The organism is Polaribacter sp. IC073, from assembly GCF_007997075.1.
Classification (GTDB): domain Bacteria; phylum Bacteroidota; class Bacteroidia; order Flavobacteriales; family Flavobacteriaceae; genus Polaribacter.
In genome coordinates, this window is sequence record NZ_VORS01000010.1 from 1 (window position 1) to 57,671 (window position 57,671).

General features: G+C 32.6%; 28 protein-coding genes (1 of these 28 running past the window's edge). 9 read left to right on the plus strand and 19 right to left on the minus strand.

Going from position 1 to position 57,671, the window contains the following annotated elements:
- Nucleotides 1-135: 135 nt before the first annotated feature.
- From ES045_RS14165 to ES045_RS14215, 11 genes are all read right to left on the minus strand, one after another.
- Entirely contained in the window at nt 136-957 is an 822-nt protein-coding gene (locus tag ES045_RS14165) for a DUF6236 family protein (protein WP_147116938.1), read from the minus strand.
- A 256-nt stretch (nt 958-1,213) separates the two neighbouring features.
- On the minus strand, nt 1,214-4,345 hold the full coding sequence (locus ES045_RS14170) for a glycoside hydrolase family 2 TIM barrel-domain containing protein (RefSeq protein WP_189663115.1): 3,132 nt from the start codon (nt 4,343-4,345) through the stop codon (nt 1,214-1,216).
- Nucleotides 4,346-4,756: 411 nt separating this feature from the next.
- Complete coding sequence (locus ES045_RS14175; RefSeq protein WP_147116940.1) at nt 4,757-7,420, minus strand: glycoside hydrolase family 2 protein; 2,664 nt, start codon at nt 7,418-7,420, stop codon at nt 4,757-4,759.
- 25 nt (nt 7,421-7,445) lie between these two features.
- On the minus strand, nt 7,446-9,098 hold the full coding sequence (locus tag ES045_RS14180) for a beta-N-acetylhexosaminidase (protein ID WP_147116941.1): 1,653 nt from the start codon (nt 9,096-9,098) through the stop codon (nt 7,446-7,448).
- Between the two features lie 74 nt (nt 9,099-9,172).
- The gene (locus tag ES045_RS14185) at nt 9,173-9,967 is read right to left on the minus strand and encodes a glycoside hydrolase family 16 protein (protein ID WP_189663116.1); all 795 of its coding nucleotides are present in this window, start codon (nt 9,965-9,967) and stop codon (nt 9,173-9,175) included.
- Between the two features lie 369 nt (nt 9,968-10,336).
- The gene (locus tag ES045_RS14190; protein WP_147116943.1) at nt 10,337-12,898 is read right to left on the minus strand and encodes a LamG-like jellyroll fold domain-containing protein; all 2,562 of its coding nucleotides are present in this window, start codon (nt 12,896-12,898) and stop codon (nt 10,337-10,339) included.
- A gap of 345 nt (nt 12,899-13,243) precedes the next feature.
- A complete protein-coding gene (locus tag ES045_RS14195; RefSeq protein WP_147116944.1) occupies nt 13,244-14,233 on the minus strand; it encodes a T9SS type A sorting domain-containing protein in 990 nt (329 codons plus the stop codon).
- Nucleotides 14,234-14,331: 98 nt separating this feature from the next.
- Complete coding sequence (locus ES045_RS14200) at nt 14,332-15,906, minus strand: sulfatase (protein WP_147116945.1); 1,575 nt, start codon at nt 15,904-15,906, stop codon at nt 14,332-14,334.
- 17 nt (nt 15,907-15,923) lie between these two features.
- Nucleotides 15,924-17,831: a RagB/SusD family nutrient uptake outer membrane protein gene (locus ES045_RS14205; protein ID WP_147116946.1), complete on the minus strand. Its 1,908-nt coding sequence runs from the start codon at nt 17,829-17,831 to the stop codon at nt 15,924-15,926.
- A gap of 20 nt (nt 17,832-17,851) precedes the next feature.
- Nucleotides 17,852-21,067: a SusC/RagA family TonB-linked outer membrane protein gene (locus tag ES045_RS14210; RefSeq protein WP_147116947.1), complete on the minus strand. Its 3,216-nt coding sequence runs from the start codon at nt 21,065-21,067 to the stop codon at nt 17,852-17,854.
- A 63-nt stretch (nt 21,068-21,130) separates the two neighbouring features.
- Nucleotides 21,131-23,245 carry a BACON domain-containing protein gene (locus tag ES045_RS14215; protein WP_147116948.1) on the minus strand — a complete coding sequence of 705 codons (2,115 nt, stop codon included), beginning with the start codon at nt 23,243-23,245 and terminating at the stop codon, nt 21,131-21,133.
- 253 nt (nt 23,246-23,498) lie between these two features.
- On the opposite strand from ES045_RS14215, the gene ES045_RS14220 reads away from it, so the two are divergent.
- On the plus strand, nt 23,499-26,507 hold the full coding sequence (locus ES045_RS14220) for a two-component regulator propeller domain-containing protein (protein ID WP_147116949.1): 3,009 nt from the start codon (nt 23,499-23,501) through the stop codon (nt 26,505-26,507).
- 126 nt (nt 26,508-26,633) lie between these two features.
- Here ES045_RS14220 and ES045_RS14225 read toward each other — a convergent pair whose 3' ends face one another.
- The 6 genes from ES045_RS14225 to ES045_RS14250 form a co-directional block, all read right to left on the minus strand.
- Nucleotides 26,634-28,208: an arylsulfatase gene (locus tag ES045_RS14225; RefSeq protein WP_147116950.1), complete on the minus strand. Its 1,575-nt coding sequence runs from the start codon at nt 28,206-28,208 to the stop codon at nt 26,634-26,636.
- A 2-nt stretch (nt 28,209-28,210) separates the two neighbouring features.
- Complete coding sequence (locus tag ES045_RS14230; protein WP_147116951.1) at nt 28,211-30,646, minus strand: DUF4982 domain-containing protein; 2,436 nt, start codon at nt 30,644-30,646, stop codon at nt 28,211-28,213.
- 408 nt (nt 30,647-31,054) lie between these two features.
- Entirely contained in the window at nt 31,055-32,302 is a 1,248-nt protein-coding gene (locus tag ES045_RS14235) for a glycoside hydrolase family 27 protein (protein ID WP_223267265.1), read from the minus strand.
- A 73-nt stretch (nt 32,303-32,375) separates the two neighbouring features.
- Nucleotides 32,376-35,492 carry a glycoside hydrolase family 2 TIM barrel-domain containing protein gene (locus ES045_RS14240; protein ID WP_147116952.1) on the minus strand — a complete coding sequence of 1,039 codons (3,117 nt, stop codon included), beginning with the start codon at nt 35,490-35,492 and terminating at the stop codon, nt 32,376-32,378.
- 532 nt (nt 35,493-36,024) lie between these two features.
- On the minus strand, nt 36,025-37,764 hold the full coding sequence (locus ES045_RS14245; RefSeq protein WP_147116953.1) for a RagB/SusD family nutrient uptake outer membrane protein: 1,740 nt from the start codon (nt 37,762-37,764) through the stop codon (nt 36,025-36,027).
- Nucleotides 37,765-37,776: 12 nt separating this feature from the next.
- Nucleotides 37,777-40,890 carry a SusC/RagA family TonB-linked outer membrane protein gene (locus tag ES045_RS14250; RefSeq protein ID WP_147116954.1) on the minus strand — a complete coding sequence of 1,038 codons (3,114 nt, stop codon included), beginning with the start codon at nt 40,888-40,890 and terminating at the stop codon, nt 37,777-37,779.
- Between the two features lie 605 nt (nt 40,891-41,495).
- Here ES045_RS14250 and ES045_RS14255 point away from each other — a divergent pair.
- Complete coding sequence (locus ES045_RS14255) at nt 41,496-44,621, plus strand: SusC/RagA family TonB-linked outer membrane protein (RefSeq protein ID WP_147116955.1); 3,126 nt, start codon at nt 41,496-41,498, stop codon at nt 44,619-44,621.
- Between the two features lie 19 nt (nt 44,622-44,640).
- Nucleotides 44,641-46,554, plus strand: coding sequence for a SusD/RagB family nutrient-binding outer membrane lipoprotein (locus tag ES045_RS14260; protein ID WP_147116956.1), 1,914 nt, complete (start codon nt 44,641-44,643; stop codon nt 46,552-46,554).
- Nucleotides 46,555-46,739: 185 nt separating this feature from the next.
- Here the strand turns inward: ES045_RS14260 and ES045_RS14265 are convergent, their stop codons facing one another.
- On the minus strand, nt 46,740-47,450 hold the full coding sequence (locus tag ES045_RS14265) for a LytR/AlgR family response regulator transcription factor (RefSeq protein ID WP_147116957.1): 711 nt from the start codon (nt 47,448-47,450) through the stop codon (nt 46,740-46,742).
- Nucleotides 47,451-47,496: 46 nt separating this feature from the next.
- On the minus strand, nt 47,497-48,294 hold the full coding sequence (locus ES045_RS14270) for a sensor histidine kinase (RefSeq protein ID WP_317131315.1): 798 nt from the start codon (nt 48,292-48,294) through the stop codon (nt 47,497-47,499).
- Between the two features lie 530 nt (nt 48,295-48,824).
- Here ES045_RS14270 and ES045_RS14275 point away from each other — a divergent pair.
- The 6 genes from ES045_RS14275 to ES045_RS14300 form a co-directional block, all read left to right on the plus strand.
- Nucleotides 48,825-51,080 (plus strand): GH92 family glycosyl hydrolase, encoded by a 2,256-nt coding sequence (locus ES045_RS14275; protein ID WP_147116959.1) that lies wholly within the window; start codon nt 48,825-48,827, stop codon nt 51,078-51,080.
- Nucleotides 51,080-52,957 carry a sodium:solute symporter family protein gene (locus ES045_RS14280; RefSeq protein WP_147116960.1) on the plus strand — a complete coding sequence of 626 codons (1,878 nt, stop codon included), beginning with the start codon at nt 51,080-51,082 and terminating at the stop codon, nt 52,955-52,957. Before ES045_RS14275 ends, ES045_RS14280 begins: the two co-directional genes overlap by 1 nt.
- A gap of 36 nt (nt 52,958-52,993) precedes the next feature.
- Nucleotides 52,994-53,959 carry a glycoside hydrolase family 130 protein gene (locus ES045_RS14285; protein WP_147116961.1) on the plus strand — a complete coding sequence of 322 codons (966 nt, stop codon included), beginning with the start codon at nt 52,994-52,996 and terminating at the stop codon, nt 53,957-53,959.
- A 73-nt stretch (nt 53,960-54,032) separates the two neighbouring features.
- Nucleotides 54,033-55,106, plus strand: coding sequence for a carbohydrate-binding family 9-like protein (locus ES045_RS14290; RefSeq protein ID WP_147116962.1), 1,074 nt, complete (start codon nt 54,033-54,035; stop codon nt 55,104-55,106).
- Between the two features lie 14 nt (nt 55,107-55,120).
- On the plus strand, nt 55,121-56,728 hold the full coding sequence (locus ES045_RS14295; RefSeq protein ID WP_147116963.1) for an alpha-L-fucosidase: 1,608 nt from the start codon (nt 55,121-55,123) through the stop codon (nt 56,726-56,728).
- A gap of 26 nt (nt 56,729-56,754) precedes the next feature.
- Nucleotides 56,755-57,671 carry the 5' portion of a glycoside hydrolase family 18 protein gene (locus tag ES045_RS14300; protein WP_147116964.1) on the plus strand. It continues 220 nt past the right edge of the window, so only the first 917 of its 1,137 coding nucleotides appear in the window; the start codon lies at nt 56,755-56,757; the stop codon falls past the right edge of the window.

A 57,671-nucleotide genomic window follows, 5' to 3' on the forward strand; every position in this document is an offset into this window, starting at 1 on the left:
TTGTAATAAGCTTTTAAAACAGGCATTTGCAATCGCCAAATCTGGGTTAATATATGACGATACTTTCAGAAGTGTGTTGGTGAAAAATTAAGTGAATTTTACTTGTTTTTTACCACAGTACTTTGTTGGCAGTAGTTATTTTTTTTCAAGTTTTTCCATATAATATAAATAAGCAAAGTCTTGAGTTTCTTTTGGTAGTCCTTCCAGTTTAGTTTGTTTTTTTATACTTAGATTTATGGCAGCATTTATTATTAATCCAGCTACACCTCCATAACCACTTGGTAATTCTAATTTATTTCCTGTTATTTCACCAATTAAAGGTAAAAGAACATTAACAGCTTTTGAATCTTCGAGGTTTAGATATGTTTTCATAGTGCTCAAAATTTTCTGAAATTTATTTTCATCCATAACCTTATGAATATCTAATAAGTTTTTATGAATTTTTTCCTTGAGTCTAATTAAGGAGTCTTTGGAGTAGTTTTCTTTTTCAAGCGTTATTTTTAATTCATTTATTCTGTCTCGAAAAGCAAACAATTCAGAACTTCTTTTCTCTTTAAACTCTAAAACTTTATCAAAACTGCAATTTACTGGTATTGGCAAATAGTTTTCGATTGACAGTTCTAATGTATTTATTTTTTCATTTTTGTTATTGCTTGGTAATTTTAAAATATTGCCAGATTGAGCGATGGAAAATAAAACTTCTTGGTTAGAATTATTAATCTGATTATAATAATCCATTTGAGCTAATTCTCTGGAAGCTAATCCTATTGGAGATAATGGTGTAATTTCTTTAGGAAAATCAATTATAATACTTTTTAAAATTTTCTCATCAAATAATAATTTGTAGTTAGAATCAGATTTATTCAAACCTCCAAAAAGTGAAGGGTCGACATAATGTATTTCATCCCAATAAACTAAATATCTTCTTAGTGAATTTTCGTCAATTCCTCCTGACAAATCTAAGGATGTTTGATTTTTTGTTAAAAAACTTTTCCCTGTAATAATTATCCCTCGTGTTCTCATTTTTTTTTAATTACTGCCAACTAATTATATCCCAAATAAAAATACAAAAAATCAATCTAAAAAAGCACTTCACATACTAATAACCTTTGTATTTTGTATGTGAAGTGCTTTAAAAATTATTAGCTTTTATTTTACACTTCTTGTCTCAATATATCATTGAGATTATACGAAATTACAGATACAAAAAGGGCTACTTAATAGGTGTAATAGTATACCCGTAGTTATATGTTTTATCATTTAACCTATATTTTTCTATAGTTAACGATTTCATAGACCAGGTATCTGCGCCACCAACGCCCAACTGAAGCATATCTACATTTACCGTATAATAGCTGTTTGGTTTTAGCTCATTGGTATGTAAAGCCTTTTCAATTTGTTTGGTTTCCCAAGGCCAAACAGAAATACTTAAGGGTTTGTCTCCTATTATTTTTATACCGCTGTTTTTGTTATTCTTTAAAGAAAGCCACCTTACCTCTGTTCTGTTACCATTTTCTTGTGGTTTTACATAGTTATGTAAAAAACTTTCCACTTTACCCGTAAATACATCAACCTCTGCTGCTGCACTTCTGTCTGAATAATTTTCCCAAGGCCCATTTCCGTAGAAAGACATCGTATTATAACTATTTGGCGTATTAAAAGTAGTCCCAATTCTTACAGGCATCTCAATTGATTTTTCGATGCTTAAATTATTGGCTACATGAATTTCTCCTAAATCATTAATGGTATATACTTGTTTGAATTGAATTTTATCTTTAATCGCCTGCTCAACAGTAATTTGAACCTCTCCGTTTTGCAGTATTTCTGTATGTAAAGAAACCATGGCTAAATTATCTGCTGCGTTTCTCCAAAATTTTGCCAAATTATGCGATTTCCATCCACGTTGATCATTGTCTGTTTGTGGTCTCCAAAAATTTGCTTTGATCTCTGAATTAATTAAAACGGCTCCTTTATAATTGAATCCATTTAATACTCCAGAAGCTGCATTAAATGTAACTTTAAAGTTTTTAGCGCCAACAATAATCTCCTGCTCGTTTTCTACAACCGTTAATTTAGAGGAAACATTTTTAGCTACAACTCGTTTTTCATACGGTAATTTAAATTGTTCTTTCGCAACCTCAAAACCTGCGTTACTATACAGAGTTTCCTTGTTATTTATCATTGAAACTCTTAACCAATACTCTTTACCTGCTTTTGGTTTGATTGCTTTTATAGGAAAACGAACATCTGTAGAAGTTCCTGCTTCCATACCTAAATCTTTAACAACACCATTCTGAATCTCTTTTCCGTCTTCGGAAACCGTCCAAACAAAATGATACTCTTTTGTGTCTTCAAAATTAAATCTATTTTTAATAGTTACCAGGCCTTTCGCCAAATCTACAGCCGTAAATTCTATCGGTTGAAACACATATTTTAACTCATGCGTTTGTGGTTTTGGTGTTCTGTCGGATGCAACAACTCCGTTAATACAGAAGTTTTTTAAATTAGGTTCATCGCCAAAATCGCCACCATAAGCAAAATAATCTACGCCGTTTTCATCGGTTTGTTTGATTCCTTGATCTATCCAATCCCAAATATAACCACCTGCTAATTTATCATTCGCTCTAATTAAATTCCAATATTCTTCAAAATGTCCGAGAGAATTCCCCATCGCATGTGCATATTCACAAGCTATAATCGGACGATCAATTAATGGATTATTAACAAGTCCTTCTAGTTGTTCTAAAGTTGGATACATTCTACTAATCACATCTACAAACGCAGGATCTGTAGGGTTAGACATGTCTTTGTTGTACCTTTTTTGATACGCCTTTGTATAAAAACTATTATATAATGGCGATTCTGGTATGCCTTGAGAACCTTCATAATGAATAAAACGAGTAGGATCATAATCTTTTACCCAAGCTGCTGCTGCGGCATGATTTGGTCCGGTTCCAGATTCATTTCCTAAAGACCACGAAATAATACTTGGGTGATTTTTATCTCGTTCTACCATTTCTATAACTCTTGCCATAAAAGAAGCATTCCAAGTAGGATCGTTTGCCAATTGACCTCCAATACCATGCGATTCTATATTGGCTTCATCCATCACATAAATACCATATTCATCACACAACTCATAAAAATAAACATCGTTCGGGTAATGCGAAGTTCTTACAGCATTGATATTAAACTGTTTCATCAACTCTACATCCTTTCTAATTTCTTCTCTAGTCATTGTTTTTCCGCCAACATCACTATGGTCATGTCTGTTAACTCCCATTAATTTAACAGCCTTTCCATTCACTTTTAAAATACCATCGGCTACAGTTTCAACTTCTCTAAATCCTACTTTTGTACTTCTAGATTCTACTAATTTACCATTAGCATCTAAAATATTTAAGACCAATGTGTAGAGATTAGGTATTTCTGCAGACCATTTTTTCGGATTCAATAGCTCTTGTTGTAACATTCCAAAGTAGACATGATCTCTCGGAGGAAACCTTTCATTTACAATTTTATCTACCGCAATTGATAAAGGCCTATTTAAAATGTTTTTTGACTCTGAATCAAATAATTTTGCTTCTAACGTCCAGTTTTTAATATCAATACCAGCTGTAACTTTTACTTTTGGTCTTATTTGTAATACTGCATTTTCATAAGTATCATCTAATCTTGTTCTTACAAAAAAGTCAGAAATATTCACTTTTGGTTGTGCTAATAATAACACTTCTCTATGAATACCACTCATTCTCCAATGGTCTTGGTCTTCTAAATAACTACCATCACTCCATCTAAAAACTTGTACAGCTATCGTATTTTTTCCTGCGGTTGCAAACTTGGTTATATCAAATTCTGCCGGTAATCTACTACCTTGACTATACCCTACTTTTTTTCCATTTACCCATAAATAAAAAGCAGAAGACACGCCTGCAAAATGCAACACCAATTGTTTTTCATTCCAATTCTCTGGTAATTCAAAGGTCTTTAAATATGAACCAACCGGATTTTCTCTATCAATAAAAGGAGGATTTGGTGTAAAGGGATACACCACATTTGTATAAATAGGAATTCCATAACCTTTCATTTCCCAACAAGAAGGCACTTCAATATCTTTCCATTGAGAGGCGTCAAAATCTGGTTTATAAAAATCTAACGATCGGTTTTTGCTATCGGCAGCAAAACTAAATTTCCAAGCACCCTCTAAACTTAACACCTCACTTTTTGTTCTATCGCCATTTATCGCTGCAGATTCTGTTGTGTAAGAATAAGAAGTTGCGCTAGCATCCATTTTATTGACAGAAATAATTTCTTGATTTTCCCAATCGTTGTTTTGTGCATTCATTGAAACCATGAAAATTAAACATGTAAAAACCATTGTATTTTTTACACGGATAAAATTTTGATTGTGAAATTTAAGTACATGCTGACCTTTAGCACAAAAAATCGCTAATAATGAAATGAAACCTAAAAAAAGGAATGTGAAAACCATAATTTAAACTTTTAAAATTTGAGAATTAAATACTAGCACAGAAAATATAGAAACTAAGATTGTTCATTTTAAAATTGAAGTGAAATAATTGATTTTAGATGACATAATTTAGGAATCTCATAAAGCATAGTAAACTTTATGGGATTTGTCCCTTGGGTCGAAAAGACAAAACTGTGAGGAAAAACTGTCCAAACAAACTGTGAGGAAAAACTGAATAAACACAAAACTGTGTGGCTATACTGTAAGGCAAACTAAAAAGAGTAATTAATTATCCTTTGATTTCTCTCCAAAATCTTCTTGCTGCTTTTCTACTTTTTTAAGTTTTAAATCGTTCAATTCTTTCTTAACTTTTATAAGTTCGTCTGCTAGTTCCTGTCTTTTATTATTTGAACTCATGTTCGCTAAAGTGCGATTGCTATTTGTTTTTGCTGCCAGTTCTTTCTCATCAAAAAGTAAAACATCTTTTGTTGGTAGACTTTTAAAAGTAATTTCTCCACGAATAGGTCTCAAAGAACCTTCAAAAAGCAAAGAAGCTTTAACTGTAATTTTACCCGATTTCGTAGTACTTTGAACTAAAATAGGTGCTGTTCCCCAATTTACTTGCCTTGGACTCGCAATAAAAGGTTTATCACCAATCAAAGTTCCTTCTCCTGAAATTTCAAATTGTAAAATGCTATTATTTAAGCGTTTTATATTTCCTGATTTATCTGTAATTGCAGCAATCACAGTTACAAAATCTGAACCATCTGCTTTTAAATTCACACCATCATCATCTACCCAAAGTATTATTTTTTCTGGTCGTAAAACTGCCAATACAGTATCTGTAGCAACTAATTTTCCGTTGATAAAACCTTCTGCTAACAAATAAGCATCTTTTTGTTTTTTCTTACGATGCAATGCCTTTATTTCTAAAAAATGATACGCATCTTTAAAAACAATTGGTGGCGACGGCATTCCTGCTAACGTTTTATCCTTTTTATGCGTAAATACTTTACCATCCTTAAAAACCGTTAATTTTACTTCTTCAGCATTAGAAAAAATCATCACATCAGTATCACTAAAAGGAGTCATTTGATTCGCAATATGAATCATTGGACCTGTTTCTGCAATAATATCGGATTTTTCTGGACTTCGTTGTGCTTTAAACATCTCATAAGAATATTTTGGCTGACGATATGCATCCATAATTCCACCATAAAAAGGATCTGGATGATAACCTCTTTGATGATCAAAAGAATGCCACAAAGCACCGCCCATGTGTTGTGGAGATGTTTTATACAAAGAATTATAACTGATATAATTATAAGGCGGATTTGAATAATGCAATGCCTGCACTAACATTGGTCTTTCTCCCCAACTTCTATGCACACGACTTGGAGAATTGTGCGAATTCCAATCATCTACATTGTCTCCCCATTCTCTTGTATAATAATTTTTATCCATATCCATACTATCTAATGGATACGTAAATATCACAGGAAAATGTTCGCTTCCTTTTGCTTGTAAGTCACTTGCTGTATGCGAAATCCCTCCTTGCATTTCTGCCTCAACAATCTTTTTGGTGTTCAATGCAAATGCATCCGGATACCAAGTTTCGTTTAAAATGGGTTCCCATAACCAAATACTAGGTCGGTTACGATCTCTACGCACCATATTTCGAATATCGCTATACACATATTGCTCAAAACTAGGATCGTTATTCCAAAATTGCCATCCCGGAGTATTTACAATCACGAAAAGCCCCAATTCATCACAAGCATCCATAAAAGCAGGATCTTGCGGATAATGTGCATTTCTAATTAACTTTAAACCAACATCTCTTAATTTTTTAGCATCTCGCCAATGGATGTTATTAGAAAGTGCATTTCCCACAACAGCAAAATCCTGATGACGATTCGCACCCATCAAAGGTTTTCCGTACGGTTTTCCGTTCAACCAAAAACCATCTTTTCCTTTAAACTCAACGCTTTTAATTCCTATTCGTTTTCGATAACCATCAACAACTTTTCCTTTTTTATTTAAAATGCTAATATGTAATTGATACAAATACGGATTCTCTGGTGACCAAAGCGTTGGGGTTTTAATCTTTGCTTTTTTTGAAAAATAATTTGAAGTTTTAGCATTCAATTGAACAGCAACTTCCGATTTTAACACACGCTTTCCTTGGGCATCAAACCATTCGTATTTTATTTTTCCTAAAAAGTTTTTTGAAGTTTCATTCTTTATATGCAATTTGGTCTTTACGGTAGTTTTATCCGTAGAAACATTTTCAAAATTCATAAGAAAACCACCTCCACCAACTACATCTTCATAATTAGGATTTGTAATAAAAACCGAATCGTGTGCAACTAACCAACAATCTCTGTAAATTCCTCCGAAATAAGAAAAATCTAACATTTCTTGAGCTTTTCCTGGAGGATACGCTGGATCGTTACTATTATCTGCCCAAACCGCAATCACATTGTTTTTATTCCAGTTTAAATGTTCAGATACATCAACAATAACTGGTAAATATCCACCAAAGTGCATTTTTAGTAATTTGCCATTTACAAATACTTTCGACTTCCCCATAATTGCCTCAAAATGTAAAAAAAGCTTTTTGCCTTTCAACGCATTGTCTGGTGTAAAATGCTTGCGATACCAAACCTCACCTTGGTAATTAGCGCCACCACTCGCCTCTTCCGGTAAATATTCGATACCATTAGGCAAATTAACTACAGCCCATTCTTTATCATTAAAACTTCTGCTCTCTGCATTTGGAATTGGACCTTTATGAAACCTCCATGCAACATTCATCGAAAAAGCTTCACGCCCAGTATTTTCTAAGGGATAAAAACCAGCTTTCGAAAACTCAGGTTGATGCTGCCCTATAACTGACGATAATGTTAAGAACAAGAAACAAAACGTTGTACATATCTTTTTGAACATATTATTTTTTTTTAAAGTAAATATCTTAATAAACCGATTTTTTATAATACTTCGGATGAAAACGAATGCCATTTGCTTTCCAATAATCATAGTGACCTTGATTTAAACGTTTCTTAAAATCGATGTAATTTTTATTTTTAGGAACAGACCACATATTTTCTGCAAAAGCAGGCATTCTAGGTAAAAGTGTGTATTCTAAATATTCTACGGATGAAATAAATTCTGTCCAAATAGCAAACTGTCCGCCAATAATATACTGCGCTTCTTCTTTATTCAATTCTTTCGGAATTAAATTATATTCATATACTTTTTCTAATGTATTTATTGAATATGCGACAGCAAGTGGTTCATTTTTAGGATCTTCTTGATAGCGATTAAAATATAACGGATTGTTAGGCGTCATAATTACATCTTGCTTTAGTTTTGCTGCTTCAATACCGCCTTTTTCACCTCGCCAAGACATTACGGTCGCATTTATCGGTGCGCCACCTTCTAAAATTTCATCCCAACCAATTAATTTACGGTCGTTTTTTTCTAAAAATTTTGCGATCCTTTTTATAAAATAACTTTGCAATTCGTTTTCATCTTTCAAATGATTATCTGCTAATCGCTGCTGACAATCAGCACATTTTTTCCAATAAGATTTATCAACCTCATCACCACCAACGTGAATGTATTTTGAAGGAAATAACTCCATCACTTCAGTAAAAACATCCTCTAAAAACTCAAATGTAGTTTCTTGACCTGCACAATAATTTAGGTTGATGTTTGCTGGGTTTACAACGCCATTCCACAACGTAGAATTAGGAGATTCTTGTACATGTTTTTCACAAGAAAATTCTGGATACGCCGTTAAAGCAGCACCAGAATGACCAGGGACATCTATTTCTGGAACTACCGTTATATTTCTGTCTTGTGCGTACGCAACAATTTCTTTGACTTGTTTTTGGCTGTAAAATCCGCCATATTGATAGGGCTTGCCATCTAACTTTTTAGCATAGGTACTATCTTGCTTATAAAAAATACTACCCGGAATTTCAGTTCTCCAACCACCAACTGATGTTAATTTTGGATATTTTTTAATTTCTAATCGCCATCCTTCATTGTCTGCCAAGTGCCAGTGAAACACATTTAATTTATAAAAAGCCATTAAATCTAACAGCTCTTTTATCGTTTTTGTATTGTAAAAATGTCTGCTGACATCCATAACCATTCCACGCCATTTTACATTTGGTTTGTCGCTTATTGTTAACGCTGGCAGTTGAATAGGCGTTTGTGTATTGTTGTGAATTACATATTGCAAAAGCGATTGTGTTCCGTAAAACAAACCTGCATATCCATTGGCTGTAATATGTATTTCGGTTTCAGAGATTGTTAAAAGGTATCCTTCCTCCCCTAACTTTTTATTAGCCTTCTGTAGTATTTGTAAAATAATATTTTTTGAAGCTTTCTTTTTCAAAGCGATGCGAACACTCGTTTCTGCTTCTATTTTATCAATCAAATAATTGGTTAATTTTGTACTTTCTTGCTTTTTTAAGCCTTTAAAAGTGACTCCTACGGTTGCATCTAACTCAAAATTCCCTTTGTTAAATTCCAAAGATACTGGCGCAGGAATAATTTGCCCATAATGAGAGAGACTAACTAAAAAGGCGAGCACTAAAAATAGTTGTTTTTGCATAATTCTTAAATTGAAACGTTCTTTTAATTTTAGGTTTTATAAAAATTTAGTTAAGTGATGATAACTATTTTTATTTATTCATTTAGCTCCCAGACTTTCACGTAATCTATGGCCATTTCATAAGGAAGATTTTCTGTTGAAGTAACCTTCCCAGGCCAATAATAGGTTCCAGATTGTCCTTTATCTGCAAGTGCATGATTTAAAATAATGTAGAAATCGGTTTCAAAAGGCCATCTTTTTTCGAATGCTCCTTTAGATTCATGCACCATTGTTAAAATATCATTTACATAAAACTCAATGCGGTTTGGTAATTTTATAATTCCATACGTATTGTAAGCATCTACATTTATAGGTGCTGTTGTTGCAAAAGAATTTTTCTTGGCTTCACCGTCTGTTTGATGTACTACTTGATGCACAAAACCATCATTATTTAGACGTTCCATAATATCGATTTCACCTCCATTTGGCCAACCTTTGTAAATTTCATTTTGTGGCATCAACCAAATTGCAGGCCAACCTCCTTGTCCAGCCGAATTGAATTTTGCTCTAATTTCAATTTTTCCGTATTTAAAACTGAATTTATCTTGACTTCGTATCGCACCCGTTTCTGGCAAATCGGTTTTAGCATTCCAACGCGCCCTCATGTGTAAGTTCCCGTTTTTGACTTCTGCCAATGTGGGGTCTTTTACCACATATCTATTCCAAGCAGCACCGATAGTTTGTGTTGGTAAACTCGTCCAATATTTGGTATTGTAAGCATCTCCGTTAAATTGGTCTTCGAAAACTAATTTATGGTTTGTTCCATTTTCACCGTCGTTTATATTTCTATTTACAGAACATGATGTAAGTGTACTGTAAAGGCAAATCAAAACTAGTAAGTTTAATAAACTTGTTTTTTTATTAATTGTCATTCTTTCTCTAATTGTACTATTTGTATCTATTTTTTTCTTTTTTATAAAACTTAATACTATTTTTTATCTCTTCATTATACTTTAAACTTAAAAGACTATAAAAAAAGTTTTGGCCTTTTTCTTAATTTTCACTTACTGTTATTCTTAATATATTTACAAATACTTACATATCCTCTATTTATATTAAACCTTCTAGGTTTGCTTTTTAAAGAGTATATGATACCTGATGAAAACTATTTTAAATGAAGTATTCTATATTAATTTAGATTTATGAAAAGGACCTCAAAACTAATTAAGGGCCTATTATATTATTGTCCTTAAAATATCTTAATATTTAACAATTCTGATATTCTGGCTACTTCTATATTGTGAAACCGTTACAATATAACCCCCCCTTTCTAACCTTTTACCAAATTTATAGTCCTCATTCCAGTTAAATTTAGCTTTATGAACTAATTTACCTAAAGTATCGAATACTTCTATATTAACCTTATCCGTATTTTTCGCGTTTCTTAGCTTGATACTAAAAGTATTATTTGAAGGGTTAGGCCAAGACACTAATTCTAAATATTTAACCTTAGACGGTTTATCATAAGATAAACTCTTTAAAAGTAAACTATCATCAATGCTTATAGGTATTTCTACATTAGCATTCATTTTACTATTTACTGCTCTTAATAAGTTTAGGGTTTGATCATAATCGATGTCTGTTGCAGAATCCCAAGCCATCACTCCTGCCAAATCTTGCTCTACCACATGATTAGATTTATATGCTATGGTTTCCTGACCGTTAAAAGTCATGCTAACCCCATTTATATCCACCACATCAAGCGATGGGTCTAAATTAGGATATGTAGCTATAAAGTTAGCATAAGCAAGTGCGCCACCACTGGCTACTGTTCTTACCCCATAAAAAGGTAAACCCATTACCAATTTTTCCTTTGGAACACCATGGTTTAAAAAAGTAGTTACATTGTTTATAAATTCAGCTCTTGGAAAACGTTGAGCCGAAGGCCCGTAAGATTGAGAAGAAATAAAATCTAAAGCACTTACAGCACTAATATTTATGTTATAATACAAAGGGTGTAATGTCGCACTAAAAGTAACCATTGAAGGAATGACATTATTAATAGTAGTAATTGCGCTATTATAATTATTCCAACAGGTATTATTGGTACACCATTCAAAGTCTAAATCTATACCGTTTATCGTAGGGTATTGTGATAATAAATTATTAATATTATTTGCGAAATTTGTTCTTGCGGCACTATTGCCAATCATAGCTTCCCAATCTCCTCCTATAAAGCCTATTCTATACTCTACACCATCATAACCATCAAAAGCATTTACTATTTGGTCATAATAAATTTTCCAGGTTTGAGAATCTTTTCCTGGACTTGAAGCATCATCAAATTTTAAGTAGGCTCTTGTAAAAGTCTCATTCCAAGAGTCTATTACAATCCCTTTGTTTTTTATGGAATTTATATTACCACTAGAAAGCGCTAAATTAGTAACGTTTACTTCATCTAACTTACCATCAAACGCTGTTCCTAATATCATATTTTCATTAATATTAGGTGATAATGTTGGAAAGACACCCATATTTGAAGTAACTACCTGTGATGCATTTATATAGCCTTTAATTCTATTAGTAGGTGTTACTTGTGTTCCATCGAAAACCAAAGCGATATGATTCCATACTCCAGTAGTAATTGAAGTATTTGCAGACACATAGGTATTAGTTCCATTTGCTACCTGAAACAACAATTCATTTGTACCTGAATTACCTAATTCTATTCCTATTTTATTATTATCATCTAATTTAACGCTAACAATAGTACTGCCTTCAACCCAAGTATCAATATACACCCAAGCACTAAAGGTGAATTTAGGAATCCCTCCAGTAGCCAATCTCATTAAGTGCTTTCCAGAATTTAATGATCCCGCTGCATTAATATCTGCTACACCATTTCTTCCAGAAAAACTAACAAGATGTGTTGCATTTGTAAACGTAGCATCATTTATAGGATTTTCAAAAAACAACTCTCCATTAGCATAAGGTGCAGCGGTTAAAAAGACAATATCATTGTTATTTCTTAAATACTCCCCCTTAACACTTCCTAATTGATAGAAATTAGGACGTACATACGCACTTACAATTCTATATTTAAAAATCGGATTATCAGTTACAACCTGTTTAACTGCATTACCTGTAATAAGTCCGTTAATAGTCCCTTTTACATCATATATCGTATTTATTGCTGTTTTATCTATCTTCCAATAATTTAACAGATTATCATATAGTGGATGAATCTTATTAATAGTATTTTTATAATCTAATTGTGCTTGTGTTAATGCAACATTCCATATACGAACCTCATCGATATTTCCTGTAAAATTATTACCCAATTCAAAATTTGCACTTGTATTTGGTGAGGTAGTTGGTATCGTGCCCGTGTGAAAATTTGAAACAGATACCCCATCTACATAAGCCGTAACTCTATCATTAGGCAATGACTCGTAACCATCATACACCAAAGCGACATGATGCCACTTTCCGTCCTTAAGACTTGTGTTAGCAGATTGGTAAGCGTTACCTCCACTAGATACCATAAAAAATAATTGTCCGTTAGATTGGTTTCCTAGTTGTATTCCAATTTTATTAGAATTATCTGTACGTTTGATAAAAATGGTGCTATTTTCTTGCCAAGCATCTACTTTTACCCAAGCTTCAAAAGTAAACTGAGAGACACCATCAACCTGGTCTATATCTCCAAAACTCACTAAACCTGTTTGATCTGTATTGTAATTTATAGATTGATTTGATACCTGTGCTCGTTGTATAAAACTACAAAAGACTAACGTGAAAAAAAATAATTTCAATTTCATAATTTTAAAGTTTAATTGTTAATATTTGGTTTCATCTTTTTCACTTATAAAATATTGCAATCCTTTAGTATATAAATTTTAACTCCTATTAATTATCTCATACTAATACATCTTCTTTCTTATAACTTAATTCACTGATACTTACAATGGTTATAAACTCGAGAAAAAACTGCCTAAAAGTGTATTTTGTTTAACTTCTTCAAATTATGGGGGACATAGATCTTCAACACTATTAATAGTGAGTCTATTGATATTCTAAAGTGAATTCAAAATTGACATCTATGAAGTCTTTTAGACAACCTTAATACAATTACTCCTATTGAGAAATAGTATTTCACTAGAAATTTATTTCACAATAAGTTTACTTACTTTTCTAATAGATTCACTTTCAAAAACTATCACATATACCCCTTTAGTTAAAGTACTAGTGTTCAACCTTATTTCACTTTTATTTATAATATTTCTGTGTAAAAGTAAACTTCCTGTAACACTATAAACAGATACTTGTCCGCTAGTGTTGGTAATTAATTTAATATTAACCTCTTTACTTACTGGATTTGGATACATTTCTAAACTATTAACTGTATCAAAACTTTTTGAGCTTAAAGTTGCATTGTCTTCAACCTCGTACGTTGTTGCAAAATTATTTATTTGACCCAAAACGGTTGTATCAGAACCTATATTTGCTGTCGCAGAATTAGAAGCTGCAGCTCCCGATGGTCTTTCATTATCATTGAAATTAAAATAAGCATCAAAATTTTCTGGAGTACTAGATTCAGCTATATCTATTGCACTTAGTGCAGTACCTTTCGTAATTCTTAACTCATCTATATTAACCTCTGTAGTCCAACCTATTTGAAATTGCTCAGCACTTAAATCACCTGTACTTGCTGGATAAGATCCAGAAATCCCTCCCCCTGATCTTTCTAAACCATTGATGTATAATTTTACTGTACCTCCATCAAAAGTTAACGCTACGTGATTCCAACCTTCGGTTGATTTTAAATCGGTACCCCAAAAAGGTTGTTGACCATGAGTTGTACCGTCTCCAATTCTAACATAAACACCTCCATTATCTGCTCCAGTGGTTAGAAGTCCAATACGATTACTTCCTGATTCCTCTATTTTAAAAACCCAAGTATTGCCTGCAAATGTTTGAACTTCATACCAAAATTGAATAGTGAAAGCTGTCTGATTAGATAAAAGTGTCCCAATTTGATTTGACGAAAAGCCTTCTCCCGATGCTCCTGTTGTTTTTAAGCCATAGTTTTGTGCATTGATTGTTGAAGTTAATGTCATTGCAACAATTGCCAATAATAAAGTAATTTTTTTCATGTTTAAAAAGTTTAGGTTGATAATTCATTTTTAAAAAATTTACAAGTTATTTTTAGATTCATCTTAAAAAAAAAAGATGAATCTAAAAATAATCTTGCTTATTTATTGTACTGTTCTATATAGTGATTGTCTAATGTTTCAGAATCTTTATATTTTGCTCTTGTTTCTTTTAATTTCTGTTTCATTTCGAGAACCACTTCAGCATACGCAGGATCATTAATTACATTATTAATTTCTTTTGGATCTTTTTTGCTATCATACAATTCCCATTCATTCACATCGTGGTAAAAGTGAATCAATTTAAATTCTTTCGTTGCAATACCATAATGTCTTTTAACAGCATGTTCCGCGGGATATTCGTAATAATGATAATAGACAGCTTCTCTGTCCCAAGCTTCTTTTTCTCCTGTTAATAAAGGCACTAGACTTTCTCCTTGCATCTCTTTTGAAGCATCAACACCAGCAATTTCGAGAAAAGTTTGGGCAAAGTCTAAATTCTGTACCATTTCATCTTCCGTAATTCCTGCTTTTATTTTATTTGGCCATTTGATTAATAATGGTGTTTTAAAAGATTCGTTGTACATAAATCGTTTGTCAAACCAACCATGTTCTCCTAAATAAAAACCTTGATCTGAAGTATACACCACCAACGTATTGTCTGCAAGTTTTTCTTCGTCTAAATAATCTAATACACGTCCTACATTATCATCTACAGAAGCAATTGTTCCTAAATAATCTTGCATATACCGTTGGTATTTCCAAACAGTTAATAAAGAATCATTCATGGTTGGATATCGCTTTTTAAAATCTTCGTTGATAGGTCCATAAACGGCATCCCAAGCTGCTCTTTGTTCAGGATTCATTCCACCGATACTTTGTCCTAAATTACTCCACTCTTTGATTCCTAATTCCTTAATAGTTTGTGGCGTCAATTTGTTATCATTGGTTAAAGACATGTGTTTAAAAATTCCCATTTGCGCAGTTTTAGACGCAGTTCCTCTTGTCTTATAATCATCAAACAGCGTTGCTGGTAAAGGAAATGTCTTTTTAGTGTACTCCGTAAAATACTTTTTACTCGGCAACCAAGCTCTGTGTGGTGCTTTGTGCAAATACATTAACATAAAAGGTTTTTTAGGATCTCTTCTGTTTTTCATCCAATCTAAAGTAAGATCGGTTGTAATATCTGTTACATAACCGTTAATAATGGTATCTCCTTTTTGTGTGATAAATTTCGGATTGTAATACGCTCCTTGTCCTGGTAAAATTTTAAATTCATCAAATCCTTTAGGATTATTTCCAAAGTGTAACTTACCAAACATTGCTGTTTGATAGCCTGCTTTCTGAAGCAATTGAGGAAACGTAACATTACTCGTATCAAACTTGCTTAAGTTATCAATTTTACCGTTGATATGACTATGTTTCCCTGTTAAAATTACGGCTCTAGATGGCGCACAAATAGAGTTGGTAACACTTGCATTTGTAAACAACATTCCTTCTTTAGCAATTCGATCTATGTTTGGTGTTTGTATCAACGTATCATCATAAGCACTTATCGCTTGATACGCGTGATCGTCTGACATTATGAAAATAATGTTTGGTTTAGTTAATTGTTCTTTTTTTTCTGAACATCCCACTAAACATAAACTTAAAAAAAATAGTATTAAATACTTCATAATTGAAATTATAAAAATTAATCAGCTGGAATAGCTGCGTTTTTAGACCACCCAAAGTTTTGATATAAGGCTGCGTTATCTCCGGTGGAGTTTGTTAATGTAAATTGATCTAGCGGTATCGCTGTTAAATAGTGAGCTTGTGGAAATGCATACCCGTTGTAAGCTCTGTTTGATGAAGATCTTCTAAAGGGTTGTAAATATTTGGAACCTCCATTAGATGGTGACATCGACACATTATCTCCCTCTCTTAATTCACCTTGATAATTGGTATAATATTCATCCCAGAGGTTAAAACCTTCTACGATATAATTTTCCATAGTATCTAAAGATTTCCATCTGTAAAGATCCATAAGTCTCATTCCTTCAGCGATAAACTCGTTTCGTCTTTCTCTTCGAATATTATATAAAGACGGACTTACCAATGAGCCTGCGGAATAAGTAGCTAAGTCTCGCTCTTTAGACAAATCTGTGTTACTTATAGTTTTTTGCACATCATTATCTACGCCTGCTCTATCTCTTAGTAGCTTCCAATAACCAAGTGCTATTCCGTTTAGTGTTCCACTACGTTCATAAGATGCCTCTATATAATTTAAGTATGCCTCAGCAACTCTAAAGATTGGAGTTTCTGTTGTTCCTGCAGTAGAAGACACTGCTTCTTGAGGATCAGTACTCATCCATTTTTCCATTTGATAACCAGAAGTAACTCCTTGCCAACCTGTTCCTCCTATCAACTCTGGGTAGCTGAAGAAATCTTTTGATCCGTTAGTATTTTCTTTTCGCACATTACCTTCAGATAATAATGATACTTGTAACCTCTCATCTCTGTTGTCTACAATATCAGACAACAATTTATCTCCTTTATACTCCGAATTAACAGCGTAGATAGGTAAACCATTTTTCATTAAAAAAGATTCTACTAAAGACCTTGTAAACCCCACTCCAGCACCAGTTCTTTGTAAATAATGTGTAGCTCCATGACCTAAAACAGCACCTATATTATAGCTTTTATAAAAAAGCACTTCTTGATTTGCTGCTAAATTATTAGATATAAACATATTTTTATAATCTGAAGAAAGACTATAAAGATCTGCAACAGGTTTTGAATAACTTAAAGATTTATCTAAGAAAAAATCTATTTCACTTTGAATGTTACCAGACTCATAAGAAAAACTAGGATGTAAATATGTTCCTGGCCAATCTGAATTTCCTGGAACTCTAGCAGTACCTTGATGATACTTTAACCAAGTAGCTTCAAATAATGCTACTCTAGAAGCTAATAAATGTGCTACAGATTTGTTTATTCTATTATTAGAACGGTTATCTTGAAGCATTGATATTGCTTTATCTAAATCTTGCAGAACAAAACGAGCAACTTCATTTCTTGGCTGTCTTTTACTTGCATTAATTAGTATTTCAGTATCCTCAGACAACACCTCCGTTATGATAGGAAAATCTCCAAAAGATTGAAGTTTATTAAAATAGAACCAAGCTCTAAAAAAATAATTTTCACCTGTAAAGTGTTTTACATCTGAATTGTCTTCATCTAAAACACCTGATGCTATTCTTTTTTCTACGATATCTATGAAATAATTGCATTCTCTAATTTGATTAAATCTCCAATCACCTAAACCACCACCAGCTGTTGAAGGAACTAATTTATATCCCTTTAATAAATTAGCCTCCTCCCAAGGTCCTATAATATCATCACTATTTTTATCAGTTGCATATAAAGATCTAGCGCCTACTTCTTCATTTACATTAAAGCTGCCATAGAATTTGTTTACAAAAAGTTCTAAATCTGATGCTTTGTTAAAATAAGATTCTTCAGAAAGGAAACTTAAAGGTTCTTTATCTAAATAGTCATTACAGCCTACAGCAGTTAAGCAGCAAGCTATAAAAGCAATATAATACAGTTTTGTTTTCATACTTATTAATTTAAAATCTATTAAAATGTTACATTTAACCCTGTTGAGTATGTTGCGGACATGGGATATGTTTTTCCACTACCATTTATTAGATCCTGTATTCCTTCTGGGTCAAATGTTCTTAACTTCGTATTTGTGTATAAGTTTTCACCAGACAAATAGATTCTCATACTAGTAGCACCAATTTTAGATAAAATATCTTTCGGTACGTTGAAACCTATTTGAATATTTTTTAATCTAAAATATGAGGCATCTTGTAAGAAATGTGTTTGCGGTTTGTAGTTTTTATCCCCTATAAATGGTCTCGGATAATAAGAATCAAAATTAGGACCTAATTCTGCGCCATAAGCTCTAAAATAATCTAGATGATCGCTGTAGGGAGATACTTGCCACTGGCTAATACCTGGGTAAAATGCACCTCCAGAGAGCAATACGTCTCGTTTACCAACACCTTGAATAAAGGCACTAAAATCTAACACTTTATAACGTCCTCCTAAATTTAAACCAAAAGAATATCTAGGTGTACTATTTCCAATCACAATCATATCACCACTATCTCCTAAACGCTGAGCTCCAGCATCAATTAGTTTGTCTCCATTTAAATCTATATATTTAATATCTCCACCTTCCCAAGCGCTTCCAAAGTTGGGTTGATTATTTTGCAACCAATTAGTCATCTCTAAATCTGATTGTGCTATACCTGCGGATTGATATCCCCAAATTTCACCAAGATTTTTACCTTCATAAAACTGATCACGACCATTCACAAATAAAATATTCTCTGGATTGCTGTACTTTGTGACTTTAGTTTTAACATCACTAAGTACAAAGCTTGCATTGTATGATAAATCATCATTTATACGATCCTTCCAACTCAATTCTAACTCCCAACCTTTAGAAACTAATTCGGCATTATTGGTTCTTGGAACAGTAGCACCAAAAGTTCCTGGTTTTAAAGGAGCAGGACCAATCATATCCATAGTTTTTCGTTCATAAATATCAGCTGTAGCTGTCAAACGGTTTTTAAATACAGAAATATCAACCCCATAATTATAACTACGTATTTTTTCCCAAGTAATAGAAGTACTAAATGGCGCTGGCATTGGTAACTGAGATGGCACAGAGCCGTTTACTGCCCAATTACCATTATCAATATTCATGTTTTGAAAATATGGGTAAAAACTATTTGTATTTTGATTACCCAGAACTCCCCAAGAACCTCTAATCTTTAGATTATTTATTTTACTAGAAATATGATCCCAAAAATCTTCTTTAGCAATATTCCAACCTCCAGAAACTGAAGGAAAAAACCCCCAGCGCTGATTAGAAGGAAAACGAGATGCCCCATCTGCACGATAATTTAATTCTAATAAATACTTATCTTTATAATTATAGTTTATACGTGTAAATACGCCAACATTACTCCATTCTCCTTTAGATTCATAAACATATTTATCACCGTTTTGAGATATAAATGGTCGATCATCTGAATCTATATTATCTGTTGCTAATCTCGAAAAATTAGATTTGTATAGTTCTGTTTGAGTACCTAAGAGAAACTTTAAATTATGATCTCCATAAGACTTCTCATAATCTGTATATACATTTAATCCGGTGTAGTTTACTTGTCCGTTTTGAACTTCAAAATAATTTTGACCCGGTGCAGTTATTGCTAATATGCCCCAATCTCTAACTTCAATTTTCGGAACATAACCAGAAAAAACAGGAATATATTCACTATCACCATTAGGTTGAACTACAGAGATTCTTCCAATATGTTTTGAATTATCATGATTTTCTATTCTTGAGTTAAACTCTCCATGTATTTTCCAGTTTTTAATAGGTTCAAAAGTTAATTTTAACTTATTATACAAATAGTCCGTTTGCTCTATTATACGCCCTCCCTCTTGTAACTGCTGTACCATAGAGTTTTCCATATATTCGCCATATGGTGTAAAAAGAGGTGATGTTGGAACTGATCTAGATAAGTTGTGATAAAAGCGTTCGTCTTGTGCAGTCGGTCTATTTTTATTTTTACGCATAAAACGAGTATTTAGACTTACATCAAATTTCTCACTAAGTTTTGCGTTAATTTTGGTACTAAAAGACAACCGATCAAATACCTCGTCAGAATAGGTAAAAGTTCCCTCTTGCTCTAAATGATTTATTGAAGTATAGTAGGTGATTTTTTCACCACCACCACTTAAACTTAAATTATGCTCCTGCCCTATACTTAGCTTTTTTAAATGTACATCATACCAGTCTGTATTTCCATAAGCAGATCTATTTAATTGCCAATTCGTACCACTAGAATTAGGCTGAGTTCCGTGAGCTAAATCAAAATTTCTATAATCTTTAATTCTTTGAATTGCAGCTTCTCCATAAATAGCATTTCTACCTGTATTTAGATATAAATCATTTAACATAGAAGCATATTCTAAAGAATTCATTCTATTTGGAACGTTTATTGGGGTTGCAAAACGAAAGTTATTTGAATAATTAACTCTAGTTTTCCCTGATTTTCCTGCTTTAGTTGTAACTAAAACAACTCCAAAAGGTGCTCTTGATCCATATATAGAAGCTGATGCAGCATCTTTTAATACAGAAATATTTTCAATATCATTTGGATTTACAGAACTTAAATCACCCTCTATACCATCGATAAGGACTAATGGGCTTCCTGATGAACCTTCCCCGATAGTACCGACACCTCTAATATTTATATTAAAAGCTCCATCTAATTCACCTCCAGAATCTGTACTAATATTTAAACCAGCAATAACACCTTGCAAAGCTTGATCTGCTCGTAATATTGGTCGGGATTCTAATGCTTCAGAACCTACTTGACTTACAGCTCCAGTAAGATTTTCTTTTTTCTTAGTGCCAAAACCTACTATAATGATTTCGTCTAACTGATTGTTAGAAGGTTTAAGAGCTATGTTCTTAACGATAGTTCCAGATCCACTAATAGTGACTATAACAGATTCATAGGATATGTAACTATATTCTAAAATATTGCTAGAAGAAGGCGTAAAAGTTATTTGATATAAACCATCAAAATCAGACACAACACCATTTGATGTTCCTTTTAAAATAATGCTTGCATTAGGTAATGGCATTCCTGTATCATCGGTTACTACACCTTTTACGGTAATAGCTTCATCCTGACCGTAGCTACTAAACCCAAAAAAAAGGGATAATAGCATAGTAAATAATACTATTTTTATACTATTCATTGTTTTAATTTTATGAAATAAAAGAAGAAATCTAAAATCGCCTTTTTCTTTTATTAGTTCTTATTAATAGAATTTACCATCGTGTCCTACTTGAGAACTTTCGTTGAAGTTAGAATTTGTATAAACCCTTATCCAATCAAGCTCCATAACAGCTTCTTCGCCCGCAGTCATATTCGGCATAACTCCTGTCCATCCTCCAATACCAGGTGTAATGATCATCATCATTCCTGCAGGATTATCCCATGGCCAATCGTTGTTTCCTCCATCACCTTTAACATGTTCAAAATATTGATGACCATTGATACCTCCTATAACTCTATCTTCTAAAATCTCAACCCAATAGATATTCCAATTTGTTTCGTTTGCTATTTTAACACTAGATGCTTCTGCATTTCCAGCATCTGCTGAGAAGTTTTCGGTATGCAAAGCAAAATGTGATTCGTTTTTAAAAGGCGCTTCAACTAAATCTATTTCACCACATTCTGGCCAAGGAATTTTTTGAGAATCATAATTACTTTGTCCCATAAACCAAACAGCCTCATTAAACCCTTGCTTACCTGAATTACGGTACCGCACTTCAACCCTCATACTTGTGGTAAATTTCACCCATTTAACACCACCTTGATCGTGACGTTTACTGTACAACGCTGCCATTTCATATTCCGCAGAATCACCATATTTATTGGTGGTTGGCGTTGCTAATTTTCGGGTTTTAAGTTTTAGCGTTCCATTTTCCAAAACTCTCATGTCATCATTATACTTGGCATGGCTAATAGATAGTTTAGTGTCAAAATTCCAGAAACCAGTAGAATTCCCTGTAAATTCCTGCGCATTCCAAAACTTCCAATTTGGTTGCGTTGGGTGAGAAACACCTTTATCTAATGCTAATTGCGATGCTGTTTTTGTAGGGTCGGTATATACTAAAGTTTCATCATTCATAGGATGAAGGTCTTGATTTACTATAACTTCGGTCTTTATTGTAGTCTCATCTATTTTTTGTATTTCAATTGTTCCAGAAAGCATACTTAAAGTTTTGTTTTCTGACACATTTACTTTTATTAAAACGGGGGTTGTATTTGCAACACCAGATTCATTTTCGGTTATTACAAACCTAGAATCCATAGAAACCGCTTTCCAAGCTACGTTAGAAGACTCTAATTCTATGGTAAAAATTTGATTTTTACCATCAATATCAATCGTAGTATTTTTAACTATTATTCCTGGAGCAACAACACCACTTTGAGACAGATTAAATGTAATATCATAATTTTCGTTTGGAGCTTTTCCTTTTAAAATTATATCAATCTCTCTAGATTCAGTTACCGTGTTTTCTGGGTAACTAACCGTTATTTTCTGGGTACTTTCAGAAGCTAATCCTTCTAAAGCAGAAAACGTAACATCATTTAATGGTGAACTAATTTGCCAATCGATGTTAGAAATAAAATCTAATTCGAAAGTTCCTGCATCTGAAGATGCATTCAAAGTCGCTGTTTCTATCACAATAGAAGGGTCTGGCATTTCAAAACCTTTTTGCGATACCTTTAACCATACTTTAGAACCTACATTATTATCTTTAGCAATAAACATGATAGAATCTGTTCGTACTGTAGTTTCTTTATTTTCTGATACTGTAAGTTCTAACTCAGTTATACCTTTTTCTCCTGCAACTTTATTTAAACTTAACCAATCTAAGGTTTTTGCAATTACAGCTTTCCACTCTTTGTTAGATTCAATTGTTAAACTTAACTTACTTTCGCTATCAATAACATTCTCAAAGATTGATTTTGATAGCGCCAAATCTCTTCCTTTTTGAGTTACTTTAATACTATCTTTTAAATTATATGCATTAAAATAAACCCAAACCTCTCTATCTCCTACTGCTGTATTTTCTTCAGATTCTAGTTTAACTATATTACTTCCGGTTCCTTTATTTGGAGTTATAGAAATCCATTCTGAATTATTGCCTTTTGCAATTTCCCAATAAGAGTTTGTATTTATAGTAACTTTTAAAGAATCTGACTCAATACTTAGAAGTTCTTCTGGTGAAAAATAATCTGTAGTGATATCAAAATACAACTCCCTGTTTTTTGAAGAATCGAATTCTTCACTACAAGCCAAGGTTATTGAAGTAACCACAACAAGTAATAAAAGTAGTTTGAATAATTGTTTCTGTTTCATTTAATTTAATTTTTGATTAATAGGATATGTTATGACTACTTAAAAAGTGTTCCTTAAAGAGTTTAAAAAACATAGTTTATATTTCTCAAATTTAGCTAAATCAATATATAATATAAGTACATAAATGGTTACAATTAGGTTACATTATAAAAACATTTAAGTTACATTAAATTAAAAAACTTCAAAAAAAGCATTATTTTTAAGTACTTTAGCTAAAGTAATGTTTTAAATTAAAATACATAACAGGTAACAAATGAATAAAAATAAATTATTTATCATACTCGCTATTATTACCTTGAATTTTGGTTTATTGCAGTCACAAGATTATGTTTTACGCTTTCAAAACATTACAACTAAACAAGGCTTATCGGACAATCGTGTTACAGATGTGCTTCAAGATTCGAAAGGATTATTATGGGCAGCAACAGAGCTAGCAATTAACAAATACAATGGAGAAAAAACCAAAATATATTATATAAACCAAGACTGTATTGTTAATCAACTTTTAGAAGATGATGCAGGTAATATATGGGCGTCAACTAGTAAAGGATTATACATATATAATCAAAAAAAAGATGCTTTTAATAGACTAGAATCTAGTAACAAAGAATTTAACAATCTACTTAAAGGCAGTGTTTTAAATTTAATACAAACTAATAACGGATATATCTGGTTTACATCTTATTCGGTTTTAGTTGGGTTTAAGTTAGATAGTAATAATAAGATTGAAGAAAAAACTAAAAAAAGATTAATTAATAAAGAGACCTCGAGTTATACCTCTATAGCAATAGGAAAAAAAAACATGCTTTGGTTAGCCAACAGTAAAGGTGAAATTTACATTTATAACGAAGACAAGCTAAAAAAATCAAAACTATCAAATAATTTAAATAAAATAGCCATAAAAAGTATGATTATTGATAAAGATAACTTGCTTTGGGTTGCAACCAATGGAGATGGATTATTTCGTTTTAATTTAGACAATAATAGAAAATCCCATTTTTTAAAACAGAATAGCAAAGACAAAAACACAATTAATAATAACTTTGTATTAGATTTATTTTTAGATAACAACAACAATATCTGGATAGGAACAGATGGTGGTGGCTTAAATTTATATGAAAAAAAGTCTGGTTTATTTTATTCTTTTCAACAGAGTTTTAATAATAGTTCTTCTATTTCAGACAACTCAATAATATCTATACATCACGGACTTGATAATACCATATTAGTTTCAACTGTTCATGGCGGTATTTGTATTATTAAAAATGATCTTGATATCAAACGTATTTCCGCAAGAAATTTAGGTTTTAATTATATGGATGGACAAAGTTCTATCATTATAGAAGATAAAAATAGAAATATATGGTTATCAGCTGGTCGTGATGGTCTTAGGAAATACAACCCTAAAACAAAACAACTAACATCCTACATCGACAATCCAAAAATACAAACCGATTTAAGTGGTAATATAATACTAGCACTTATGGAAGATACTAAAGACAGGATATGGATAGGAACACTTCGTGGAGGTTTAAATATTTATGATACCAAGAATAAAAAGTTTCTAGATATTTCTGGTAGTAAAAAGCTACAACGTATTTACACTATTAAAAAAACAAAAAATGGTAACATATGGGTGGGTTCAAGCCAAGGTATTCGAGTTTTTGATATGAATTTAAATATTCTAAAACACATTCAAGTATCTTCTCAATATTCTTCAGGTAACAATATTACATCCATATACGAAGATATTAAAGGAGATATGTGGGTAGGCTCTAGAAATGGCTTACATAAATACGAAATTAATGGGAATAATTATAAAATACAAAGTTATTATTCTAAACAACAAGACTCAACATCATTAACAAGTAATTATATTACTTCTATAGCAGAAACAGACGACCTTTCTTTATTGGTCGGGACGTATGGCTATGGTGTAAATAAATACTCTAGAACAACAAATACATTTAAAAGTTTAAAAACAAAAAATAATATTGAAGGTTCAATTATTAGAGGCATTTTAAAAGACCATAATAAAAACATGTGGTTTAGTACAAATACAGGTTTATCTAAAATGGATGAAAAAGGAAATATTATTAACTTAACTACTAATGAAGGCGTACAAGCCTTTAATGGTGGTGCTGCTACATTAACTAAAGACGGAGCCATATTAATGGCGAGTAGCCTTGGTTTAACCTATTTTAAACCAGAGGATTTAAAACTTAGCATACCGATGCCCATAGTTTTTTTCACCTCTGCATTAATAATAACAAAAGAAGAAAAAGAAATTAACCATAGTTATAATTTTAATGAAGCAATTATAAATACCCCGTTAGAAATTCCCAATAATACAATATCCTTTTCTATCAACTTTTCATCCTCTTATTTTTATGATGCTAATATATTAAAATATGCATATCGACTGAAAGGAATTAATGACTCCTGGCAATCTATTAAAAATAGAGGGAATCTATCTTTCTCTTCACTCAAGCCAGGTAATTACATTTTAGAAATCAAAGTTGCTAATGAGTTAAATTTATGGAGTCCACATGTAGCATCATTAAATATAAAGGTACTACCTACAATATGGCAAAGAAAATCTACCCGTAGTATAACTGTAGTTTTTTTTTTAACTTTAATTATTATAGTTTTTAGATGGAGAACATCAACCATAAAAAAGCAGCGAGAAAAGTTAAAAAGTTTATTAAATATTAAAACAGATGAAGTAAAAAAACAGCAAGAAGAAGTCTTTCAAAGTCGAATTGAAATATTAAATGCCGAAAAGCTTAACCAGAAATTAAATAGAAAAAAGCTAGAAGGCGAACTGAATTTTAAAATAAATGAACTTACGAATAACACGCTTTTAAATGTTCATAAAAACAATTTGTTAAACGATATTAAGGAAAAGCTTAAATATGAAATAAAACAATCACAGATTAATAAGGAGCGTATACGAGATATTATAAGCCATATAGATGATAGCTTTATATTGGATAAAGATTGGGAGAACTTCTACTCTATTTTTAACCAGGTGCACCCTACATTTATTAAAGAATTAAAAAACCAATGCACAAAACTAAGTGAACGTGACATTCAATTGTCTGCTTTAATAAAGCTTAATTTCCCTTCTCAACATATTGCAACATTTTTCGGTATTTCATTAAGTTCTGTAAAAGTGGCGCGTCATAGATTAAGAAAAAAACTAGAATTAAATAAAAATGAGTCCCTAAAAGATTTTTTATTAGAATTAAATACTAAGTAAAGTATTTAAAGCATAACCCTCAAAAAAAGTAAAATATCCATCTATTAAAAACTCAATATCATTATAATTAAATTATATTGAGTTTTTAATAGATGGATTTATAAACCTTTGAAAGAAGAATGATCTTTATTTTTTATTGTGAATTGTTTCTAAAGCTTTAATTATAAAAGAGCTGTTTTCTGGAGTTTTGTGTTCTTTTTTAATGATTTCAAAGAATTTTTCAAGCAATTCTGGATGTTGCGCCATCACATTGTTTTGTTCTTGAATATCACTATCTAGATCATACAATTCTACTTCCTTGTTTCCTGTTTTAATATTTTTCCAAACCATTTTCCACTTCCCCATTCTTACGGCAACTTGTCCTTTATATCCTGCAAATTCCCAATACAAATAGTCATGTGCCTCTTGTTTGTTTTCATTTGTAAGCGCATTGTAAAAACTAATTCCATCACTTTTATAGGTTGTTTTTACATTTGCAATTTCATTAAAAGTTGGTAAAACATCATAAAACGCTGAAATATGATTGCTTTTAGAACCTGCTTCAATTTTAGCTGGCCAAGTAACAATCATCGGTACTCTAATTCCTCCTTCATAAGTAAAACCTTTTACCCTTCCGTAGTTATTTTTGAAGATTCCGGTGCTGTTAAACCACTCAGAATCTGCCCCACCATCACCAGGACTCGCAGGCCCATTGTCTGATGTAAAAATGATTAAAGTATTCTCATACAAGCCTTCTTTCTTTAAATAAGTAACCAACTTTCCTACATTTTCATCTAAATAAGAAACCATTGCTGCATAGGTTGCACGCGGGTTTTTAGCCGGAAAATAACTTCCTTTATTCTTGTGATAATACGGTTTTTCATCACCAAACTTTTTTACATAATAATCTACCCAATTTTTTGGTGCTTGCAATGGTACATGCGGAATTGGACTTGCCCAATACATAAAGAAAGGTTCTTTTTTATTTTTTTCTATAAAACCCATCATTTTATCAAACATTAAAGACGGACTATAATCTGGTTGATAAAATTTCTCATACGTTGCAGCATCTAAAGGATCTCCATCATTTCCAGTCCCTGAATGTGGTGCAATCGTGTCATTCTTCAAGTAAAAACGATGGTCATTTTCATATAAATGCACTGGTGTATAGGTATGCGCTTGTCTTTGGCAATTGTATCCGAAGAAATAATCGAAGCCCATTTCTGTAGGAATAGATTGCGTTTGTGGTGCTCCTAAACCCCATTTACCAACAATACCTGTTTTATAATTTGCCGATTTTAATAATTGAGCAATGGTCGTTGTATTTTTAGGCATTGGGCGCTGCCCTTCTAAAGTGGAATCTTTAAGCGTAGCGGTATAACTCCAAACAGCTCCTCTTCCTTCCCACTCGTCATTTCCTCTAATACTTGCACTACCACCGTGTTTTCCTGTAAGCAAAGACGCTCTTGCTGGCGCACAAACGGGTGCAGCAGTATAATGTTGGGTAAATAAGACCCCCTCTTTTGCTAGTGCATCAATATTAGGGGTTTCTATTTTTGTTTGTCCGTAAGCGCCTAAATCTCCATACCCCAAATCATCTGCCAAAATATAGATAATATTTGGCTTGCTGTCTTTTTGTTTCTCTTCGGATTGCTTTTTAGCTGAACAACTCACTAAGGAGATTAACACTAAAAATGTTGTAAGAATGTTGAATGGTTTCATTGTTATATTTTTTTTGTGGGTATATTTATTTTTGATGATTTTAGTCCTTTTCCAGAAACCGATAAATTTATTTCTCCTGCTTTTTCATTAGATTGTACCAAAACAACTAATTTCCCGCTAAATAATTTCATGGTTGGTAAATGGAATAACTCCAGAGAAGTTGCATCGCCATTACTAGCTGCTCTATACGTACCATCTCCTTTTACTTTAAATTTTAATTGATTGGTTGCTGTCGGACAAAGAATTCCGTTTTTATCTACCACAGAAACTGTAACAAAAGCCAAATCTTTTCCGTTTGCTTTTAATGTTTTTTGGTCTGATTCTAAAATTAGTTTGTAGGGTTTACCAGCCGTTTTTATTTCTTTTTCTGCAGCCGCTTTTCCTTCATCATCAAAGGCAACCACTTTTATAGTTCCTGGTTCATATTTTACGTCCATCCACATTAAACGGTAGCGATTTTTAGGAGAACTATTATTCTTTTTCTGAATCCCCATACTTTTTCCGTTTACAAAAAGTTCTGCACTGTCATAACTTGTGTAGACAAAAACGGGTGTAATTTCTCCTTCTCGTCCTTCCCAATTCCAATGCGGAAGCATGTGTAAAGTTTCATCTTTTGTATACCAACGACTGCGATATAAATAATAGCGATCTTTTGGCAAACCTGCCAAATCGTTAATTCCGAAATACGAACTGCGTGAAGGCCATTTGGTGTCATAAGGTGTTGGCTCTCCTAAATAATCGAAACCAGTCCAGACAAACTCACCAATAACCCAAGGTTTATCATCTTGTAAAACAAAATCTTCATCGGGGATATTAGACCAGCTGCAAGCTTCTAAATCGTAAGAAGATGACTGAAAATCGTCATACTGTTTCATTTTAGCTTCTACGACTGGGAATTTATAAATTCCGCGAGAACTTACGGTAGAAGCTGTTTCTGAACCTAAAATTAAACCTTGCGGAAAAGATTCGTACGCTTCTTCGTATAAATGTGTCCGATAATTTAAACCCGGAATATCTAATAAAGCTCCGAATCCGGAAGCTATTGTTGCTTTTACTTGATCCATACCAACCGTTACAGGTCTTGTAGGATCTTCTCTATGAAAAATATCTTGCAATCTCTTCGCACGTTTTGCGCCATCACTTCCCCATTGATCAGGAACTTCATTTCCAGAACTCCACATAACAATACTTGGGTGATTTCTGGTTGCATGTACCAAATTGACAATGTCTTTTTCTGCATCTTCTTCAAAAAAACGATGGTAGCCGTTTTCTACTTTGGGTTTTGCCCATTCATCAAAACTTTCCGCTAAAAACAAGAACCCCATTTCATCACTTAATTCTAGTTGTTCTAAAGAAGGCATATTGTGTGCGCTTCGAATGGCATTTACACCCATATCTTTTAAAATACGCAATTGTCTTCGGATAGCAGATTTGTTTACAGCAGTTCCGATAGGTCCTAAATCGTGATGCAAACAAACGCCTTTAAACTTTGTAATCTCTCCGTTTAAACTGAAGCCTTTTTCTGCTTCGTATTTGATGGACCTAATTCCGAAACGTGTTGAAATTTCATCTTTTAGAATAGTTCCTTTGTATACTTGAGAAATAGAAGTGTATAAATAAGGCGTTTCCGGACTCCATAAATTCGGATTATTGACAGCTATATTTTGCTCAAATTCATTTCCATAAATGGACGAAGTTTTATTGGTAGCAACGAAGCTTCCTTCTGCATCTAAAATTTTGGTAACAAGAGTCAATCCTTCTCCTAAAACTTTCGTTTTTACATTTACTTTCGCTAATTCTTTGGTAACTATGGGGGTTGTTATAAACGTTCCCCATTGCTTGATGCTTTCTTTATTCTTGGTAATAATTCGTACATTTCTGTACAAACCTGCTCCCGGATACCAGCGTGAAGACAAACCTTTATTTGTTAATTTAACGGCTAATGTGTTTTTTTTATTTGCGAGAATATGTTCTGTAATATCAAAGTAGAAATAACTGTATCCATAGTTCCAACTTCCTATTTTTTTTCCATTCAGAAAAACTTCGGGTTCACTCATCGCACCTTCAAACAATAGTATTACTTTTTTATCTTTGTTAAAGTTAGGCAACGAAAACTCATTTCTGTACCAACCAATACCAATGTATGGCAACGCACCTGTTCTACCTGTTTTTTCAGTGGCTACTTTTTCTCCATTCTGAACAATAGCAACCATTTGTTTGTCGATTTCTTTATCAAAAGGACCTTTAATTGCCCAATCATGCGGTACAACAACCGTTTCCCATTTTGAATCATCAAAAGAAATATCTTGTGCGTTTTTTAGAGCACCTTTGGTGAATTTCCAGTTTTTTTCTAAAGTGAGTATTTCTCTTACATTGTTTTGTGCCAGTATTGAAACTGTAAAAAAAAGAATATAGAAAGTTGATATCAGATTTTTCATTGGGTTTATTTTTCTCTTTTATTTATTATTAATACAAACATCTGTCTTCATAAAATGATGATTCCTTTAGTAACTTTATAATATCATTTAATTACAAGAAAAATCATCTTTAAAAACATCTCGATATAATTTTGTGATAAACAAAATCACTCGATGAGACAGTGCGCAAACTAGAATTGATAAAATTGGCTGTCCGTTCGAGTGAAATTTATTTTTCAAAAATTTTGTATCAAAAAACAATTTTACTTTATCCTTTTCTAGCTTTTCGACTGAACTCAATATAAACTTTAGGAGATTCCTCCTATCGTCGGAATGACACTATGAATAACGTTTCGAAAAACTTAACAAAAACAATCAGAATTTAGAGAATCTTCATTCCGTTAAACTTCAATCTAAATGACGTACACTTTATTTATTCTGAAATACATTAAATGGTTTTGAAATTCCATCTATTGTTAAAACTACTACTCCGTGAGGAGCTACTTCAAAAGACAAACTTTTTTGATTCGATTTTTCGAAATCTTTTTTTGCCCATATATTGCGATACGCATATCCTTCTGCAACATCAATTCCTACAGTATCTAAATCAAAACTCATTGTTTTTGTTTCATTTGATCTGTTCAGTAAAGTAACTGCTACTTTACCGCTCATCGTAGAAACTAATGGTTTTGCCCAAACTTCTAAATCGCCATGATCTACCAATCTTCTTGCTTGATACACTAACGGATCTTGATTTAACGCAATAATTTCTTTGTTGGTTAAAATATCGATGGTTTGCTGACTCATTTCTCTTAAATCGTTACCCGCTAACAATGGTGAATTCATCATAGACCACATGCTAAAATGCGTTTTATCCTCTTCAAAACTCATGCCTCTACCAACTTGCAACATGTCCATATCATTTACATGACCTGGTGAAGCATATTTCCATAAATCTGCATTCAAATCTATAATGTTTAAAATAGAATGAAATTCATTCGAAATATCACCAGAAATCCTCCAAGAATCTGCTATTTGTAACGCCCATTTCCCTGGAAATTTCCATCTACAAATATTGTAAACGGTGTTTGGTTTCATTTCATTTATAATGTTGGCAATTTGTGTGTATCTTGTTTCTTCATCTAAACCTAACCAATCTCCACCACACCAATCAATTTTAATAAAATCATAATTCCAGTCTTTCAACATCAATTTTAAATCTTTTCTATCATGACCTAAAAGTCCAGATCCTACACTAATCGTGTCTTTGTCCCATTGAGATCCACAGGTATTGATACCAGCGTCTGAATAAATACCCGCTTTTAAGCCTTTCGAATGAATATAATCTGAAATTACTTTCATTCCGTTTGGGAACCTTTCTGGATGTACTAATAAATTTCCTTCGCTATCACGACCACCGAAAAAACCATCATCTATATTCACATAAGAATAACCAGCGGCTGCCATTCCCGAAGAAACCATAAAGTCTGCTTGTCCTTTTATAATCTCCTCATTAATATTCACATGAAAATTATTCCAACTAGACCAACCCATAATTGGGGTTTGCGGTTTTAAGGTTTCTTTACTATTTTTTTCATTCTGAATGTCTTTGGTATTACCAGAATTTTGACAAGACATAAGTAGCATCAACGTAAAAAATAAAGAGTATTTAATCATATTTTTTTATATTAGAATATCGACTTCCCATAAATTGAGAAGTCGATATTTATTTATTTTTGCATTAATTACCCTATTTACTAATTGGTTTCATCCAATAAGAGTATGAATAATTCTGATATTTTAAACGGTATTGTTCCATAGGTAAAGTTCCCCAACTATTGATGCTTCCTAGACCTTGCTGAAAACCATCAATATTTACAAAAACCTCTTTTCTAGCATCTAATTCTCCAGCGTGTTTTTGGGTTCTTTTATCACCAGAACTTAAATCGTCTTCTGTATAATTTAAGGCAGAGAAATGAAATGGCGTTTCACTTAAAAACTGAATTCCAGAACCATCTTCTTTGGTTAAAGTTGCCCAACGCACGTCTAATTTATTTCCTGTTTCTTGCGGACGGATGTAAGGAAAATATTGCTCTTTTATCGTTTGCTCAAACAAGCCTATTTTTACAGCATGTTGTCTGTCTGTATATCCTTCAAAAGGTCCTTTTCCGTAAAAAGCAACATTTTTATAAGCTTCAGGAAAAACCAATTTGTTACCGAATTTATAAAAATTAGAATACTTCCCTTTATGCGCTTTTAATTCATTCGTTACTTTTACAACACCATTACCATCGATAGCATACGTAACTATTATTTCTGCATCACCTTCAAATATTTCTCTAGTAAAAACAATTTGAACATCATTTTTAGATACTTGCTTCGTAGCCGCTGTTACAGTACCAGAAGTACCAGCATTTTTCCAAGATTTGAATTTATACTGTGTACCAGCACCATAATCGTTGTCTATTGGTGCACGCCAAAAATTAACTTCTGGTCCGCTTGTTAATAGCTTTTTATTATTATAGGTGTAATCTGTTAAGCTTCCTTCTTTTTGATTAAACGTTAATTGGAAATTGTTTCCGTTTACAGTAATCACATCTCCTTGTGTTTTATAAGTAACAACTTTTGTTGCTTTTGCAGGAACTTGAAAAGTTGCCGCTTGCAATTGAAATTGTTCATACGCAATTCGATGACCTGCTTTTAACAAAGGCTCGTCTGTTTTTAAAACAGCAGCAACATTTAAGAAATATTCAGCACCCTTTTTAAATGAAACTTTAAACGGAATTTCTATAGCTCTTTTAGTTTCTGGTGTTGTTATAATATTATCAATCGTTCCAGATTCTACTATTTCTCCATTGGCAAGTACTTGCCAGTTTAATTTGTAATTAGATAAATCTCTAAAGAAATACCAGTTTTTAAGATCGATTGTTTTGTTTTTTAAATCGTTTTCATAAAATTTTATATCTTGATAGATGTGTGCAACTTCATGAATATGCGGATTTACTTTTCTGTCTGGTTGTACCAATCCGTTATTTAAAAAGTTATTATCACTAGGTGTTCCTTCGGGTTCGAAATCACCACCATAAGCAAAAATTTCTCTACCGTTTTTTTCAATCTTAATTCCTTGATCTACAAAATCCCAAATGAAACCACCTTGTAATTTATCATACTTTTCAAATAAATCCCAATATTCTTTAAAACCTCCCATACTATTTCCCATCGCATGTGCATATTCACATTGCACTAAAGGCTTGGTTCTTCTATCATCTTTTGCATACGCTTCTACACCTTTTGGCGTTGCATACATCGGCACAAATAAATCTGTGTTCCACTCATAAACCGCTCTTTCATGCTGCACAGGTCTTGTATTATCGGTTTTCTTTGCCAATAAATAAGATTCGTAGAAATTATACCCATTTCCAGCTTCATTTGCCAAAGACCAAATTACAATAGAAGGATGATTTTTATCACGCTGAATCATACGCTCTACACGTTGTAAGTGTGCATTTAACCACTTCGGATCGTTTGCCAAAGTTCTATCTAAAGCGTATCCCATTCCGTGAGATTCTATATTAGCCTCATCTACTACGTAAATTCCATATTCATCACATAACTCATAAAAATAAGGATCATTAGGGTAGTGTGAAGTTCTTACTGCATTGATATTATATTCTTTAAATATTTTAACATCCTTCAGCATATCTTCACGAGAAATAACGTGTCCTGTATTAGGATCGTGCTCATGTCTGTTTACACCTTTAAATAAAATTGCTTTTCCGTTAACTAAAAAGTTCCCGTTTTTAACTTCGGAAGTTCTAAAACCTAATTTTCTAGAAACGGCTTCTAAAACCTTTCCTTTTTTGTCTTTAATAACAATATTTAATTGATATAATTCTGGCGTTTCTGCAGACCACGTTTTTACTTGTGGTATGGTTTTATTAAATTGTAAAGTTTTGTTAGAATTTGCTGCTAATTCATAAGATGAAGAATTGCTATAAACCGTTTGATTATTCTTGGTTAACGCAACAGAAACAGATCCTTTTTGCTTTTTAGTATGAATATTTTTAAGATCCACTGCTAAATCTAAAACACCGTCTTTATAGTTGTTTTCTAACCCTGCTTTTGCAAAATAATCTGCCAATTGCACTTTCGGTCTTGCATATAAATACACGTCTCTTTCAATTCCTGAAATTCTCCAAAAATCTTGACATTCTAAATAACTACCATCGCTCCAACGATACACTTCTAAAGCAATACTGTTTGTTCCTGGCTTTACAAATGCTGTTAAATTGAATTCTGCCGGCAATTTAGAACCTTGACTGTACCCAACTTTTTCACCGTTTACCCAAATATAAAAAGCAGATTTAACGGCTCCTAAATGAATAAAGATATCGCGACCATCCCAGTTTTTAGAAACCTCAAATGTTCTTTTATAAGAACCAACAGGGTTGTCTCCGTCTGGAATATCTGGTGGATTTAATTGTCCTTTTTGAAAAGGATACGAAGCATTTACATAAATAGGCACTCCAAAACCTTCTATTTCCCAATTTCCTGGTACTTTTATACTATCCCATCTAGACGTGTTGTAGTCTTTTTTATAAAAATCTACTGGTCTAGATTCCGGATTATCACTATAATTAAATTGCCAAACTCCATTTAATAATAGATAATTTTCTGCTTTAGACAACGCATCTTGCTTTGCTAAATCTAAAGAATTGTAAGGAAAAAAAGTAGCTCGCGCATCTAATTTATTAATTCCTACAACATCAGGGTTTTCAATAACAGGATCGAGCGTTTGTGCTTGAATGAAGTTACTTCCCATTACCCATAGGAAAACAACTTTTAATAGATGGTTTGTTTGTTTCATTATCTCTTTTTATTTAAAATTCTTTTTTTTTATTTTTGATTTGTATATAGTTTGCCTCATGAAAAAACATTATTGTCTAAAGTAAATGAGGTGAGCAAAGCAGGTGCTTCTAGCTTAAATTCACTTATTACTTGTTCGTTTTCTATATAATTTCATTAAGGGTCTGTAGTTTGACCATTTATATGTACGGGAAGAAAAAACAAAAATACAACCTGACTTAAAACGAACTCTTTTTTACTTAAAATCATTATTTTTCATTTGTTATACAGTAGAGTTGTCTCGAAATTAATTCCTTTTAGAACCTATTTAATAAAGGAAAAAAAGAGCTTTTACAAAGCTTAAATTGTCATATTAAATTAACAATTACTTAATTTTATCAATCAACTAAAATAATTAATTCTCAATAAGTATTATGTACTACTTATGTTATAGTTATGTTAAAAAAACTCTTAAAAAACAATAAAAATCCCGCACAATAGTGGTTGCACGGGATTAATTCAAATAATCTAAACAAAATATTAATTATTTCTTTCTATTGCCATCCTGGGTTTTGAGAAACATTACCCTGACTTAATACTATTTGCTCTGTTGGTACAGGTGATAAATAATCTCTACCCAAATCAAACTGAAAACCAGACGGAAGACTGTTCAAGTATGGATCGATATTACCATCTCCATTCACTAAAATTGAAGTACCTATCTCTGCTGTAAATTCAGTTTCCATAGCACCACTTCCAACAATCTGAAATCCAGTTAATCTCTTACCAACAATTAACTCATCTGCAGCAGCCCAACGCATTAAATCGTCAAAACGTCTACCTTCTAAAGCCAACTCTACTCTACGCTCTCTTCTTACTTCATTAATCAAATCACTTACTGCTGTAAAAGCTTTGTTAGGGTCTGCTACTGGAACAATACTCATATTTGGCATATCTACACGAGCTCTTAATAAATTAATAGTGCTATTTAAATCTGCTTGTGTTAAAGTTCCTAATTCTGCTTTTGCTTCTGCATAATTTAAAAGTACTTCTGCGTATCTAAATATTATCGAACCTGTATCACTATCGTATCTTTGAGCTGCTTCTGTAGACCCCCCTTTATAAATTTGAAAACCTGTAGTATTTGTAATTTCATTATTTCCTCTAAATGTTGGAAACTCAAAAATTTCATTAGCTACTCCAGAGTTTTCTGTAATTAAATCACCAGGAGTACAAACCGTTTGCGCTAACCTAGGATCTCTGTCTGCTACAATGTCTGTAAGACTTGTTTCTTTACCTGAATTGTATAAAGGACTTACAGAAATAGGTTGACCATCAATAGCTAAATAAGTATCTACTAAAGATTTTGTTACACCGGTTCCTGAACCTGTATGAGGTAAATAATGACCAACACGATGACCTATACCAACTGATAAATCATATTTTTTCCAAAACATAACTTCTGGGTTTCCAGAGTAATCCTTTTGGTTAAATAAGTCCCAGTAAGTAGAAGACGTTCCGTTATTATAAATAGAATAAGCACTTTGATCTATTAAGGTTTTAGCAGCACTAGCAGCATGTCCTAAAAATTTTGCACTCTCATTTGTTGGAGCTGCAAACACAGTACCTTCATGATATTTTTCCCAAGTACCTTCGTACAAACCTACTCTAGATTTTAACGCTAACGCCATCCCCTGGTGCACTCTAAAAGCTTCCGCAGAACTTTGTTTCTTTAAACTGGTAATTGCTTTATCTAAATCTTCAATAATCTTCGTAGCCAATTCATTTCTTGGCATTCTCGCAGAAAACAATTCTGGCGAATCTGTATTTAAAGTTTTATCGATGTAAGGCACTCCTCCAAATCTTTTTAAAAGATTAAAATAGAACATAGCTCTAAAGAAATACGCTTCTCCGTTATAATGTGTAATTAACTGAGCATCTCCTTGTGCAGTTCCACTATTTTCAAGATAAAAGTTTACACTTCTAATGTTACCATAGTTCCAATTACCATCTGAAGAAGGTGCAAGTACTGCATTTCCTTCTAACCTACCATTTACAAAAATGTCTGCAAGGTTATCACTATTATTATCAAATTCAAAAGTACCTCCATTAAACCCTTGATGAACAGGGAAAGAAGTATAAAACTGATTTAGAAATAAAGCTAAATCGTTTGGTGTTTTCCAATATTGCTCAGGAGATATTTCATCTTGAGGAAATTGGTTGAGCAAATCATCTGAACAGCTAGAAAAGATAGCCATTGCAAACATTAAAGTAATTAATTTTATTTTTTTCATAATTTTATAGTATTAAAATTGAAGATTTAAACCTACTGAGAATGACTTTTGAAGTGGATAAATTTTTCCACTTCCCCAACGACCACCAGTTGCTTCTGGATCAAAAACACCAGAAATATCAGATATTGTAAAAAGATTTTCTCCAGATACGTATAACCTAAACTTATTAAGACCTAAATTATCTAAAACTGTTTTTGAAAAACTATAACCAACTGTAAGGTTTTTTAATCTTATGTATGATGCATCTTGTAAAAATCTTGTTTGTGTTTCTTGATTTCTCCAAGCACTTCTAAATGTAGGTCTTGGTAAATGTGCATTTGTATTTTCTGCAGACCAATAGTCTCCGTGTCCTTGAAGTGCAGCTGACTGCCATTGATTTCCTACGGCTCCGAAAGTATAAGCACCACCTGCCCATACGTCTTTTTTACCAACACCTTGCCAGAACATAGATAAATCAATTCCTTTATAATTCAATCCTCCGTTAATAGAATATTGGTATCTAGGTGTTGCGTTCCCAATAACCTTTCTATCTCCAGCATCATCAGTTGTACCATTACCCCAGTCTATTTGTCCGTCTCCATTAATATCAGCATATTTTACATCTCCAGGATACCAAACACCACCGTACATGGTAGATTGATCTATACCATTATCTATTTCATCTTGATTTTGATACAAACCAAGTGTTTCAAATCCCCAGATTTCACCAAGTTCTTGACCTTCACGATAGTTATTTAAAAGGTTGTTAGGATTACGATACTTTGTTACTGTAGTAACTGCATCAGATAAAACAACACCAATATTGTAACCTAAATCTCCTATATTATCTTTCCATTGAATACTAAAATCAAAACCTTTCGTTTCTAAAGAAGCATTATTTGCTTGTGGAGCACCAGTACCCAATAAAGCAGGAAAACGTTCTGATGGACCAAACATATCATCTGTAGTTCTTACAAAATATTCAAAAGTAGTTTGTAACCTATTATTAAATGCACCTACATCTAAACCATAATTCTGAGTACTAACAGTTTCCCATGTAATATTAGGACTAACTAGCCCTGGTGTTAAAGTATAATTTGGTCTACCACCACTACCTAACCACCAAAGATTAGTTCTAATAGGCATACGAGGTACATACAAATAATTTGCTACATTTTGATTTCCAATAGAACCTGTTGAATAACGTAATTTAAACATATTCACTCTGTCTATCTTCCAAAATTCTTCTTTAGCCATGTTATAACCTACTGATAAAGAAGGAAAAAAGTCCCAACGGCTATCTGGCGCAAATCTAGAAGATGCATCATAACGTCCGTTAACTTGAAAAAGGTATTTTTCTTTGTAATTATATTTGAATTCACCAAAATAACCTTGTGTTGTATAAGCACCTGCAGAATCACCTACATTATCTTCACCAACACCTGTAGAAATAGAAGGTACACCGTCTGTAATTAAATCATTTACAGAAGCCCCTACAGAACTATAACTTGTTTCTTCTTGTTGAAATCCTCCTAATACAGAAAAATTGTGTGCTTCATTAACACTCTTGTTATAAGAGACAACTAAATTAGGAGATACGTAAGTATTCTCATAAGAATAACGATAATAACTATTGTTTTGTCTTATCAAACGCTCTTCGCCATTAGGCTCTGTAACCCCTACTTTTGCATTATGTCTAGAAAAGTCATTTGCATTTTCTCTGTAATATAAACTTGCTTTAACCTTTAAATCTTTAATTGGTTCAAAAACTAAATCAAGACCTAAATTAGTGTCAGAGTTTTTAGATAATGCTCTACCTCCATTTAAAATAAAAGGAATTTCAGAACCATCACTATAACTACCATTTGGCATAACTACACCATTTACTGGCCAACGTCTTGCAATGTTATGAAGGTATAAACCTGTATCATAACTAGGTTTATCATTTTCTACTCTAGACATTCTTATATTTGCATTTACTGTAAACCAATCGGTCATTTTACTAGACACCTTAGTATTAAGTGTGTATCTCTGGTATTTATCATCCCCAAAATTCATTACTCCTGGAGCATCAAAAAAGGATCCTGATAAGTTATAGCTTAATTTTTTTTCGCTTCCTGCAAAACTTAAATTGTGTTGCTGACGTAAAACAACGTCTTTATACATTACATCAAACCAGTCTGTGTTACCATTTGAACCTGTATATTGTTGCCATCTTGTTCCTTGAGGATTCGCAACAGTTACTGGCGTATTTACTGGGTCTGCAGCATACGCTTTAATACGCCCTAAAACTTCGTCACTAAATATTGGCGATCCTCCTCCATTGGTTGCAGCTAAATTAAAATAGTTTGCAAAATCAATTGAGTTCATCATGTTTGGCGTATTCAAAGGTGATGAATAAATGAAGTTATTAGAATAGGTTACTCTATGTCCTTCTATACCTTCACCACTTTTGGTTTTCACTAAAATAACACCAAAAGCTGCACGAGAACCATAAATAGCACTAGCGGCAGCATCTTTTAAAACAGAAATAGTTTCTATATCGTCTGGGTTTATATCATTTAAACCAGAAGGATCACTTAAAGGAATATCATCTACAATTACTAACGGAGAACCTGTACCCTGAAGGTTACCAGCGCCACGAATACTAATATTCATAACTGCTCCTGGTTCACCACCAGAATTACCTACACTCAATTGCAAACCTGGCGCAGCTCCTTGAAGTGCTTGCATCACGTTCGTTACAGGCCTGTCTTTTAAGGCTTCAGAATCAATGGTACTAACCGCACCTGTTAAGTTTCCCTTTTTCTGAGTACCATAACCTACAATTATAATTTCATCTAACCCTTCGCTATCAACACCTAATCTTACGTTAATAGTTTCTTTACCACTTACTTTAACAAATTTAGTTGAATAACCAACATAGCTAAATTGTAAGGTCGCATTCGAACCTACTTTAATTGAATAATTTCCATCAAAATCAGAAACCACCCCATTTTTAGTCCCTTGTTCAATAACATTCACTCCGAACAAAGGAGTACCGTCATCTAAGTCGGTTATTGCTCCTTTTACTGTAACCTGCGCTTGAACCGCCATAAAGCTGAGCAAAAAAAACGCGAACAGTAATTTACTTACTTTTTGAATCATAAAATTTAGTTTAAATTTAGTTTGAGTTATATAATTATGTATTACATAAAAACGAATTTAAAATAAGTGTTAATTGTAAGTTAATTATTTCGACAAACAACAACTAAACAGCTCTAAAGGAATGTTTTTTAAGATTAATTTAACATACATAACTCAAACAAGACCACTAACTTGCTGTTTTATAGGTAAATTAAAGAGAGTAAAGTTACTATTGATAACCAAAAATAAATTTGAATACAAAATCTGTTTTTAAGCTTTGTAAAAAATCATACCTCACGTTTACCCTTCAATAAAAAGTATTTTAAAACTTAAAAACAATCAAAATATTATAAAAAATGAAGGAATATATTTTGAAAAAAAGCTAATTTTCAAGCGTAATTTTAAAAATTTAATAGTTAAATAGTAGTCTATAAAAAGGCATCATCTATTTTATATAAAGGCCTATCCAACTGCATAAATATACTAGTTCTTAAGAGTTTACAAAGGTCCTTAAAAGTACAATTAAAAGGTTTCTCTACCAACTCAGCTCTATAATTGTTATTAGTCGAAAATATTTATTTTACATTTATTTTTTCGATTAATTTACTAAACAAAAATAATTAATTATGACAAAAAAGGTACTTAGATTGCTGTTTATGTTTGGAGTATTCTGCACATGCGGTATGATGCAAGCGCAAACAACAGTAAAAGGGGTGGTTATTGATACTGCAACAGGTTTCGGTCTTCCGGGAGCAAGCGTAATGATTAAGAACACCTCAAACGGAACAACAACAGATTTTGATGGTAAATACAGTATTAAGGTTGCAAAAGCCAATGCTGTTTTACAATTTACTTACATGGGGTATGTAACTCAGGAAAAGGCCTTAAATGGTGCAGCTGTTATAAACATTTCTTTAGCAGAAGATGTAAATCAATTGAATGAAATAGTAATAACCGCTCTTGGTATTAAAAGAGAAAGAAAATCTTTAGGTTATGCTGTGCAAGAAGTAAAAGGAGAAAGCTTAACAGAAGCAAGAGAAACTAACGTAGCCAACGCTTTAGCTGGTAAAATAGCGGGTGTGCAAATTATTAAAGGAAGTAATGGTCCTGCGAGTTCTTCTAAAATTGTTTTAAGAGGTAACAGTTCTTTATCTGGTGACAACCAACCTTTAATTGTGGTTGATGGTATTCCTATGGACAACTTTACAGGTGCTGATAATACAGATTTTTTCAATCCATCTCAAGATTTAGGGAATGGTTTAGGAGATTTAAATTCAGATGATATCGAAACGATGACTGTTTTAAAAGGTGCTTCTGCAGCAGCTTTATATGGTTCTCGTGCTGGTAATGGTGTTATTTTAATTACAACCAAAACAGGGAAATCTAGAAAAGGTTTAGGTATTACAGTTTCTGTAACTACTGGTTTTGAAAGATTATTTATTAAGCCAAAAACACAAAAGTCCTTTGGGCAAGGTAACGAAGGTATCTATGTAAATAATTCTGGTTCTAGCTGGGGTCCTAAAATTGAAGGACAATCAGTAGCAGATTGGAAAGGTGATCAAGTTTCTTTAAGAGCTTATGATAATTTAGATAACTTTTACAATGGTGGCTTTAGCCAAAATTATAGCGTATCTTTTCAACAACAAGCTACAGAAGCAACATCTCTATATACTTCTGTAAATTATTTAGAAAATGAAAGCAATATTCCTGGATCTACATTAGAAAGATTAAACCTTACCACTAGAGCTGTCTCTAAATTTGGTGAAGACAATAAATGGACAACAGATGTTAAAGTACAATACATCAATGCAAATGCTGGTAACAGACCTTTAAATGGTAGTAATAATAACAATGCTTTTGGTACGGTAGCACAATTACCTGTATCTGTAGATATCACTCAGTTTCAAAATAGTTCTGATGAATTTGGTAACATGAGATGGTATGTTTCAGAAAATGCTGAAAATCCATATTGGTCTGTAAAAAATAGGTTAAGTGAAGATGCTAGAGATCGTTTCTTATTAAATGGATCTTTAAAATATAAATTTAATGACTGGTTAAGTTCTGAAGTAAATGCAGGAGCAGATTTATATACAACCACAACAGAATCTAAATTATATTCTGGCAGCCCAGATAGTGAAACAGGTAGATATAGTTTTGGTAAAGATTCTTTTATCGAGAAAAATTACAGTTTACTATTACTTGCTAATAAAGATGATGTTATTGGTAAATTTGGTGGTGCAGTAACACTTGGTGGTAACATAATGGCAAGATCTTCTAATTTTATTAGAGGAAGTTCTGGTGACTTAGTAGTTCCAAACTTATTTACGTTGAATAACGGAGTAAATCCTTCAAACATCAACCAAGGTTCTAGAGAGAAAAAAATAAACTCTATTTATGGTACATTCCAAGTAAATTATAACGGCTATTTATTTGTAGATTTTACTGCTCGTAATGACTGGTCTTCTACATTGAGTGAAGAAAACAGATCTTTTTTCTATCCGTCAATAAGTACTTCTTTTGTATTTACTGATATGTTAAAAAAACAAAATGTAGATTTACCTAGCTGGTTAACTTTTGGTAAAGTTAGAGCATCGTATGCTACTGTTGGTAATGACTTAGGAGAATATGAACTTTACAACTATTATACTGTTGGTAATGATGCTAATAACAACACTACTGCAGGTACTAACAATGTACTATTTAACCCAGATTTAAGAAGTGAATTAATTAAATCTAAAGAAATAGGTGTCGAAGGAAGATTCTTTAACAATCGTTTAGGTTTAGATTTTGCAATGTATCAATCAAATGCAACAAATCAGTTAATCAACTTACCTTTAGACCCTTTAAGTGGTTACAACTCTAAAAAAGTAAACGCTGGTGATGTTCAGAACAAAGGTTTTGAATTGTCTCTAAACGGTAAAATTTTACACAACCCAGAAGGTTTAAATTGGGAAGCAAGCATCAACTACTCTCAAAATGACAATACAATTGAGCGTTTAGCTGAAGATGTAACACAATTTCGTTTGGGAGGGTATGACAACTTAGCTGTTTTAGCTATTGAAAAAGGAGTATATGGTGAAATTTGGGGAACTAAATATGCACGTGTTCAAGATGTCGCAAGTGCTAATTTTGGCCAAATTATTGTGGATGGCAACGGTTTACCAACAGCTACTTCAGATAAATTTAAATTAGGTGAACAACAACCAGATGCTTTAATTAGTTTTTCAAATACATTTACTTACAACAATTTATCTCTTGGTTTCTTAGTGGATGCAAGTATTGGTGGAGAAATATTCTCTGGCTCTAATTTAGCATTACAACAATCGGGAACTGCAGCTGAAACAGTTGTAAACGGATTAAGAGAAGACTTCATCTTAGAAGGTGTTGTTAGTGATGGTGGCTCTGGTTTTGTTGCAAACACTACCGCAGTATCTCCTCAAGATTACTGGACAGCCATAACAGCAAGATCGGGTAACTTAGGTATCAATGAAGCAAATATTTACGATGCTACACATGTAAGGTTAAGAAATGTAAACCTTAATTATAACTTAAAAAGTAATTGGTTAACAACCTCAGGTATCCAAAGTGCTAAAATTGGAATTTCTGCAAACAACGTTTGGATGATAAAAAATAACTTAAATGGTATCGATCCAGAATCTGTATTTGCTACATCTACCAATGCTACAGGTTTTGAATATCTTTCACCACCAACAACAAGTAGCGTATTCTTGAATGTATCTTTAAGTTTCTAAAAATTAAAAAATATAAGTAATGAAAAAAATATTAAAAAAAGCGAACTTACTTGGCGTAATGCTGTTGGCATTTATATCTTGTTCAGATTTTGAAGAGATTAATGTGAACCCTACAGCTGCAAGTGAGGATCAAGTACAAACAGAGTATTTTATTAATAGTTCTATTGGTGGCACACAACAAAACCCACACATTGCAGAACGTATATTTATTCTTTATTGGGATGATGCAGGTAGAATGACCAGAGTAGGTACATTATCTGAAGGAAGCTCTAACGATGGATGGTCTAGTGATTATTACAACGGATATGTATCTTCTTGGTTAAGAAACATAAACGCTGGTATTGAAATTGCTGATAAACAAATAGCTTCAGGAAACTTTAAAGAGCACACACCAAACCTTAAACAAGTTGCTAGAATTTGGCGTGCTTATATTATGAGTGAAATGACAGACAATTTTGGACCAATTCCTATCAACGGTTTTCAAGGTGTAAATCCAGAATATAGTAATGTAAAAGAGGTTTACTACTATATGTTACAAGAATTAAATGAAGCTACGGCTGCTTTAGATTTATCCGTTTCAAACCCTGGTGATGCATTAAAAAAATTAGATCCAGCTTATGGATACGATTATGCCAAATGGCAGAAATATGGCAACTCTTTAAGAATGCGTTTAGCGATGCGTTTGTCTGAAGTAGATCCTGCAAAAGCACAGTCTGAATTTGAAGATGCTGCTAATAATACTTTTATTTCTGACGCATCAGAAAACTTCAAAGTAAAAGAAGTTGCTGGCTGGAATGATTATACAGGTGTAATGACGAGACAATGGTGGGATCATGAAGTTTCTGCAACGCTTAACAATTTAATGATTGGTTTAGGTGGTGTAACCTCACAAAGCATGCTGTCTGCAGATAAACACAGTCATATTAAACCCGCAAATTATATGGGACTTAAATTTGATAATCATTTTTCTAGTATGACAAATGATCCTTCTGCAGGTTTCTTTTTCGATGGTTTACAAAACACGATCGATCCAAGAGCTTATGATTTATTTAAAATTCCTGGAGATTTTAGCGATCCAGAATTTAATGCATATCCTTCATGGAATAGCAATGCATCAATTACAAAAAGAAACCTTGTAGATGCTTCAGATACTGTTGTGAAAGAAATTGAAGCAGCTTTTACTTGGAATGCTTATGCTGCAGGTAATTGGGGTGAAAAAGGATCTAAAAACAAAGTATACGGTTTTACAGGTACATTACCTCGATTAGCTAACAAATACAGAAATGATTCTAATAGCAGAATATTCTTTGCTTCTTGGGAGTCTCACTTTTTAATTGCTGAAGCTGCTTTAAGAGGATGGAATGTACCTATGACTGGGCAAGTAGCTTACGAAAAAGGGATTGCAGACAGTTTTACTTATAACGGTGTTTCTAGTCAATTAGGAGACTACCTAACTTCTCAAGACTATAGTAGAGTAGGAACTTCTGTTAGCTGGACACATACAATCGAACCAGCTGCAACTATTGCTGTAACTTACGTAGACGGGTATACAGCTACTGCAGGTAATATGAATTTAAAGTACCCAGAAAACACAATCTATAAAAATGGTGCTATAAAAAATGACCTTTTAACAAAGATTATAACTCAGAAATTTATTGCACAAACGCCATGGTTACCTTTGGAAACTTGGAGTGATCACAGAAGACTTGGATTGCCATTTTTTGAAAATGCTGCAATTGAAAAGCCTTTAACTGATATGCCTCAATTAACGAATGGAAATTTCATGACGAACAGCATTAATTTTTATGGGCAACGTTTAAAATACCCTTCAAACTTCTCAAGCAATATTCCTGGTGGATACGAACAAGCAGTTGATAAATTAGGTGGTCCTGATAGTGTTTTTACCCCTTTATGGTGGGCACAACAGAACTAAATAATAAAAGTAGTTTAGAATAAACTATTTATTTTTTTGAATTATTTGATTGAAAGGAGCGTTTTAAAAATGCTCCTTTCTTTTTGCAGAAAAGTGAAGCAAAAAAAAAACAGTTCGCAAAGAATTATTCTTTATGAACTGTTTAAATTATAATAGCAAGCAAGTATATTTTTATTCAAAAAAAACTACATAGAAGAGCTTAATACCTTTTCTTTTACATCATGAATGTAAGACCTACCAATAACATACTTCATACCATCTATTTCGATGCAATTGCCTTCTACGGCGTCAATTTTATCCATAGCAATGGTGTAAGATCTATGTATTCTAATAAAGTTCTTAGCAGGTAAAAGCTTTGTAAAATCAGATAATGTGCTGTGAATCATAAACCGACCAGAAGTTGTATTAATCTTCAAATAATCTTTAAGACACTCAATAACCAATATTTCATCTAAAAATATCTTTTTCATTTTTTTCTTATCAATTTTAACAAAAAGATAAGGGCGCGTTTGATTCGTTTCTGTTGTTACTTTATCTGTATCTAACCTATTATAAACCTTATTTAAAGCTTTCATAAATCTAGGAAAATCAAAAGGTTTTACTAAATAATCTAGCACATCTAATTCATACGTTTCAATAGCAAACTCAGTATAAGCACTCGTCACAATAATTAAAGGAGGGTTTATTAAACTTTTTATAAAATTAAGTCCGTCTAAAACGGGCATGTTAATATCTAAAAAAATAACATCAACAGTATTGTCCTTTAAAAAATTTAAAGCATCAATAGCATTGTTAAACGTATTTATTAATGTTGCACCTTCAATTTGCTCTAAATAGTTTTTTACAACATTAACAGCTAAAGGTTCATCATCAATAATTAAGCATTTTATTTTCATTCGTTCTCGTTTTCATAAAACTCTGTTTTTCACAATAAAAGTATCTTTAAGTTACTTTTATTTGTAGGTGTACAGAAAATTTATTTTCATTATTTATAGTTAATTTATAATCGTTTTTTTGATAGCCTAAAGTTAACCTTTTTTTTACATTTTCTAAACCGATACCACTAGAATGTTCAAAAGTGTTTTCATTGTTAATTATTGTTGGTAAAGGATTGGTAATTGTAAAATACAAAAAGTCTTCTTTTACAGCAAAGTCTATTTCAATCTTCCTAACACCTATGTTCTTATTAACACCATGTTTAAAGGCATTTTCAACAAATGTAAGTAGTAAAATAGGTGCAATTTCTTTGTCTTGAATATCCCCAGAAATAGACATATTAATTTCTAAGGAGTCGTCGTGACGAATTTTTTCTAAATCTAAATAATTTTGAATACAACATATTTCGTTTGACAACGATTGCCTTTGAGACTTTGTTTCATAAAGAAGATAACGCATTAGTTCTGAAAGCCTCATAATAATTTTTGGTGTTTTTTCAGACTTTTCTAAAGCTAACGAATGTATATTATTAAGCGTATTAAAAAAAAAGTGCGGAGAAACCTGTGCTTTTAAAAACAACAGTTCTGTTTCTAATTGCGTTTTTTCAAGATCTGCAACTCGTTTTTGCTTCTCTAAAAAATCTAAAGTAACTTTAATCGCTGTCACAAAAGTAATCACATACACCTCTCCTATCATCATGTCTAAAACATAATTTAATGACAATGAACTTATAGGATCTGGGCCTTCTGGCCAGACTTCATTACTTATTAAAAAATAGGTTAAATTGAATTTTGCGATCACCATTAAAAATATAACAGTAAAAAACAAAGTTATGTATAGCGTATACTTTTTTTTGAATAAAAATTTTGGCATCAAAAAAAAGATATTAAAATAGCATAAAGTAATGTGTATCGGAAACCCTAAAAGATTCGTTTTTAACGAATATAAATAATCATTAAAGTAACTTCCCCAGCGAAATGTGTTAAAAAGAAAATAGACAGACCAAAATACAATGTGATGTCTAAAAGATATTTTATGCAGGTGATTGGATGTGAAATTCATTAAAAAAAACTTTTTTTTGATGTTTAGGAGCGTTGTTATGTTGTCTGTCTAAATTTGTTTTAATAGTGGTTAAATTTATGAATTTTTATAGATTAAATATATCTTGGCTTTTTATTTTTAATAAAAATGTATTCTGTAGATATTATTTAAGAGATATAGAACAACGTTTTGTTTTTGGAAATATAAGGAATAGAATTCATTCTATTTATCCAATAACAAGTTTAAAAAATAGAAAAAAGAAAATAGTAGTTTACTAATTCAGAGGAACACATATGAAAAAAAAATACCTATTAATTATTTGCACTATTTTAATTGCAAGCTGTACTAAAAAAACAGGCAACTCAAATACGAATCAAAAAGCTTCAATTAGTTACGTAGATCCTTTTATAGGAACTGGCGGTCATGGACATACATATCCAGGTGCTACGGTTCCTTTTGGTATGCTACAAGTAAGTCCTGTAAATGGAGTTAGTGCATGGGACTGGTGTTCTGGCTATCATTATTCAGACTCTATCGCTGTTGGTTTTAGTCATTTAAGTTTAAGCGGAACAGGTATTGGAGATTTGGCTGATATCATTTTTATGCCTGTAAATAAAGAAGTAGATTTATCTGTGAATCCGCAATCGAGAGATAGTATTTCTTACAAATCTTCTTACAGCCACGAAAATGAAAAAGCATCTCCTGGGTATTATCAGGTTTTTTTAGAAGATCATGCTATTAATGTAGAATTAACAACCTCTAAAAGAACTGCAAACCATAAATACACATATAAAAAAGAGGATAAAAACTCAGTTGTAATCGATTTAGGATTTGCCATCAATTGGGACAGACCTTTAGAAACTTCCTTAAAAATTGAAGATGAATTTACCATAACCGGAACGCGATTCAGTAAAGGTTGGGCTAATAACCAAAAAGTATTTTTTGTTGCTAAATTTTCGAAACCAATTACAAGATACAAATTATATGCAGATGGTCATTTAACAGATACAAGAACAGCAAAAAGCACAAAAACAGCCACACAATTATTTTTTGAAACGGATGTTAAAAATGAATTACAAGTAAAAGTAGCACTCTCTTCTGTAAGTGTAGAAAATGCGAAAGACAATTTAGATACGTCTGATTTTAATTTTGAAAACGTAAAAACAGCCGCAGAAAATTCTTGGGAGAAAGCATTGTCTAGCTTTAATATAGAAACGAAAACAGATTCTTTAAAAACTATTTTCTATACAGCATTATATCATGCACAACTTGCTCCTGTTACTTTTAGTGATAAAAACGGACAATTTAGGCTAGAGAATGACAGTATTGCAAACGCAGAAAACTATACTGCGTATTCTACTTTATCTCTTTGGGATACTTTTAGAGCAGAACACCCTTTATTAACATTAATTGCTCCTGATAAAACATCTGATATGATCAACTCGATGTTGGCATATTATGAAACGAAAAAAATATTACCAGTTTGGACTTTGTACGGAAACGAAACAAATACAATGACAGGGTATCATTCTATACCCGTAATTGTAGATGCTTATAAAAAAGGCATTCGTGGTTTTGATGCTGAAAAAGCATACGAAGCGATGAAAAACACGATGATGCAGGACGAACGTGGCTTAAATCATTACAAAAAGTATGGCTATATTCCTTATAATTTAATAGATGAATCTGTAACCATTTCTTTAGAATATGCATACGATGATTGGTGTGTTGCAGAAATGGCAAAAATGTTAGGAAAAGAAGATGACTCTCAATTTTTCTTAAATCGCTCTAAAGCATATCAACACTTGTTTGACAAAGAAAGTGGATTTATGCGTGGAAAATCTGAAGATGGTAAATCTTGGAACGAACCTTTCGACCCTAAACATTCGAACCACAGAGAACAAACAGATTACACAGAAGGAAATGCTTGGCAGCACAGTTGGTTTGTACCACATGCAGTCGATAATTTAATAGAAATTCATGGAAGTAACGAAGTTTTTGCTAGTCGTTTAGAGCAACTATTTACAGAAAGCTCTGAAATTACAGGAGACAATGTTTCTGCGGATATTACTGGTCTTATCGGTCAATATGCACATGGAAACGAACCTAGTCATCATATTGCGTATATGTTTAATCACGCAGAACAACCTTGGCGAACACAATTTTGGGCACGTCATATTATGGATACGCAATATAATACGACTCCAAACGGATTGAGTGGAAATGAAGACTGCGGACAAATGAGCGCTTGGTATGTTTTGAGTTCTATGGGCTTATACCCTATGAATCCGGCTTCTGGTGAATACGAAATTGGAACGCCGATTTTTGAAAAAGCAACCATGAATCTTCCAAATGGAAAAACATTTACTATTGAAGCAGAAAATGTATCTGATAAAAACATCTACATACAGTCTGCAACCTTTAATGGCAAAGATTTTAATAAGACAGCAATCTCTCATCAAGATATTTTAAAAGGTGGCACTTTACATTTTAAAATGGGTGCTGAACCAAACAAACAATGGGGAATTTCTAAAAACATGCAAGAATAATGGATATTATCGATGCGTCAATTATAGCAATATACATTGTTTTAACACTTGTTGTTGGAATTTGGATTTCCAAAAGAGCTTCCAAAGGATTAGATTCTTATTTTTTAGGTGGTAAATCTATAAAATGGTACTATTTAGGATTAAGTAATGGCTCTGGAATGTTCGATATTTCTGGAACAGCCTTAATGGTAGGTTGGCTTTTTCTATACGGAACAAAAAGTTTTATGTTGATGTGGCTTTGGCCAATATGGAATCAGATTTTTATTATGATGTTCCTAGCCGTTTGGATTCGACGCTCTAATATTATGACCGGTTCTGAATGGATTTTAACTCGTTTTGGTGATGATAAAGCAGGTAGAGCTTCTCATAAAATCGTCGCTATTTTTGCGGTTATTGCTGCCATCGGATTTATTGCCTACTTTTTTGAAGGTGTTGGTAAATTTATGACTGTTATTTTACCTTGGGATTTAGCATTGATTTTAAATGCTTCAGAAATATTAACTTCAGAACAATCGTATGCGCTAATCATTATTTTCCTAACAACCATTTACACCATAAAAGGCGGTATGTTTTCTGTAGTTGCTACAGAAGTTTTGCAATACGGAATTATGGTAATTGCGGGTATTTTAGTAGCTGGTTATACTTTTTTCGCTTTTAGTGATGTTGAAATTACAAGCGTGATTACAGAACAATGGAAAAATGTGTTTTTTAGCTGGGAATTAGACACCCATTGGGATTCTAAATTTCAAAAATTTAATGATTTGATAGATTCCGAAGGTTATAAAATGTTTGGTGCTTTAATTGGGATGAGTTTATTTAAGGGCTTTTTTGCAAGTATTGCAGGTCCTACACCAAGTTTCGATATGCAACGAATTTTATCAACAAAAACAGTAAAAGAGGCTGCATACATGAGTGGTTTTACAAACCTAGTATTGTTCATACCACGGTATTTATTAATTGGTGGTGTTGTAGTAATTGCTTTGGTGGTTCTAGCACCTCAAATGGCGGCAAATCCTAATCTTACTGGCGCAGATTTAGAAATTTTATTACCACAAGTAATTAATTTCCATGTTCCTGTAGGTATTAAAGGGTTACTATTAGCAGGTCTTTTAGCGGCATTTATGTCTACTTTTTCTGCTTTTGTAAATGCAGGTCCTGCGTATATTGTAAATGATATCTATAAAAAATATTTTAAACCAGAAGCAACCGACAAACATTATATAAAAGCGAGTCATATTGCCTCTTTTGCAGTGGTTGGTTTGGGTGTTTTTATGGGCTTTTTTGCAGACTCCATTAACTCATTAACTTTATGGATTACCAGTTCTTTATTTGGTGGTTATGTGGCTGCAAATTTCTTAAAATGGATTTGGTGGCGCTTTAATGGTTGGGGGTATTTCTGGGGAATGTTATCTGGTTTAATCATTGCCAGCTTACAGTTTTTATTAGATCAAAACAAAGGAAGTTTCTCTGAAGGAACAATTTTATATGATTTATCACATGTTTCTGCCATTTACTTATTTCCAGTAATATTCGGTGTGTCGCTATTGGGTTCATTTTTAGGAACCTTTTTAAGCAAACCTACAGATATGAACGTTCTAAAAGCATTTTATAAAAATGTGCATCCTTGGGGATTTTGGAAACCAGTTTTAAAAGAATTGAAAAAAGACAACCATAAAATAGAAAGAAATTCCGATTTTTGGTCAGACATGTTAAACTGCGCCATTGGTATTGTTTGGCAATCTAGTATGATTGTTTTACCAATCTATTTTATCATTAGAGATTATCCAAAAGCATTTATTTCATTGGGTGTATTTGTAGTAACTTCGATTATTTTGAAGTTTACATGGTTAGATAAAGTTAGAAAAATACCAAATTAAAAAATAATAAGATTGACATTAAAAAATAAAGCAAATATGAATTCAATTCCTTGGCAAGATAAACCAGAAGGTTGCACTGATGTAGTTTGGAGATATTCTGAAAACCCTGTAATTAACAGGTACGACATCCCATCATCTAACAGTATTTTTAATAGTGCTGTTGTTCCTTTTAAAGATGGTTTTGCAGGTGTTTTTAGGTGTGATAACAAAGCGGTACAAATGAATATTTTTGCTGGCTTTAGTAAAAACGGAATTGATTGGGACATCAATCATGAGCCAATTGAAATGCAAGCCGGAAATACAGAAATGATAGAATCTGACTATAAATACGATCCTCGTGTGGTATTTATTGAAGATAGATATTGGATTACTTGGTGTAATGGCTATAACGGACCAACAATCGGAATTGGGTATACCTTCGATTTTAAAGAATTTTTTCAATGTGAAAATGCCTTTTTACCTTTTAACCGAAATGGTGTATTATTTCCGCAAAAAATAAACGGAAAATACGCAATGTTAAGTCGCCCAAGTGACAACGGTCACACACCTTTTGGTGATATTTACATTAGTTACAGCCCAGATATGAAATATTGGGGAGAACATCGCTGTGTAATGAAAGCAACACCTTTTGAAGATAGTGCGTGGCAATGTACCAAAATTGGCGCAGGCCCAATTCCTATTTTAACAGACGAAGGTTGGTTAATGATTTATCATGGGGTGATTAATACGTGCAACGGTTTCCGTTATGCAATGGGATCTGCACTTTTAGATGAAAACGAACCAGATAAAGTTAAATATAGAACGCAACCTTATTTATTAGGGCCAGCAGAACAATATGAAACTACCGGAGATGTGCCTAATGTAGTGTTTCCTTGTGCTGCATTGCATGATGTAGAAGAAGATAAATTGGCTATTTATTATGGAGCTGCAGATACTGTGGTTGCAATGGCATTTGGTAAGTTGAGTGAAGTAATTCAATATACAAAAGAGAATAGTTTATAAAATTTTTAGACCGTTGAGTTTATTAAAACAACTGAAAGGTCTCAATCAATTTTCATCATAAATAAGAATAAAAATGATTTTAAATTTTCAATATTTGTCGATTTTATGTTGTTTTTTAACAACAATAACTACTGCACAATCAAAGGTTGAAATTACGCCAGAAAATTATATTGCGTATCATACTTCTGAAGCAATTCTTATTGATGGAAATGAAAAGGATGTTTCTTGGGATAAAGTAGCATGGTCCGCACCTTTTATAGATATTCAAGGTGTAAAAAAACCAACCTATAAAACCCAAATAAAGATGCTTTGGGATGATACATATTTCTACATTTTAGCTAAAATGGAAGAACCACACGTTTGGGCAGATATTACAGAACGTGATGCTATTATTTTTCATAATAATGATTTTGAAGTATTTATAGATCCAGATGGTGATACACATAATTACTATGAAATTGAAGTCAATGCCATCAATACCATTTGGGATTTATTCATTACAAAACCTTATAGAGAGTTAAATAATGTGGCTTTAAATGATTGGACCGCAACCGGAATGAAATCTGCTATCACAATTGATGGGACCCTAAATAACCCGAACGATACCGACAAGGGTTGGATTCTTGAAATGGCGATTCCTTGGAGTGTTTATAAGAAATCTTATTTTGAGAAAAATGTTCCTAAAGACGAATTTTGGCGTGTAAATTTTTCTAGAGTAAATTGGGATTACCAAATTACTGACGGAAAGTACGAACGCAAGAAAGATGCTAACGAAAAACATCTTCCTGAATACAATTGGGTTTGGTCTCCACAAGGAGTCATTAATATGCACGAACCAGAAAAATGGGGCTATGTTTATTTTTCTTCCAAAGAAGTTGGAAAAAAAGATACGTTTGAAATTCCGAATGAGGAGAAAATAAAATGGGAATTGTATCAGTTATACCGTACTCAAAAGAAGTATTTTACTGTAAATAAAAGTTGGGCTACTACTATTGAAAAATTAACGCTATCACCAATAATTATAGATGGAAAAAAAATAAACCCTAAACTTGAAAATCATCGTTTTGGTTGGACTATTTTTGTAGATAGTCCTTTTTCTAATAAAACGTTAATTATTAAAGAAGACGGTAAATTAATTACGCACTAAACAAAAAAACGAACATGAAATTAAATACCTTTATTATATTTATAGTATGCTTTTTAAGCTTTTCTTGCTACGCTCAAGACAAAGAATTGTCTTGGAAAGAATTGGGTGAAAATTATGAATTTCCTGAATGGTACACAGAAGCTCGATTTGGAATTTGGGTACATTGGGGTGCACAAACAGAACCATTACAAGGTGGAGGCTGGTATGCAAGACACATGTATATGGAAGATGTAGGAAAAGAGAAATGGGGGAGAAATGCATATTCTTATCACAAAAATAAATTCGGTCATCCATCTGAGATTGGGTTTAAAGATGTTCTTAATGAATGGAAGGCAGAAAAACTAGATACCGATGCACTTGTAAGGTATTTTAAGAGTATTGGCGCAAAATATTTTGTGGCTTTGGCGAACCATCATGATCATTTTGATAATTTCGATTCGACACATCACCCATGGAACTCTGTAAATATGGGGCCAAAACGTGATATTATCGGAGAATTTGAAAAATCAACTAAAAAATATGAGATGCCGTTTGGCGTTAGTTCACATGACGACCGCTTTTTGGGTTGGTGGTTGCCTGCTTTTGGTGCGGATACTGCAGGACCTCATAAAGGTGTTCTTTATGATGGGCACATGACAGTTGAAGACGGAAAAGGAAAATGGTGGGAAGGTTTAGATCCTGCAGATTTATATGGTTTACCTCCGGCTGAAAGAACTCCTGAATACATTGAAAAAGTAAAACAAAATTGGATGTTACGCCATAAAGAATTAGTTACTAAATATGACATCGACATGATTTGGTTTGATGGTTATAACTTTCCTTATAACGAATATGGAAAAGAAGTCTGTGAAACTTTTTTCAATAATAAACGTGATAATACTGGAAAAATTAATGCTGTTGTAGCTGGTAAATTTCATAATGAGCCTTCAACCGTTAAAGATATTGAGCGCGGTGGAGCTTCTGAAATATTACCGTATCCATGGCAAGGAATAACAACACTTCGAACTTGGTTTTATAAAGAAGATACCCATGCAATGGACTATAGACATAGTGCTAAAACAGTTATTGAAACTTTAGCCGATTACAATAGTAAAAATGGAAACCTATTGCTAAATGTAGAACTTTTAGGCGATGGAACCATTCCTACAACTCAGAAAATAATTTTAGATGAAGTTGGTGCTTGGATACACCAAAATAGTGAAGCAATTTATGCTAGTAAACCATGGAAAATATATGGTGATAATCTAAATTCTTACCTAAAGGTATTGGAAGAAAGTGGCATTGGAGAGGCAGATCTAGAGGCTTTAAAAAAGCAAAAAAGTCAGGAGCATTTTAATGAAAGAACACTAAAAAGCACTGCTTATGGTAGTGATGAAGTGCGGTTTACCACCAATGGAAATGTATTGTATATGTTTGTCCTGAATCCTTCAGAGGGAAAAATAGAAATTCCATCATTAGGATTACATTCAAAACAAAAACCTGGTAAAATAAGTTCAATTGAAATAATCGGTAGTGATGCTCATGTTGAATTTAAGCAAGGTAAAAAGAAACTTATGCTTATAGTACCAGCAAAACGTCCTAACAAATTAACAACAGTTTTTAGAATAAAAGGAGTATTATGATGATCATAAGTAAAGCAATAAAGAAGATGAAATTCATAACATACTTTTTCCTTTTACCTTTATTTCTTGCGTGTACTAAAACCGTAGAGAAACAAAATATAGTACAGGAAGAAAAGCAAATTGAGCATTATAAAATTATTGGTTATGCCGCTGGTTATGAAAATTATGATTTCTCAAAAATTGATGCGACTAAATTAACACACATCAATTTTGCATTTGCAAATATTGTAGATGGTAAAGCGAAGTTTGAGTTAGAGACAGATGAAGCTAAAATTGCGACGCTGATATCGCTAAAAAAACAAAATCCAGCTTTAAAAGTATTATATTCTGTAGGTGGTTGGGTTTGGTCTGATCAATTTTCTACCATGGCAGCTTTTGAAAGCTCTCGAAAGAAGTTTGCAGAAAGTTGTGTAAACTTATTATTAGAACATGGTTTTGATGGCGTAGATTTAGATTGGGAATATCCAGGTCAACGTGGTGAAGACAATCCTTTTCGTCCTTCAGACAAAGATAATTTCACCTTGCTTTTGGCAGAAATTCGCAAAGCTTTAGATGTTGAAGGAAAGAAAAATAATACCCATTATTTGTTAACCATTGCTACAGGAGCTGATGAAACGTATATAGAACAAACTAATTTGGGGGAAGTGCATCAATACCTCGATTTTATAAATGTAATGTGTTATGATTTTTATCAGGGTTGGTATTATCAAACAGGACATCATGCAAATTTATATCCTTCAGAAAAAGATACATACAATGTAAATAGCGGAGTAGATGCTATGGAAAGACATTTGGAAGCAGGTGTGCCAGCAGATAAATTAGTCTTGGGAATTCCTTTCTATGGAAGACAATGGAAAAAAGTAAGTTCAACAACAGACGGTTTAAATGATCATTCTCAAGAAGGTGGTTATATTGTGTCTTACAAAGAGCTTAAAGAAAGAAT

What these genes read in the sequence shown, in the direction of transcription:
- ES045_RS14170 (WP_189663115.1), bottom strand. Translation starts at nt 4,345, where the DNA reads ATGAATGCACAAAACAACGATTGGGAAAATCAAGAAATTATTTCTGTC.
- ES045_RS14175 (WP_147116940.1), bottom strand. Translation starts at nt 7,420, where the DNA reads ATGTTCAAAAAGATATGTACAACGTTTTGTTTCTTGTTCTTAACATTA.
- ES045_RS14180 (WP_147116941.1), bottom strand. Translation starts at nt 9,098, where the DNA reads ATGCAAAAACAACTATTTTTAGTGCTCGCCTTTTTAGTTAGTCTCTCT.
- ES045_RS14190 (WP_147116943.1), bottom strand. Translation starts at nt 12,898, where the DNA reads ATGAAATTGAAATTATTTTTTTTCACGTTAGTCTTTTGTAGTTTTATA.
- ES045_RS14195 (WP_147116944.1), bottom strand. Translation starts at nt 14,233, where the DNA reads ATGAAAAAAATTACTTTATTATTGGCAATTGTTGCAATGACATTAACT.
- ES045_RS14200 (WP_147116945.1), bottom strand. Translation starts at nt 15,906, where the DNA reads ATGAAGTATTTAATACTATTTTTTTTAAGTTTATGTTTAGTGGGATGT.
- ES045_RS14205 (WP_147116946.1), bottom strand. Translation starts at nt 17,831, where the DNA reads ATGAAAACAAAACTGTATTATATTGCTTTTATAGCTTGCTGCTTAACT.
- ES045_RS14210 (WP_147116947.1), bottom strand. Translation starts at nt 21,067, where the DNA reads ATGAATAGTATAAAAATAGTATTATTTACTATGCTATTATCCCTTTTT.
- ES045_RS14215 (WP_147116948.1), bottom strand. Translation starts at nt 23,245, where the DNA reads ATGAAACAGAAACAATTATTCAAACTACTTTTATTACTTGTTGTGGTT.
- ES045_RS14220 (WP_147116949.1), top strand. Translation starts at nt 23,499, where the DNA reads ATGAATAAAAATAAATTATTTATCATACTCGCTATTATTACCTTGAAT.
- ES045_RS14225 (WP_147116950.1), bottom strand. Translation starts at nt 28,208, where the DNA reads ATGAAACCATTCAACATTCTTACAACATTTTTAGTGTTAATCTCCTTA.
- ES045_RS14230 (WP_147116951.1), bottom strand. Translation starts at nt 30,646, where the DNA reads ATGAAAAATCTGATATCAACTTTCTATATTCTTTTTTTTACAGTTTCA.
- ES045_RS14235 (WP_223267265.1), bottom strand. Translation starts at nt 32,302, where the DNA reads ATGATTAAATACTCTTTATTTTTTACGTTGATGCTACTTATGTCTTGT.
- ES045_RS14240 (WP_147116952.1), bottom strand. Translation starts at nt 35,492, where the DNA reads ATGAAACAAACAAACCATCTATTAAAAGTTGTTTTCCTATGGGTAATG.
- ES045_RS14245 (WP_147116953.1), bottom strand. Translation starts at nt 37,764, where the DNA reads ATGAAAAAAATAAAATTAATTACTTTAATGTTTGCAATGGCTATCTTT.
- ES045_RS14250 (WP_147116954.1), bottom strand. Translation starts at nt 40,890, where the DNA reads ATGATTCAAAAAGTAAGTAAATTACTGTTCGCGTTTTTTTTGCTCAGC.
- ES045_RS14255 (WP_147116955.1), top strand. Translation starts at nt 41,496, where the DNA reads ATGACAAAAAAGGTACTTAGATTGCTGTTTATGTTTGGAGTATTCTGC.
- ES045_RS14260 (WP_147116956.1), top strand. Translation starts at nt 44,641, where the DNA reads ATGAAAAAAATATTAAAAAAAGCGAACTTACTTGGCGTAATGCTGTTG.
- ES045_RS14265 (WP_147116957.1), bottom strand. Translation starts at nt 47,450, where the DNA reads ATGAAAATAAAATGCTTAATTATTGATGATGAACCTTTAGCTGTTAAT.
- ES045_RS14270 (WP_317131315.1), bottom strand. Translation starts at nt 48,294, where the DNA reads ATGGTGATCGCAAAATTCAATTTAACCTATTTTTTAATAAGTAATGAA.
- ES045_RS14275 (WP_147116959.1), top strand. Translation starts at nt 48,825, where the DNA reads ATGAAAAAAAAATACCTATTAATTATTTGCACTATTTTAATTGCAAGC.
- ES045_RS14280 (WP_147116960.1), top strand. Translation starts at nt 51,080, where the DNA reads ATGGATATTATCGATGCGTCAATTATAGCAATATACATTGTTTTAACA.
- ES045_RS14285 (WP_147116961.1), top strand. Translation starts at nt 52,994, where the DNA reads ATGAATTCAATTCCTTGGCAAGATAAACCAGAAGGTTGCACTGATGTA.
- ES045_RS14290 (WP_147116962.1), top strand. Translation starts at nt 54,033, where the DNA reads ATGATTTTAAATTTTCAATATTTGTCGATTTTATGTTGTTTTTTAACA.
- ES045_RS14295 (WP_147116963.1), top strand. Translation starts at nt 55,121, where the DNA reads ATGAAATTAAATACCTTTATTATATTTATAGTATGCTTTTTAAGCTTT.